Source organism: Rhodobacter lacus (assembly GCF_042683065.1).
GTDB lineage: Bacteria > Pseudomonadota > Alphaproteobacteria > Rhodobacterales > Rhodobacteraceae > Rhodobacter > Rhodobacter lacus.
Genome location: NZ_JBHUIX010000021.1, coordinates 1 through 53884, shown reverse-complemented (window position 1 = coordinate 53884; position 53884 = coordinate 1). Strand labels below are relative to the sequence as shown.

At 65.4% G+C, this 53884-nt stretch carries 58 protein-coding genes (1 of these 58 cut by a window edge); 23 read left to right on the top strand and 35 right to left on the bottom strand.

Annotated features, from left to right (window positions below):
• Positions 1–560: the 3' portion of a PfkB family carbohydrate kinase gene (locus ACFSM0_RS17490; RefSeq protein WP_377393594.1), read on the top strand. It extends 319 nt beyond the left edge of the window; 560 of the gene's 879 nt are visible here — the last part of the coding sequence; the start codon falls outside the window, past its left edge; its stop codon occupies positions 558–560.
• A gap of 53 nt (positions 561–613) precedes the next feature.
• Here the strand turns inward: ACFSM0_RS17490 and ACFSM0_RS17485 are convergent, their stop codons facing one another.
• The 10 genes from ACFSM0_RS17485 to ACFSM0_RS17440 all read right to left on the bottom strand — a co-directional run bounded on the left by ACFSM0_RS17485 (position 614) and on the right by ACFSM0_RS17440 (position 9607).
• Positions 614–1375 (bottom strand): glutamine amidotransferase, encoded by a 762-nt coding sequence (locus tag ACFSM0_RS17485; protein WP_377393591.1) that lies wholly within the window; start codon positions 1373–1375, stop codon positions 614–616.
• Positions 1376–1396: 21 nt separating this feature from the next.
• Complete coding sequence (locus ACFSM0_RS17480; RefSeq protein ID WP_377393588.1) at positions 1397–2461, bottom strand: phosphotriesterase family protein; 1065 nt, start codon at positions 2459–2461, stop codon at positions 1397–1399.
• The gene (locus ACFSM0_RS17475) at positions 2458–3462 is read right to left on the bottom strand and encodes an ABC transporter permease (protein WP_377393586.1); all 1005 of its coding nucleotides are present in this window, start codon (positions 3460–3462) and stop codon (positions 2458–2460) included. The genes ACFSM0_RS17480 and ACFSM0_RS17475 overlap by 4 nt, the downstream gene beginning before the upstream one ends.
• The gene (locus tag ACFSM0_RS17470; protein WP_377393584.1) at positions 3462–4175 is read right to left on the bottom strand and encodes an ATP-binding cassette domain-containing protein; all 714 of its coding nucleotides are present in this window, start codon (positions 4173–4175) and stop codon (positions 3462–3464) included. The genes ACFSM0_RS17475 and ACFSM0_RS17470 overlap by 1 nt, the downstream gene beginning before the upstream one ends.
• 68 nt (positions 4176–4243) lie before the next feature.
• Positions 4244–5173, bottom strand: coding sequence for a substrate-binding domain-containing protein (locus tag ACFSM0_RS17465; protein ID WP_377393581.1), 930 nt, complete (start codon positions 5171–5173; stop codon positions 4244–4246).
• A 26-nt stretch (positions 5174–5199) separates the two neighbouring features.
• Positions 5200–6213, bottom strand: coding sequence for a LacI family DNA-binding transcriptional regulator (locus ACFSM0_RS17460; RefSeq protein WP_377393578.1), 1014 nt, complete (start codon positions 6211–6213; stop codon positions 5200–5202).
• Positions 6214–6733: 520 nt separating this feature from the next.
• A complete protein-coding gene (locus ACFSM0_RS17455; RefSeq protein ID WP_377393575.1) occupies positions 6734–7129 on the bottom strand; it encodes a (R)-mandelonitrile lyase in 396 nt (131 codons plus the stop codon).
• Positions 7130–7155: 26 nt separating this feature from the next.
• Positions 7156–7794, bottom strand: a complete 639-nt coding sequence (locus ACFSM0_RS17450; protein WP_377393572.1) for an NADPH-dependent F420 reductase — start codon at positions 7792–7794, stop codon at positions 7156–7158.
• A 9-nt stretch (positions 7795–7803) separates the two neighbouring features.
• Positions 7804–8565: a carboxymuconolactone decarboxylase family protein gene (locus tag ACFSM0_RS17445; RefSeq protein WP_377393569.1), complete on the bottom strand. Its 762-nt coding sequence runs from the start codon at positions 8563–8565 to the stop codon at positions 7804–7806.
• 112 nt (positions 8566–8677) lie between these two features.
• Positions 8678–9607 (bottom strand): LysR family transcriptional regulator, encoded by a 930-nt coding sequence (locus ACFSM0_RS17440; RefSeq protein WP_377393566.1) that lies wholly within the window; start codon positions 9605–9607, stop codon positions 8678–8680.
• 217 nt (positions 9608–9824) lie between these two features.
• On the opposite strand from ACFSM0_RS17440, the gene ACFSM0_RS17435 reads away from it, so the two are divergent.
• Positions 9825–11027, top strand: coding sequence for an NAD(P)-dependent alcohol dehydrogenase (locus ACFSM0_RS17435; protein ID WP_377393563.1), 1203 nt, complete (start codon positions 9825–9827; stop codon positions 11025–11027).
• Positions 11028–11085: 58 nt separating this feature from the next.
• Entirely contained in the window at positions 11086–11535 is a 450-nt protein-coding gene (locus ACFSM0_RS17430) for a cyclophilin-like fold protein (RefSeq protein WP_377393560.1), read from the top strand.
• 67 nt (positions 11536–11602) lie between these two features.
• Here ACFSM0_RS17430 and ACFSM0_RS17425 read toward each other — a convergent pair whose 3' ends face one another.
• Positions 11603–12061 (bottom strand): (R)-mandelonitrile lyase, encoded by a 459-nt coding sequence (locus tag ACFSM0_RS17425; RefSeq protein WP_377393557.1) that lies wholly within the window; start codon positions 12059–12061, stop codon positions 11603–11605.
• A 270-nt stretch (positions 12062–12331) separates the two neighbouring features.
• Positions 12332–13060 carry an SDR family NAD(P)-dependent oxidoreductase gene (locus ACFSM0_RS17420; RefSeq protein ID WP_377393554.1) on the bottom strand — a complete coding sequence of 243 codons (729 nt, stop codon included), beginning with the start codon at positions 13058–13060 and terminating at the stop codon, positions 12332–12334.
• A gap of 148 nt (positions 13061–13208) precedes the next feature.
• Between ACFSM0_RS17420 and soxR the strand changes: the two genes are divergently transcribed.
• The 3 genes from soxR to ACFSM0_RS17405 all read left to right on the top strand — a co-directional run bounded on the left by soxR (position 13209) and on the right by ACFSM0_RS17405 (position 15150).
• On the top strand, positions 13209–13709 hold the full coding sequence (gene soxR / locus ACFSM0_RS17415) for a redox-sensitive transcriptional activator SoxR (protein WP_377393551.1): 501 nt from the start codon (positions 13209–13211) through the stop codon (positions 13707–13709).
• Between the two features lie 117 nt (positions 13710–13826).
• Positions 13827–14684 carry an aldo/keto reductase gene (locus ACFSM0_RS17410; protein ID WP_377393548.1) on the top strand — a complete coding sequence of 286 codons (858 nt, stop codon included), beginning with the start codon at positions 13827–13829 and terminating at the stop codon, positions 14682–14684.
• 52 nt (positions 14685–14736) lie between these two features.
• Positions 14737–15150, top strand: a complete 414-nt coding sequence (locus ACFSM0_RS17405; RefSeq protein ID WP_377393545.1) for an ArsC/Spx/MgsR family protein — start codon at positions 14737–14739, stop codon at positions 15148–15150.
• Positions 15151–15165: 15 nt separating this feature from the next.
• Here the strand turns inward: ACFSM0_RS17405 and cobA are convergent, their stop codons facing one another.
• The 14 genes from cobA to ACFSM0_RS17335 all read right to left on the bottom strand — a co-directional run bounded on the left by cobA (position 15166) and on the right by ACFSM0_RS17335 (position 33688).
• The gene (cobA, locus tag ACFSM0_RS17400) at positions 15166–16098 is read right to left on the bottom strand and encodes a uroporphyrinogen-III C-methyltransferase (RefSeq protein ID WP_377393542.1); all 933 of its coding nucleotides are present in this window, start codon (positions 16096–16098) and stop codon (positions 15166–15168) included.
• A gap of 13 nt (positions 16099–16111) precedes the next feature.
• The gene (locus ACFSM0_RS17395) at positions 16112–17110 is read right to left on the bottom strand and encodes a glycosyl transferase family protein (RefSeq protein WP_377393539.1); all 999 of its coding nucleotides are present in this window, start codon (positions 17108–17110) and stop codon (positions 16112–16114) included.
• Positions 17107–19764 carry a molybdopterin-dependent oxidoreductase gene (locus tag ACFSM0_RS17390; protein ID WP_377393536.1) on the bottom strand — a complete coding sequence of 886 codons (2658 nt, stop codon included), beginning with the start codon at positions 19762–19764 and terminating at the stop codon, positions 17107–17109. The genes ACFSM0_RS17395 and ACFSM0_RS17390 overlap by 4 nt, the downstream gene beginning before the upstream one ends.
• 13 nt (positions 19765–19777) lie before the next feature.
• Positions 19778–20110, bottom strand: a complete 333-nt coding sequence (nirD, locus tag ACFSM0_RS17385) for a nitrite reductase small subunit NirD (protein ID WP_377393533.1) — start codon at positions 20108–20110, stop codon at positions 19778–19780.
• Positions 20107–22545, bottom strand: a complete 2439-nt coding sequence (nirB, locus tag ACFSM0_RS17380) for a nitrite reductase large subunit NirB (RefSeq protein WP_377393530.1) — start codon at positions 22543–22545, stop codon at positions 20107–20109. The genes nirD and nirB overlap by 4 nt, the downstream gene beginning before the upstream one ends.
• A gap of 10 nt (positions 22546–22555) precedes the next feature.
• A complete protein-coding gene (locus ACFSM0_RS17375) occupies positions 22556–23485 on the bottom strand; it encodes a GAF domain-containing protein (protein WP_377393527.1) in 930 nt (309 codons plus the stop codon).
• A complete protein-coding gene (locus tag ACFSM0_RS17370; RefSeq protein ID WP_377393524.1) occupies positions 23485–25140 on the bottom strand; it encodes an ABC transporter ATP-binding protein in 1656 nt (551 codons plus the stop codon). The genes ACFSM0_RS17375 and ACFSM0_RS17370 overlap by 1 nt, the downstream gene beginning before the upstream one ends.
• A 5-nt stretch (positions 25141–25145) precedes the next feature.
• Positions 25146–26231, bottom strand: a complete 1086-nt coding sequence (locus ACFSM0_RS17365) for an ABC transporter permease (RefSeq protein ID WP_377393521.1) — start codon at positions 26229–26231, stop codon at positions 25146–25148.
• A 74-nt stretch (positions 26232–26305) separates the two neighbouring features.
• Positions 26306–27673 carry a CmpA/NrtA family ABC transporter substrate-binding protein gene (locus ACFSM0_RS17360; RefSeq protein WP_377393518.1) on the bottom strand — a complete coding sequence of 456 codons (1368 nt, stop codon included), beginning with the start codon at positions 27671–27673 and terminating at the stop codon, positions 26306–26308.
• Between the two features lie 276 nt (positions 27674–27949).
• On the bottom strand, positions 27950–29128 hold the full coding sequence (locus ACFSM0_RS17355; protein ID WP_377393515.1) for a CmpA/NrtA family ABC transporter substrate-binding protein: 1179 nt from the start codon (positions 29126–29128) through the stop codon (positions 27950–27952).
• Complete coding sequence (locus ACFSM0_RS17350) at positions 29125–29709, bottom strand: ANTAR domain-containing response regulator (protein WP_377393512.1); 585 nt, start codon at positions 29707–29709, stop codon at positions 29125–29127. Before ACFSM0_RS17350 ends, ACFSM0_RS17355 begins: the two co-directional genes overlap by 4 nt.
• A 169-nt stretch (positions 29710–29878) precedes the next feature.
• On the bottom strand, positions 29879–30913 hold the full coding sequence (locus ACFSM0_RS17345) for a GlxA family transcriptional regulator (protein ID WP_377393509.1): 1035 nt from the start codon (positions 30911–30913) through the stop codon (positions 29879–29881).
• A gap of 142 nt (positions 30914–31055) precedes the next feature.
• Positions 31056–32771 carry a ubiquinone-dependent pyruvate dehydrogenase gene (poxB, locus tag ACFSM0_RS17340; protein WP_377393506.1) on the bottom strand — a complete coding sequence of 572 codons (1716 nt, stop codon included), beginning with the start codon at positions 32769–32771 and terminating at the stop codon, positions 31056–31058.
• A 143-nt stretch (positions 32772–32914) separates the two neighbouring features.
• Positions 32915–33688, bottom strand: coding sequence for a helix-turn-helix transcriptional regulator (locus ACFSM0_RS17335; protein WP_377393503.1), 774 nt, complete (start codon positions 33686–33688; stop codon positions 32915–32917).
• Positions 33689–33956: 268 nt separating this feature from the next.
• Here ACFSM0_RS17335 and ACFSM0_RS17330 point away from each other — a divergent pair, with 268 nt between their 5' ends.
• From ACFSM0_RS17330 to ACFSM0_RS17305, 6 genes are all read left to right on the top strand, one after another.
• The gene (locus tag ACFSM0_RS17330; protein ID WP_377393500.1) at positions 33957–34796 is read left to right on the top strand and encodes an arsenate reductase/protein-tyrosine-phosphatase family protein; all 840 of its coding nucleotides are present in this window, start codon (positions 33957–33959) and stop codon (positions 34794–34796) included.
• A 2-nt stretch (positions 34797–34798) separates the two neighbouring features.
• Positions 34799–35806 carry an ArsJ-associated glyceraldehyde-3-phosphate dehydrogenase gene (locus ACFSM0_RS17325; RefSeq protein ID WP_377393497.1) on the top strand — a complete coding sequence of 336 codons (1008 nt, stop codon included), beginning with the start codon at positions 34799–34801 and terminating at the stop codon, positions 35804–35806.
• A 71-nt stretch (positions 35807–35877) separates the two neighbouring features.
• Entirely contained in the window at positions 35878–37068 is a 1191-nt protein-coding gene (arsJ, locus tag ACFSM0_RS17320) for an organoarsenical effux MFS transporter ArsJ (RefSeq protein ID WP_377393647.1), read from the top strand.
• 103 nt (positions 37069–37171) lie between these two features.
• On the top strand, positions 37172–37480 hold the full coding sequence (locus ACFSM0_RS17315; protein ID WP_377393494.1) for an ArsR/SmtB family transcription factor: 309 nt from the start codon (positions 37172–37174) through the stop codon (positions 37478–37480).
• Complete coding sequence (locus ACFSM0_RS17310; protein WP_377393491.1) at positions 37477–38538, top strand: permease; 1062 nt, start codon at positions 37477–37479, stop codon at positions 38536–38538. Before ACFSM0_RS17315 ends, ACFSM0_RS17310 begins: the two co-directional genes overlap by 4 nt.
• A gap of 11 nt (positions 38539–38549) precedes the next feature.
• Positions 38550–38786 (top strand): thioredoxin family protein, encoded by a 237-nt coding sequence (locus tag ACFSM0_RS17305; protein ID WP_377393488.1) that lies wholly within the window; start codon positions 38550–38552, stop codon positions 38784–38786.
• Positions 38787–39211: 425 nt separating this feature from the next.
• On the opposite strand, the gene ACFSM0_RS17300 is transcribed toward ACFSM0_RS17305, so the two are convergent.
• The 8 genes from ACFSM0_RS17300 to ACFSM0_RS17265 form a co-directional block, all read right to left on the bottom strand.
• On the bottom strand, positions 39212–40471 hold the full coding sequence (locus ACFSM0_RS17300; protein ID WP_377393485.1) for an FCSD flavin-binding domain-containing protein: 1260 nt from the start codon (positions 40469–40471) through the stop codon (positions 39212–39214).
• A 3-nt stretch (positions 40472–40474) separates the two neighbouring features.
• Positions 40475–42169, bottom strand: coding sequence for a thiosulfohydrolase SoxB (soxB, locus tag ACFSM0_RS17295; RefSeq protein WP_377393482.1), 1695 nt, complete (start codon positions 42167–42169; stop codon positions 40475–40477).
• 59 nt (positions 42170–42228) lie between these two features.
• Complete coding sequence (gene soxA, locus ACFSM0_RS17290) at positions 42229–43101, bottom strand: sulfur oxidation c-type cytochrome SoxA (RefSeq protein WP_377393479.1); 873 nt, start codon at positions 43099–43101, stop codon at positions 42229–42231.
• Positions 43102–43112: 11 nt separating this feature from the next.
• Complete coding sequence (gene soxZ, locus ACFSM0_RS17285) at positions 43113–43442, bottom strand: thiosulfate oxidation carrier complex protein SoxZ (protein WP_377393476.1); 330 nt, start codon at positions 43440–43442, stop codon at positions 43113–43115.
• Between the two features lie 12 nt (positions 43443–43454).
• Complete coding sequence (gene soxY, locus ACFSM0_RS17280) at positions 43455–43874, bottom strand: thiosulfate oxidation carrier protein SoxY (protein WP_377393473.1); 420 nt, start codon at positions 43872–43874, stop codon at positions 43455–43457.
• A gap of 28 nt (positions 43875–43902) precedes the next feature.
• On the bottom strand, positions 43903–44376 hold the full coding sequence (gene soxX, locus ACFSM0_RS17275) for a sulfur oxidation c-type cytochrome SoxX (RefSeq protein ID WP_377393470.1): 474 nt from the start codon (positions 44374–44376) through the stop codon (positions 43903–43905).
• A gap of 117 nt (positions 44377–44493) precedes the next feature.
• Positions 44494–45051: a thioredoxin family protein gene (locus ACFSM0_RS17270; protein ID WP_377393467.1), complete on the bottom strand. Its 558-nt coding sequence runs from the start codon at positions 45049–45051 to the stop codon at positions 44494–44496.
• An 8-nt stretch (positions 45052–45059) separates the two neighbouring features.
• A complete protein-coding gene (locus tag ACFSM0_RS17265; RefSeq protein ID WP_377393464.1) occupies positions 45060–45797 on the bottom strand; it encodes a cytochrome c biogenesis CcdA family protein in 738 nt (245 codons plus the stop codon).
• 122 nt (positions 45798–45919) lie between these two features.
• On the opposite strand from ACFSM0_RS17265, the gene ACFSM0_RS17260 reads away from it, so the two are divergent.
• From ACFSM0_RS17260 to ACFSM0_RS17250, 3 genes are all read left to right on the top strand, one after another.
• Positions 45920–46282, top strand: coding sequence for a hypothetical protein (locus tag ACFSM0_RS17260; protein ID WP_377393461.1), 363 nt, complete (start codon positions 45920–45922; stop codon positions 46280–46282).
• Between the two features lie 92 nt (positions 46283–46374).
• Positions 46375–46749 (top strand): ArsR/SmtB family transcription factor, encoded by a 375-nt coding sequence (locus tag ACFSM0_RS17255; protein WP_377393458.1) that lies wholly within the window; start codon positions 46375–46377, stop codon positions 46747–46749.
• Positions 46750–46803: 54 nt separating this feature from the next.
• Positions 46804–47370, top strand: a complete 567-nt coding sequence (locus ACFSM0_RS17250; protein ID WP_377393455.1) for a DUF302 domain-containing protein — start codon at positions 46804–46806, stop codon at positions 47368–47370.
• A gap of 57 nt (positions 47371–47427) precedes the next feature.
• On the opposite strand, the gene ACFSM0_RS17245 is transcribed toward ACFSM0_RS17250, so the two are convergent.
• Entirely contained in the window at positions 47428–48312 is an 885-nt protein-coding gene (locus ACFSM0_RS17245) for a fructose bisphosphate aldolase (RefSeq protein ID WP_377393452.1), read from the bottom strand.
• Between the two features lie 313 nt (positions 48313–48625).
• On the opposite strand from ACFSM0_RS17245, the gene ACFSM0_RS17240 reads away from it, so the two are divergent.
• From ACFSM0_RS17240 to hemP, 8 genes are all read left to right on the top strand, one after another.
• A complete protein-coding gene (locus ACFSM0_RS17240) occupies positions 48626–49105 on the top strand; it encodes a hypothetical protein (RefSeq protein ID WP_377393449.1) in 480 nt (159 codons plus the stop codon).
• Positions 49106–49311: 206 nt separating this feature from the next.
• The gene (locus ACFSM0_RS17235) at positions 49312–50439 is read left to right on the top strand and encodes a patatin-like phospholipase family protein (RefSeq protein WP_377393446.1); all 1128 of its coding nucleotides are present in this window, start codon (positions 49312–49314) and stop codon (positions 50437–50439) included.
• Positions 50440–50507: 68 nt separating this feature from the next.
• On the top strand, positions 50508–50849 hold the full coding sequence (locus tag ACFSM0_RS17230; RefSeq protein ID WP_377393443.1) for a zinc ribbon domain-containing protein YjdM: 342 nt from the start codon (positions 50508–50510) through the stop codon (positions 50847–50849).
• Between the two features lie 96 nt (positions 50850–50945).
• Entirely contained in the window at positions 50946–51143 is a 198-nt protein-coding gene (locus tag ACFSM0_RS17225; protein WP_377393440.1) for a PLDc N-terminal domain-containing protein, read from the top strand.
• A gap of 63 nt (positions 51144–51206) precedes the next feature.
• Positions 51207–51995 carry a hypothetical protein gene (locus ACFSM0_RS17220; protein WP_377393438.1) on the top strand — a complete coding sequence of 263 codons (789 nt, stop codon included), beginning with the start codon at positions 51207–51209 and terminating at the stop codon, positions 51993–51995.
• Between the two features lie 6 nt (positions 51996–52001).
• Entirely contained in the window at positions 52002–53015 is a 1014-nt protein-coding gene (locus ACFSM0_RS17215) for an AI-2E family transporter (RefSeq protein ID WP_377393435.1), read from the top strand.
• A gap of 77 nt (positions 53016–53092) precedes the next feature.
• Entirely contained in the window at positions 53093–53269 is a 177-nt protein-coding gene (locus ACFSM0_RS17210) for a hypothetical protein (protein ID WP_377393432.1), read from the top strand.
• A 74-nt stretch (positions 53270–53343) separates the two neighbouring features.
• Positions 53344–53478: a hemin uptake protein HemP gene (gene hemP, locus ACFSM0_RS17205; RefSeq protein ID WP_377393645.1), complete on the top strand. Its 135-nt coding sequence runs from the start codon at positions 53344–53346 to the stop codon at positions 53476–53478.
• Positions 53479–53884 lie beyond the last annotated feature (406 nt).

Below are 53884 nucleotides of genomic sequence, written 5' to 3'. Positions count from 1 at the left end.
CCACCCGCGAGGCCGCCGAGGCTTTTTCCCCCGAACAGGCACGCGCTGCGCTGGCGGGGGCCGAGGCGGGTGATTTGCTGGTGATGCAGGGCAATCTGAGCGGGGAGACCACGCTGGCCGCGCTGCGCGCGGCCAAGGCGCGCGGCATGACCACCGCCTTCAACCCCTCGCCGCTGCAAGATTACTTCGCAAGCCTCTGGCCGCATGTCGATATTGCCTATGTCAACGAAGGCGAGGCCGCCGCTTTGGGTGGCGTGGCCGCGCTGCATGGGCAGGGCGTGACGCAGGTGGTGCTGACCCTTGGCGGCGACGGCGCTCGGCTGATCACGGCGCAACAGAGCCTGCATGTGCCCGCACATCCCTGCAAGGTGGTCGATACCACCGGTGCGGGCGATTGTTTCATGGCGGTCTCGCTCGGATCGGCGGCGCTGCGCGGCACCGATCTGGATGCCCGCGCGCTGGCCCATGGTGCCGCGGCCGCCGCCCATACCGTGGCGCGCGCAGGCACCGTCAGCGCGTTCCCGACCGTGGCCGAAATGCGCGCCCTCCTTGCCGGTTGAGCCTTGCGCGTGGCGGGGGCAGATCGCCCCGCCACGCCCGTTCAAGACTCTGCTCACCGCGCGACAAGCCAGCCGAGAACATTGAGCCAAAGCTGCTTGTAACCGGCCCAGTCGCAAAACGCCGGCGAAAGCCAGTGCGGGCCGATGTCCGAGGTCCAGGCCGCCGTGCGCCCCTGGCCAAAGCTGCCGGTGACCAGAAGCGGATGGCCGCCCTGCTCCTCGGGCAGGCGGGCGAGCACGTTGCTGCCCGCCTTGGCTTCGACTTCGTTCACGCCAAGGATCGGCGGCCAGGCACCTTCGATGCCCTTGAAAATCGCGTTCTCGGGCGCAAGCACCTCCGCCACGGCCCCTTCCGGGATCTCGACACGGTCATCCCACGGATGGCAGGTCACGGGCAGCACATCCTCGACCGGGGTGCGGCGCCAACGTGCCTTTCCATCGATCCCCTGAAACGAGAAATAGCCCCCCATCATGATCAGGTTGCCCCCTTGCGCCACCCAATCCTTCAGCAGCCGCAGCCGGTTCGGACGGCATTGCGAGCGCAGCCAGACATCGGGCGGCAGCAGGAAGGTGTTGGCACCGATGTCGGACAGGATGATGATGTCATAGGCCTTGAGCCCCTCCATCTCGAAGGGGAACCCTTCCGCCGCCTCGTGGGCCGTCATGTAATCCACCTCGAACGCGGTGCCCTTGAGCGCCTTGAGAAGCGGATCGGCGCCGGTGTGGAAATGCACCGAACCGAATTGGTCGAAGCCCTTGTAGTGGGTTTCGGAAGTGGTCCAGCTTTCGCCGACCAGCAGAACTTTGAAGGCCATGTTGGGTCCTTTTGGCAATAATCAGAAAGTGGCGTCAAAGACCCGGCGCGGGTTCGACACCATCAACACGTCGCGCATCGCCGGGTCGAGCCCGTGGCGCAGAAGGCGCGGCAGGAAGTGGCGCGACACGAAGCCGTAGCCATTGCCGCCGTAGCGCGTGAGCATCATCTTGACGAAGACATCGTGCGACAGAAGGATCTTGTCGCCAAAGCCGCCGTTGATCAGGTTCAGGATCGCGCGCGCGACCTCGTCATCGGAGGGGCATTGCACGTTCTGATCGGCATAGAAGAAATCCATCCCGATCATGTCGAACTCCAGGTAGGCGCCGCGTTGGGCAAGCGTGGCCTGATAGATCGGGTCCATATGCGAGGGGTTCATGTGGCACAGCACGCAATGGTTCAGATCGCCCCCCTCTTCCTCGACGATGTCGAGCACCCTGTGGGCAAGCCGGAACCAGCCGGGCAGGTGGACCATCAACGGCAGCCCGGTGCGGGCCTGCGCGCGCGCCGCGCCGCGCAGTGAGGTTTCCTCAAGCGGCGTGAAATCGGAAGAAACGCCGATTTCGCCGATCAGGCCGATTTTCGCATCGGTGCCATCGGTGCCGATGAGCGCCTCCGCCACGATCTCGTCGGCGATGGCATCGGCCGAAAGGCCGCGCGCCGCCTGCGGGATCGAGCCCTCAAGGTAATAGCCCGCGCCCATCACGATGTTGACGCCCGAACCCTTGGCGATGTGGCGCAGTTTTCTCGGGTCCCGCCCGATGCCGCGGCAGGTCGGGTCCACCACCGAACGCCCGCCCACCGCAGTGAAGGGTTTCAGTTCCGCAATCGCAAGATCGGGGTCATCGAGCGTTATATTGTGCTTGTTGACGAAGGGGTCCTGCCGCAACTCGCCCAATATCTCGATTGACACCTTGGCATCGGCCAGATGGCTGCGCTCGGGCTCCTTGGGCGGGTTCCACCAGCAGGAACAATCGTTTTGCAGATGCTCGTGCATCAGCGTGTGGCCCAGCTCTGCGCTCGGGATGGGGCCATTGACCGTCATCACGAGCCCGGAGCCGACATGCGCCTCGGAACGTTCACTCATGCCTTTTTCCTTTTGCCGAACCGCCAGTTCCGTTCGAACAGGCGCGTGTTCATCCAGATCGCGATCAAGATGATCGTGCCGGTGACGATTTGCGTGAAGAAGGGCGAGATATGCAGCAAGATCAGCCCGTTGCCGATCACGGCAATGGTCATCGTGCCGAGCACGGTGCCAAACATCGAGGCCTTGCCGCCCAGAAGCGAGGTGCCGCCCAGAACCACCGCCGCAATCACCTGCAACTCAAATCCCTGCGCCGCGTTTGACGAGCCAGAGCCCAGACGCGCGGCAATCAGGATCGCCGCAACACCGCAGGCGATCCCCGCCACCATGTAGACCGAGGCGAGCACCTTGAGCGCGGGCATGCCCACCCGGCGCGCCGCCTCCATGTTGGAGCCGACGGCAATGACCTGACGGCCATATTGCGTGCGCAGCATCACGACAAAGCCGGCGATGGCGATCAATATCGCGATCAGCGCGGGCACCGGCAATCCGAAGATTTCCCCCCGGCCCAGCCAGAAAAAGCCATCTGCATCGCGGATCGGGATCGAGTAGCCCTCGGTCAGGTAAAGCGCCGCACCGCGCAGGATCGACAACCCGGCCAGCGTCACGATGAAGGCCGGAATGCCCTGATACGCGATGAACCAGCCCTGAATGCCGCCGATCACCGCGCCCATGATCAGCATCAGCACGATCGCCAGCGGCCAGGGCAGCCCCATCGCCATCAGCACCGCCGCCGTCGCATTGATCAGCGCCACCATCGAGCCGACCGACAGGTCGATCCCCCCGGTGGTGATGACCAATGTCATCGCGACCGCCACCACCATGATCGGCGCGGCCTGACGCACGATATTGAGCAGGTTGCCCATGTTGAGGAACGTCGGTGTCAGCACGCCAAAAAACAGCACGCAGAGCGCGAAGAAGGTCGCAATCGACAGAACCTGAGCGTGATCGCCAATGAAATCGGCCAGTTTGGAGCCGGCCTGACGCTCTGTGTAGGCAACCATCAATGGCCTCCTTTGCCGACGATCAGGTCGACCAGTTCTTGCAAATTCGTCTTGTCGATCTCGCGTTCCGCGATTTTCGTGCCCTCATACATCACCGCGATCCGGTCGCAGACACGGAATAGATCCTGCATCCGGTGGGTGACCAGCACCACGGCGACGCCGCGCGCCTTGACACGGTTGATCAGCGCCAGAACCGCCTCGACCTCGGCCACGGCAAGCGCCGAGGTGGGCTCGTCCATGATCAGCACTTTCGGATTGAAGCTGGCGGCACGCGCAATCGCAATCGCCTGCCGCTGCCCGCCCGAGAGCTTTTCGACCCTGGCGGTCAGCCGCGGAATGCGGATCTCGAGCGCGGCCAGCATCTTTTCGGCCTCTTCGAGCATGCGCTTTTGGTCGAGGAACGGGCCACGCTTGAGTTCGCGCCCCAGAAACAGGTTGCCCACCACATCGACATGGTTGCACAGCGCCAGATCCTGATAGACCATCTCGATATGCAGATCACGCGCCGCGGAGGGCGTGGCAAAGCGCACCGGCTTGCCGTCCATGGTGATCTGGCCACCATCGGGCACATAGGTGCCGGAAATCACCTTCGACAGCGTCGATTTCCCGGCCGCGTTATCGCCGATCAGGCCCAGACATTCGCCCGGGCGAATATCCAGATCGACCCCGCGCAGCGCCTGATGCGAGCCGAAGGTCTTCTCTATTCCACGCAACGACAAGATCGGAGCGGGAGTCGAGAGGGGGGCATCCCCCCTCCCTTGCTGATTCACATCCGCCATGCTCATTTAAACAGCGACCGGAAGTCGTCCACGTTGTCTTTCGTCACGATGGTGACCGGCACCGCGATTTTCGGCTCGACTGTCTGGCCGTTCGAGATGGCCAGAAGCGCCTCGACCGCCGCCGCGCCCATCGCCGCCGGGTCTTGCTGCACGACGCCCTTGAGATACCCCGCATCGATCGCATCAATCGCCTGCGCGGTCAGATCCCAGCCATAAAGCGCGATGTCCGATTGCTTGCCCTGGCTTTCCACGGCCGCGAGCGCGCCCATCAGCGCCGGCTCGCCGGTGGCATAGATCGCGTTCAGATCCGGGTTGGCGGTGATGAGGTTTTCCGCCGCACCGAGCGCCACATCCTGAATGTTCTGCCCGTCGACCGTGTCCGCGAGGGTGACATCGGCGCCCAGCGCTTCCTTGAAGCCGTCCATCCGCACGTTCTGGATGTAGGAGTTCAGGGCACCGACGATCCCGAGCTTGCTCGGCCCGGTCTGGTTGGTCCCATAGAACGCGGCCAGATCGGCCCCGGCCTTGGCGTTGTCCACGCCGATTTGCGCCTTTTGCGGCCCTTCGGGCAGGATCGCGTCGATCGCGACCACCGGGATCCCTGCCGCATCGGCCTGTTTCACCGCCGGCATGATGCCGTTGACATCGATCGCCACGACGGCAATCCCGTCGACGTGCTCCTGAATATAGGTCTCGACCGCCGAGTTTTGCGCCGAGGAATCGTTGTTGGCATTGAAGATCACCAGCTTCACGCCGGCTTTTTCGGCCGCTTCCTGCGCGCCACGGTTCATTTCGTTGAAGAACAGCGCCTGCTGATTGATCTGCACCAGCGCAAGGGTCTTGGTCTCTTGCGCCACGGCAGGCAGGGCAGCGCACAGGCTGGCGGTGGCCAACAAGGCAGCGAAACCGCGACGGGTCAAGGGAGACAGCATGGGTAGTCCTCTCTGTTGGATCGGTGTCAGGATGACATCGGCGGGGCCACCGAAGCCCGCTCGATGAGGGTGACCGGCAGCAGCACCTCTGACGGGGGCTTGTTGCCGTCCGCGGCCCGCTCCAGCAAAAGCGCAAGCGCACTTTTGCCCAGGTCACGAACCGGTTGCCGCACGGCGGTGATCGCCGGCGCAAACAGATGCAGCGGGCCGACATCGTCGAACCCCACAACGGAAACCTCTTCGGGCACGCGAATGCCCGAGGTCTGCAAAACTTCCATCAGGCCGATCATCAACTCGTCAGAGGTTGCAAAAATGGCGCTGGGGCGCTGATCGACCGGAGATTCCAGAAAGCGACGGGCCGCGGCGCGCCCGGTTTCAAGCGTATAGGTGCCCTGATGGCGCAAGATCCGCACCTGCGGCCCCGCCACCTCATGCAATCCCCGCATAAAACCGGCATGGCGGCGCTCGCCCGAGATCATCTCTTCGCCGCCGCCGATCAGCATCAGATGGCGGTGCCCGGCCTCGGCCAGATGCCGCCCGGCCAGGTAGCCGCCCTGCTCGTTGTCGGAAAACACCTTGGGCAGATCGGTGCCCGAGACATCTTCATCGACGATGATGCAATTGCCTGCCGCCTGCAGTCGCCGCCCCAATTCGCCATCATCGGCATGGTTGGTGATGAAGATCAGCCCGTCGGCATGACCGCGCGCGACCGTGTCGATATAGGACAGTTCCCGGTCGCGGCGGTTCAGCGTGGCGTGCAACGACAGCGACAAGCCGCGTGCATCTGCTTCGGCCTCCACCGCCGCCACGAAAGTGGCAAAGAAGGGCGAGGAAATATCGGGCACGATCAGTGCGATGGTATCTGACCGCCCAAGGCTGAGGCGGCGCGCATGCGGATTGGGGCGATAGTCCAGATCGCGGATCGCGGCGCGGATCTGGTCTGCCGTGCGCAGCGGCAGATCGAGGGAGCCGTTAAGGAAGCGCGACACGGTCGTCTTCGACACGCCCGCCGCATTCGCCACATCCTGCAAGGTTGCCAAGACTCTCTCCCCGCCGCAAAACCAAAGGTAAAGCGGTTTAGTAAACTGGTTTACTTGATTAGCAACGCGATTCCCGGCCCTTGTAAAGGGCAAATCTGTCGCAGGATGCGCCCCCGAGCCAAACGATGAAAAATAGAGCGCCGGATATGAAAAAGACATCGCCGACGAATCGCGGTGCGGCGGCCCCGCGCGTTTCGCGCCCCCCCCCCGCGCTTCATGCCGCCATGCGGACGCAGACACCGGGCTCCTCGGCTGGCCACATATGAGGAGGATCAGAGAACCGTCCGGGGGCCGGTTGTCCCGAGAACAGCTTCGGACGTTCCATTCGTGCAGCCGTCAGCCAGCAAAGAGTGCTCAACGAACAGGTCTCCTTTGGGGAGCCTGAATCTCGCCAATGGCTCGACTTGAATAGGGCTGGAGCATGGCTTGGCCCGCTGCCTGTAAACCGGCAGCGGGCCATGGAAAATAATCCGGGGCAGGTCGGCGGTGCGATCTTGCCGCACCGCCTTTGGGGACTGGCTCAGCCGTTGTAATCCGCGTCAGCCACTTTTTCGAGCCAGGTCACCGGGGAGCCGTTGATGCTTTCCTGAATCGCGATATGGCTCATCGCGGTTTCTGCGGATGCGCCGTGCCAGTGCTTTTCACCAGCCGGGAACCAGACGACATCGCCCGCGGTCACTTCTTCCACCGGGCCGCCTTCGCGTTGCACACGGCCGCGCCCGAAGGTGATCAGGATCGTCTGGCCCGCCGGATGGGTATGCCATGCGGTGCGCGCGCCGGGCTCAAAGGTGACATGGCTGCCGCTGGTGCGGCCGGGCTCTTCCGCGACAAACAGCATGTCGACGCGGACGGTGCCGGTGAACCAGTCTTCGGGGCCTTTCATCGAATGGGTTTCGCCGGAGCGGATGATTTTCATGGGAGGGGTCCTTTCGGTTGGTGCGCTCAAGGGCGCAGTTTTTCAAAACGGTAGGTCAACGCAGGGCCGCCGGGCTGCTCATAGGCGAGTTCGGCGGTGATCATTGCGAAGGGCTCGACAAAGCGTGCGCTGCGCAACCCGCCCGCAGGGCAGGGCGCAAAGCCGATGTCACGAATGAGGGTCTGGGCGATCTCCAGCGCGCCTGCATCCGCGCCATAGACCAGAAGCTGTGGCGGATCTTCCTGCCCCTTGCAGGCAAAGACAGATGCAAGGCATTCGGACGGCGAGGTGTTGAAACACCCGACCCAGTGCGCCGCGGGGCGCAGCCGGGCAAGTTCTTCCGCGCCCGAAGTGGTGGGGCCGAGCACCAGCGTGGTGTCGGTTTCATCCAGTGGCACGCAGCAGTTGAGCACGACCTTGCCCGCAAGATCGCCCGCCTGTGCGAGCACATCGGGCACGCGGCTCCAGTGCACCGCAAGCAGCAGCACATCCGATTGCGCGACGACCTCCGCCACGGTGCCGGTTGCGCCGCCCGTTTCCCGGGCGAGCGCGGTGAGTGTGTCGAGGCTGCGCGCATAGGCAAAGCGGATCTCGTGACCGCAGCGCGCCCAAAGGCGGCCCAATTGGCCCCCCATTCGCCCCGCGCCGAGAATACCGATCTGCATGATGCGTCCTCAGTTGTTGCGGCTTTCAAACACGGCCTTGGCCACCGGCAGTGCCGAGAACACTTTGGGCCAACCCGCATAAAAAGCCAGATGCGAAAGCATTGCGCCCGCCTCTTCCTGCGTCAGGCCGTTGTCCATGGCGCGGTTGAGGTGAAAGGTCATCTGCTCGGGCTGGCCCGCGGCGATCAGCGCGGCCACGGTGATCATCGAGCGGTCGCGCGGCGCAAGGCCGGGGCGCAGCCAGAGATCCTTGAACAGGATGTCGCGCGTCGTGTCGACCACGCCGGGGGAGACAGAGCCGAAGGTGCTTGAGACGAAGGCGTCGCGCGTGGCCTCGGCCTTCTCGTCGATCGGCAGCAGTTCGGGGTGGGCGGGGGGCAGCATGTCGGCGGTGATGCCACGCGCGTCATAAACCGGCGCCATCGCCTCGGTCGCGGCAATCGCATTGCCCCAGCCGGTATAAAAGGCGAGATGGGTGATCGTTTCCGAAAGTTCGGCCGGCGTCACCCCCGCCTCGAGCGCAAGCTCGCCATGGCGCGCCAGCGTGTCGATTTCGTGCCGGGTCATGAGCGCGGCAAAGGTGACAAGCGCCCGATCTCGAACCGACAATTCCTTGCCGTTCCAGACCGAGCCAAGCAAATCATCGGTTGCATAGGCCTGCAGCGCCGGAGCAACGCGGCCAAGGCTTTCCGGTTGGGTGCGCGAGAGCGCCTCGGCCGAGGCGCCGGTGGCAAAAAGCGCCAGGGCGGATGCGGCAAGGGTGGTTTTCATCAGGGCCTCCATCGGGTCTTTGTTACCCTGCGTCATGTGGCCCTTTGCATCCCGAGTTTAATGGCAAAAACGATCACCTCACTCATGAGCGCCACTCATGGAACCAAGGGCCTCACGCGCGTTCGCGCAGCGCCTCCAGCACCGCGGTGAACGCCGAAGACGGGCGCTGGCGGCTCGGGTAGTAAAGATAGAACCCCGGAAAGGCCGGGGAATAGTCTTCAAGGCAGGCGCGCAGCGCGCCGCTTTGCAGATGCGGTTCGACCATCCGGTCTGGCAGGCAGGCGAGCCCATGCCCTTCAAGGGCCGCGCGCATCACCGGGACCACGGTGTTGAAGCAGCACTGACCGCGCACCTTTACCCGGATCTCGTTGCCGTCCTTGTCCTCGAACTCCCAAGCGTAAAGCGCACCATGCGTGGAGAGGCGCAGGTTGATGCACTCATGTGCCGAGAGATCCTGCGGCGCATCCGGCACCCCGGCGCGCTCGTAATACTCGGGCGCAGCCACGCACAGCATCCGCTCATCCGGGCCGATCCGCGTGGCGATCATGCCATCGCTCACCGCCTCGCCATAGCGCACCCCGGCATCGCATTGCGCAGAGGCGAGGTCGGTGAAGCCGTAATCCATCACCAGTTCAAGGTTGATCGACGGGTATTTCTTCAGAAGCGGGGAGAGCTTGGGCCAGAGCACCGTGTCGATGGCATAGTCGACCGCAACGATGCGCACCGTGCCGGTGGGCTGGTCACGGTTGTCGTTGAGTGCGCGCAGCCGCGCCTCGATGGTTTCGAAGCAGGGGTTGATCGTCGCCAGAAGGTCTTCCCCTTCGAGCGTGGGCGCGACCGAGCGGGTGGTGCGTGTCAAAAGCCTGAGCCCGAGCCGCGACTCAAGCGCCTTGATCGTATGGCTCAGCGCCGATTGCGACACGTTGAGCCGCGCCGCCGCCCGGGTAAAACTGCGTTCCTCGGCGACGGTGGCCAGAGCGATCAGGTCGTTGATGTTTTCGCGCAGCATGGCGGGGGGATCGTTCGTTTGAGGGGCGGGCATCACTGGTGCTCCTTGCAATATATGCGCGCCTTTCATGAAGTCCACGCATTGATTTTGGGTGCGGCGGGCATCCTAGCGCGGGCGCGATCCAGTCTTAATGGGGGCGATGCCGCAGACATTGATGAGTGCCGCTCATGGGTGGCGTGTCCTGCGGCACGGTTGTCGTGCCCGCTTTTCTTGCCATGTTGAGGCAATCGAAAACGAGGAGCTTTCCCGGATGTGCCAATCCTGCAATGACAAAATCGAACTGTTGACCCGCGAAGGCGAAGATCGGCGCGCCTTCCTGCGCGCAGGTGCCGCGCTTGCGGCCGCGCCGCTCGCGGGGGCCGCGCTGGCAAGCCCCGCCGCCGCACAAGAGAGCACCGCCAACCTCGCTGCCTCCGAAGTGCAGGCCTGGGCCACCAATGACACGAGCGGCACCTTCGCGCCGCAAATGATCAAGCGCCGCGCCGCAGGCCCGAAAGATGTGGTGATCGAGATCATGTATGCCTCGATCTGCCATTCCGACATTCACACCGCGCATGGCGACTGGGGGATGCCGACCTTCCCGTTGGTGCCGGGCCACGAAATGGTGGGCCGCGTTGTCGGCGTTGGTTCGGAAGTGATCAAGTTCCGTGAGGGCGATTACGCGGGCGTCGGCTGCATGGTCGACAGCTGCGGCGAATGCGCGAACTGCCTTGCGGACCGCGAGCAAAACTGCCTGAACGGCACCACCTTCACCTATAACTCCGAAGACAAGGTCTCGGGTGGCGTCACCTATGGCGGCTACTCGAAAAAGGTCGTCGTCACCGAAGATTTCGCGCTGCGCATCCCGCCGGGGGTCGACCTTGCCGGGTTCGCGCCGCTTCTGTGCGCGGGCATCACCACCTTCTCGCCGATCAACCACTGGGATCTGAAACCGGGTGAGCGCTTTGGCGTGATCGGCATGGGCGGGCTCGGCCATATGGCGGTGAAACTCGCCGTGGCGAAGGGCGCAGAGGTTGTGGTTTTCACCACCACTGAAGAAAAAATCGCCGATGCGAAAGCCTTTGGTGCGAAAGAGGCCTACCTCTGGACCGACGAAGAGGCGATGAAGAAAAACATGGGCAGCTTTGACCTGATGGTCTCGACGGTGCCCGTGGCCTACCCGATGCAGCCGTTCCTGAACCTGCTCAAGCTCGACAAGACGCTCGTCAACGTGGGCGCGCTGTTCCCGATCGAGGGCGCGCAGGGCATGCCGATGGGCTTTGGCCGTCAAAGCCTCGCGGGCTCCATGATCGGCGGCATCGCCGAAACGCAGGCGGTGATCGACTTTGCGGCGCATCACGGGATTGCGGCCTCTTATGAGCTGATCACCCCGGATCAAATCACCGAGGCTTTCGTGAAAGTGGTGAACAAAGAAGCCCGTTACCGCTATGTGATCGACATGACCAAGGCCTGACCGGCCCGGCCGGGGCGGGCCTTGTCCGCCCCGGCCTGATAACGAGAAAGGGGCCGCCATGCATCGTCGCGCCTTCGTGTCGCTTGCGCTTGGAGCGCTCGGGCTGGCCGGGCCGGTGCGGGCCGAGACCTCCGCTTCCGAGAAAGAGACCAAAATGACCAGGATTCGTGTGATCCTCCCCGATACCACGCTGACGGCAACGCTCGACGATACCGCCGCCGGGCGCGATTTTGCCGCCCTTTTGCCGCTCGATCTGACGCTTGGGGATTACCACGGCATCGAGAAAATCTCGGATCTGCCGCGCAAGCTCGACACCACCGGCGCGCCGCGCGCCTACAAGCCCGAAACCGGCGACATCACGCTTTATGCGCCCTGGGGCAATCTTGCGATTTTCCTCAAACCGTTTTCAAGCTCGGCCGGGCTGGTGCGGCTGGGTGCCTTTGAGGGCCCGATCACGGCGCTGCAGCGCTCGGGCGGGCTGCCGGCGCGGTTTGAACGGATCGACTGAGCGCGCGGTCCTCACCGCATGAAAAAGCCGGGATGTTCGCATCCCGGCTTTTCCGTTTGGGGAAGGGTCACTCCGCGGCGTATTCCGCGTCGGTCACATGCTCGCCCCAGGTCACGTTTTTGCCGTCCACCGCCTGCTGGAAGGCGAAATGGGTCATCGAGGTGGTGTCGGTCGCGCCATGCCAATGCTCGACGCCGGGCGGGCACCAGACCACGTCACCCGCCTGCACAACCTGTTTGGGCTGGCCACGCTCCTGCACCCAGCCGGTGCCCGAGAGGATCACCAGTTTCTGGCCCGCCGGATGGGTATGCCAAGCCGCCCGTGCGCCGGGGAAGAAGGTCACTTCACCCGCGCTCACATCGCCCATCTCGGGGCCAAAGACCGGGGCAACGAGCACGGTGCCGGTGAAGAAATCGGGCGAGCCAAGCGCACCTGCGCGGCTTTCGGCCGGGGTCACCGTCATCTCCTGCGCGAAGGCGACAGGGGCGGCAATGAGCAGGGCGAGGGTCGCGAGGGGAAGTTTCATCTGGAAGATCTCCTTGGAACGTCGAGCGGCCGGAGCCGGCAGCCGTATAGGTTCGGCTGCATTGAGTGAGATAGTCCGGGGTGCGCGTGAGAGAATGCTCCGTGCCGGGATGCATTCATGAGCAGATTTCACGAAACGCAGGCGCACTCATGCCGGGTGCGCATGTTGCGAAAATGCGCGAGGGGGTGTGCGTAAAAAAGGGGGCGCATGAAAAGGGGGGGCGCATGGGCTGCGCCCCCCCACAGGTCCGGCAGGGCAGTGCCGGGCCTGTTACCAGGGCAGGGCGCCCTGATCGTTGTAGAAGCCGCCGGTCGGGCCGTCGTTCTCCAGCAGCGCCATTTGCAATATCACCACCGCGGCTTGCTCCACGGTGCGGTCGGGCATGAAGTTTGTTGCCGCCGTCGCCGTATAGCCCGGGCAGATGGCGTTGACCTTGATCCCTTTCGGCGCCAGCGCCAGCGCATAGCCGACCGTGAGGGCATTCACCGCCGCCTTCGAGGCGGCATAAATCGGCATCACCTTGTCGTGGTGCTCCCAGGCCGGATCATGGCGCAGCCCGAACGAGGCCAGTTCCGATGACACATTGACGATCCGTGCCGCCGCGCTTTTTTCCAGAAGCGGCAGCATCGCCTCGGTCAGGCGCAGCCCGCCCACCACGTTGATCGCAAGCGTTGCCTCCATCTTCTCGACGGGGCTCATGCCGGGCACGTAATCAAGCCCGACGCCGGCGTTGTTCACCAAAATGTCGATATGGCCGTAATCATCGGCGAGCTTCTCGGCGAGGGCCGCCACGCTTTGCGGGTCCGTCACATCGAGTTGCACCGCCGTCACCGATCCCCCCGCGGCGCGCAGCGGGGCCGCCGTGGCTTCGCCCGCGGCGAGATCGCGCGCGCCCAAAAGCACATGCACGCCAGCTTTGGCGAGCCCCGCGACCACCGCCGCCCCGATGCCGCGGTTGGCGCCACTGACCAGCGCAATCTTTTCAATCTTGTCGGACATTCCCTGTCTGCTCCGTGTCTTGCGTGACGGGGAGCAGCCCCGGCCCGCCAATCCACCCCGATCCGGCAAGCGTCCGGGGGGCTTGCACCCACAAGCCGACATGCGGTATAAAACCTCATGTTAAGATGAGGTCAAGCGGGGAATGCCTGTGCAGCACGCGACAAATGCGCCCGGGGGGCGGCGGGAACCTGCCGCGGTGCTCAGTGTCGGGCAGGTGGCACACCGGGCAGGCGTCACCGTGGCGACGCTGCATTTTTACGAGAAGAAGGGGTTGATTGCGGCTTTGCGCAGTTCCGGCAACCAGCGCCGCTATGCGCGCGACGTGCTGCGCCGGATCGCGATCATCCGCGTGGCGCAGGATCTGGGCTTTTCGCTGGCGGAGATCGCGGCTTTGCTGCGCCCCTTTCCGCCCGACAAGACCCCCGATGTGCATGAGGTGCGCGCGATGGTGGCAGGTTGGAAGGCGGCGCTGCAGGCGCGTATCGACGGGCTGACAGAGCTGCGCGACACGCTCGACGGCTGCATCGGTTGCGGCTGCCTCTCGAAGGAGATCTGCCCTCTGCGCAACCCCTCTGACACGCTCGCAACGGAGGGCAAGGGGGCGGTGCTGCTCAAGGCAGGTCGGCGGATTGATGAGGCTCATTCATGAGAACTAGCCATTAGAGTGAGATTATCCTCCAACGGAGGCCGCACTATATCCGCACCAGACGGGTAGACTGCCCAACGGACATGGCTCCCCGGAGCCGCAAGCACAGGAGGCATAACGATGCTGAAAGAAACCATGATCCTGCCCAACGGCGTTGCGATCCCCAAGCTCGCGCTGGGCACCTGGATGATCGAGGATGACAAGGCCGCCGAAGCTGTGAAAGCCGCGATCGCGCTCGGCTATCGCCATATCGACACGGCGCAGGCCTATGGCAATGAACGCGGTGTGGGCGAAGGCGTGCGCACCTGCGGCGTGCCGCGCGAAGAGATTTTCGTGCAGACCAAGCTGGCTGCCGAGATCAAGGATTACGAGGGCGCGAAAGCCGCGATCGAAGGCTCGCTGAAAACTCTCGGGCTCGATTACATCGACCTGATGATCATTCACAGCCCGCAGCCCTGGGGCGATTGGGCGGTTGAGGACCGCTTCTTCGAGGGCAACCTCGCGGCCTGGAAAGCGTTGGAAGAAGCGCTCGCGGCGGGCAAGCTGCGCGCCATCGGCGTGTCGAACTTCCAGAAAGCCGACATCGACAACCTGGTCGACAATGCCACTGTCAAGCCGATGATCAACCAGGTGCTGGCGCATGTTGGCAACACCCCGTTCGAGCTGATCGAGTACAGCAAGTCCAAGGGCATGCTGGTGGAGGCCTATTCGCCGATCGCCCATGGCAAGATCCTCGACAACCCGGACATCGGCGCAATGGCCGCGAAATACGGCGTGACCGTGCCGCAGCTTTGCATCCGCTATGTGCTGCAACTCGACTGCCTCGTGCTGCCGAAGACCTCGAAGCCCGAGCGCATGAAGTCGAATGCCGAGGTGGATTTCGAGATCTCCGCCGCGGATATGGATGTGCTCAAGGCGATCAACGCGAAAGACTACGGCGACGCGAGCGTTTTCCCGGTTTACAGCGGCAAGGTTTGATCGGCGCCCCGATTGCGCCTATCCTGCGGCGGAACCGTTGAAAGGACCGCGCATGGCTGAGGTGATCTTTTGGGAAAAGCCCGGCTGTGTCGGCAACGGACGGCAGAAGGCAGCGCTGCGGCAGGCCGGTCACGTGCTCGAGGTGCGTGATCTGCTCACCGCGCCCTGGACCGCAGAGACCCTGCGCCCCTTTTTCGGGGCGCGCCCCGTGGCGCAGTGGTTCAATGCCGCTGCGCCACGCATTCGTTCGGGCGAGGTTCGGCCCGATGCACTTTCCGAGGCGGAGGCGATGGCCGTGTTGCTTGCCGAGCCGCTGTTGATCCGCCGCCCCCTGATGCAGGTGGGCGCGGAGCAACGCGCCGGGTTTGAGCCTGATGCCGTCGATGCCTGGATCGGGCTGGCGCCAGAGGGGCTGCGGCCGGACGATGCCTGCCCGCGCAAGGTTGACCCCGAGGCACCAGCCTGAGCGCTGCCAAGGGCCTCAGCGCGCTGCGTGCTGAGGCTCCGCGACGGCGGGAAGGCGCGCGCGCTCCGACACGTGCCCCTTGGTGTGCCGGATCAGGATGATCGCCGGATTGGCGATGTTCTCGCGCCGGATCGTGGCGGAAAGATCGGCCAGCACGCTGGTGGCAATGCGCTGGCGCGGCGTGGAAATTTCGCTCACGATCTCGACCTCTGCCGTGCCGGGCACACCGGCCTGCAGCAAATTCGCCTCAATGATTGGGGCCTGTTTCACCCCCATGTAAAGCGCGAGCGTGGTGCCCGGGACCATGCTGGCCCCCCAATCCGGGTTGGGCGCGCCCGGGCGGCAGGTGCCGGTGGCAAACACCACCCTGTCGGTCGCGCCGCGCTCGCTGAGCGCGCGCCCGAGGGCCGCCCCGGCAGCAGAGGCCGCCGTCACGCCCGGCACAATCTCCACCGCAATATTGTGCGTCCGGGCCGCTGCCAATTCCTCGGTGGCGCGCCCGAAAAGGCCCGGGGCCCCACTCTTGAGCCGCACCACGCGCTGCCCGCGCAAGGCCGCCGCCACGATCACGGCATCGATGCGCTGTTGCGGCCAGTCATGCGCGCCCACGGCCTTGCCAACATAGATCTTTTCGGCCTCGGGGCGGGCGAGCGCGAGCATCTGCGGGTCGACGAGCCGATCGTAAAAGATCACATCGGCCTCCTGCAGGCGCTGCAGGGCGCGGATCGTGAGCAGATCGCAGGCGCCGGGGCCCGCGCCGACAAGCGCGATCGTGCCCTGCGTCACGGCACCGTTGCGCGGTTCGTTCTGTGCGGATTTTGCGCGTGCCGCCGCGCTGGGCGGGGCGATGAAGCTCTGGATCTGGCGCAGGCCCGCCTCTGCCACCCGCAACAGGGCGAGACCCAAGGTGCGCTCGCCCAAAGGCCGGAACAGGAGGAAGGATCTCATCGCAGGGCTCCTTTCAATGGCTGAGGCGGTTCGGGGGGGGCGTGTCATTGCGCCGTGCCCACAGGCTTTCTGCAAGGGGCCGGGCCGCGGCGTGGCCCGCGGTTTGCAAGGCAAGCTCCGCCGTGCCCAGAACGATGGCCGTGGCAAACGGGTCTTCGCACGCGCCGGACCAGAGCCGGGCAAGGTCTTGTGGATCGAGCGCGGCCCCGGTTTGCTCCGGCGCAAGGCGGCGCGTTTCGTCGCACAGGGGCGGCGCCTCGCTGCTCCACTCGGCCCCGTCACGGCGCCCGAAGAGCGCAACCGCTTTTGACGGATGGCGCTCGAATTCCCCTCCGCCCCCTTTGAGAACGGTGAGATTTGCGAGATCAAGAAGCCCGCAGGCCTCGGCCTGCAGCGCACGGTAAGGCGGATGGAACACGCCTTGCACCGCGGCGGGGGCGCGCGACGGGTTCATCACCCGCAGCACCGTGTTGACCGCCGAGCGCAGGCCCAGAACCTCCCGGAGCCGCAAAAGCTCCAGCGCGCGCGGCGCAAAGGTTTCGAGCGGCAGATAGGTGATGCCCGTGGTTGCAAGCTGCGCCGCCGCCGCGTCCATCCCCGCAGCCACGGGGATGCCCGCGATCTCAAGCGCGCCGCGCACCGATGCCGGGCCGCTTTGCGCCCCGTTCCAGCCATGCAGCAGCACCGGCACACCGGCCATCGCCACAAGCCGCGCGGAGAGCAGGAACCATGGCAGGCCGCGCGATCGCCCCGCGGCATAGCTGGGCCAGTCGAGCCCCGCCGGCGGGCCGGGCCAAAGCGGCAGGCTGGCACGCAGCGCCTCGGCACATCCTGCGATTTCGGGCGCGGTCTCGCCACGATAACGCATCAGCATCAACAGCGCGCCCACCGCCTCGGGCGCCGCCGTTCCGGCGATGATCTGGGTCATCGCATCGCGGGCCTCGTCCTGTGTCAATGCGCGCGAGCGTCCCGGGCCACGCCCGAGGGCATGCACATAGGCGGCAAGGCTCATGCTGCGGTCTCCTTTTTGCGGGCCTGTGCCAGAAGCGCGGCCAATTCCGGGCGGCACGAGCCGCAGTTCGTTCCGGCCCGCAGCGCTGTGCCGATCGCCTCGACCGAGGTCAAGCCCTGCTCGGCGATTGCGGTAAGGATCGTGTTCACGCCCACGTCAAAACAGGCGCAAAGCGTGGCGCCGGGGTCGGGGCGGTCGGCGCCCGGTCGGCCTGCCAGAAGCGCGGGGTGATCGTGCTCGCCCAGAAGGGCCGCGACATGCCCGCGCGCAAGGGCCACGGGTTCGGGCGCCGCAAAAAGCGCCGCGCAAACCCGCCCCGCGCGCAAAAAGGCGATCCGCGCAAGGCCGCGGGCCGGGTCGATCATGGAGATCGGCTGCGCCCCGTGCTGCCCGAACAGATCCGCCGCAAAAGCCACCCAGTCCGCGGGCGCTTCCTGCCCGGCCAGCTCGATCCGCCAGCCCGCCTTGCTGCGCGCCTTGGCCCAGTAGGCGCAACCCGGCCGCACATCGTCCACGCTCACCGCGAACCCATACCAGCCCGCGCGGAACGGGGCGATCTGGACCGCCGCGCCCTTGCTTTCGGGCTGGCCCGAGACCGGGTCGACAATGGCGGGGACCAGCGCATCAATGCGCCCCGCCGCGGCGGTTTCTCCGGTCCAGTGCATCGGGGCGAAAACGCTGCCGGGCGCGATCCGCGGGCTTTCGAGCACGCGCAGGATCGCGCGTCCTTGCGCGTTGGAAACCTCTGCGAGCGTAGCCGGGCCAAGCCCGAGGCGGGCGGCATCGGCGGGGTGGATCTCCAGATAGGGCTCGCCCATATGCGCCCCGAGGCGGGGCGATTTTGCAGTGCGGGTCATCGTGTGCCAATGATCGCGCACCCGCCCGGTGTTAAGCCGGAACGGCGTGGCGGCGCTGAGCACTGATTGCGGCATCCGGGGGGGGGTGGCGAGCATGCGCGCCTTGCGGTCCGGGGTGTAGAAATGCCCCTCAGCAAAGAAGCGCCCGCCGCGTTTCGCCCCCGATTGCGGCCAGACAAAGGGGGCGAGGGTGTCATAGTCCTCCTCGGAAATCGTGGCGAAGTCGGAAATATCGAAATCCCGCCCGAGAAGGCCCGCAAGCCCGGAAAGCGCGGCATATTCCCGAAAGATCTCGGCCGGGCTCTTGTAGCTGAACTGGTCGCCCCAGCCCATCCGGGCCGCGACATCGCACATAATCTGCCAGTCCGCCCGTGCCTGCCCCGGCGCGGGCAGCGCCGCGCGCTGGCGCGAGATGCGGCGCTCTGAATTTGTCACCGTGCCGTCTTTCTCGCCCCAGCCTGTGGCGGGCAACACCACATCGGCGAGCCGGGCGGTATCGGTTTGCGCCGTCAGATCCGAGACGACGACGAAATCGCAGCCCGCGATCGCCGCGCGCACCCGGTCCGCCTCGGGCATCGAGACGGCGGGATTGGTGCAGATGATCCAGAGCGCCTTGATCTGCCCGGCCTCCACGGCGCGGAACATGTCCACGGCCTTCAGCCCCGGCCCCGGTGCGATGGCGGGGCTGGCCCAGAACCCCTGCACCGCGGCGCGGTGATCGGGGTTTTCGATGTCGAGATGGCAGGCGAGCATAGTGGCAAGCCCGCCCACCTCGCGCCCGCCCATCGCATTGGGCTGGCCGGTGACCGAAAAGGGCCCCATGCCGGGGCGGCCAATCCGCCCGGTGGCGAGGTGGCAATTGAGAATCGCATTGACCTTGTCGGTGCCGGAAGACGACTGGTTCACGCCCTGCGAATAGACGGTGACGACCTTCTCGGCGCCGATCCAGAGCCGGGTGAACGCTGCGAGGTCCGCCGCCGGGAGGCCGGTCAGGGCGATGTCGGAGGCGCGGGCCGCCTCCAGCGCCGCATCAAACCCGCTCACATGGGCCGAGACATAGTCCCGGTTCACCGCGCCTTGCGCGGCGATCTCGGCCAAGAGCCCGTTGAAAAGCGCGGCATCCGCCCCCGGCGCAATGGCAAGGTGCAGATCGGCAAGGTCGCAGGTCGCGGTGCGGCGCGGGTCAACCACCACCACGCGCAAGGCAGGGTTGGCGGATCTGGCCGCGGCGATGCGCTGGTAAAGCACCGGATGGCACCAGGCGAGGTTCGAGCCCACGAGCACGATCACCTCGGCCTGATCGAAATCCTCGTAAAGCCCGGGCACCGTGTCCGTGCCAAAGGCGCGGCGGTGGCCGGCCACCGAAGAGGCCATGCAAAGCCTGGAGTTCGTGTCGATATTGCCCGAGCCGATGAAGCCTTTCATCAGCTTGTTGGCAACATAGTAATCCTCGGTCAGGAGCTGCCCGGAAACATAGAAGGCCACCGCATCGGGCCCGTGTTCGGTCATCGCCGCGCGGAATTTGCTTGCGACCAGATCAAGCGCCGCGTCCCAGCTTGCCTCCTGCCCGCCGATCTGCGGCGCCAGCAGGCGGTCTTCAAGCCCGACCGTCTCGCCCAGAGCCGAGCCCTTGGAGCAGAGCCGCCCGGCGTTTGCCGGATGCGCCCGGTCGCCGCGGATCTCAAGGCCTCCTGCGCCGTCGGGCCGGGCCAGCACGCCGCAGCCGACGCCGCAATAGGGGCAGGTGGTGCGGATCGTCTCCGCCGCGCGCTCCGTCACCTCTTCACCTGTGCCCATCGTTTTCGCCCTCTCACGCCGCGCTTTCTGTCGTCAGCTGTGCGGCATCGAGCAGAACCCGCCCGGCCTCGACCTTTGCCGCAAAGGTCTGCACCTGCCCAGCGTCCGCCCCCTGCGCCTGCCCGGTTTCGAGGCTGAACACCCAGTTGTGCAGCGGGCAGGTGACCTTGTGGCCATGCACGATCCCCTCCGAGAGCGGGCCGCCCTTGTGCGCGCAGCGATCTGCAAGCGCGAACACCCGGTCATCGGCGGTGCGAAACACTGCAACGCAACCCAGCTTGGTGCGCACGACGCGCGCGCCCTGCGCGGGAATGTCTTCGAGCGCTCCGATATCGACAAAGCTCATTCGGCGGCCTCCTTGGTGAGATCGGCAAGCGGAGACCAGGCGCGCTGATAGTGCGGCGTGGCGCGCTCGGCCCAGGGGTCTTTTTGATAGATGGATTGCGAGAGATCGAAGCGCGCGATCAGGCAAGCGCGGTTTGCGAGGTCGTCCACCACCTGCGCGCGAATCCAGTCGAGCCCGCCGGTCTTGGCGATCCATTTGTAGGGTCGATCAAGGTAGTTTGCGCTCTCGCGGTAGAGCTGCAGGAACGCCACGGTGATGTCGATCACCTCCTCCTCGCTGGCGACTTTGGCGAGCGGCTCGGTCTCTTTCAGCTCCATCCCGGCGGCCCCGCCAACGCCGATCTCGTAGCCGCTGTCCACGCAGATCACGCCCAGATCCTTGCAGGTGGCCTCGGCGCAGTTGCGCGGGCAGCCGGTAACGGCGAGCTTGAACTTGTGCGGCGTCCACGCGCCCCAGAGCCGCTTTTCGAGCTTGATGCCAAGGCCGGTGCTGTCTTGCGTGCCAAAGCGGCACCAGTCGGTGCCGACGCAGGTTTTTACCGTGCGCAGCCCCTTGGTATAGGCATGACCCGAGACCATCCCCGCTGCATTCAGATCAGCCCAGATATGGGGCAGATCTTCTTTTTTGATACCCAGAAGGTCGATCCGCTGCCCGCCCGTCACCTTCACGGTGGCGTTGTATTTCTTTGCCGCCGCGGCGATGGCCAGCAGTTCGTCGGGTGTGGTCATGCCGCCCCACATCCGCGGCATCACGCTATAGGTGCCGTCTTTTTGAATATTGGCGTGGTTGCGCTCGTTCACAAACCGGCTTTGCGGGTCGTCTTTATACTCCAGCGGCCAATCGGCGAGCAGGTAATAGTTCAGCGCCGGGCGGCAGCTGTGGCAGCCGTTTGGCGTTTTCCAGCCAAGCTCCTGCATCACCGCAGGCATGGATTTGAGCGCCTTCGCCTTGATCAGGCGGCGCACATCCTCATGCGGATGCTCGGTGCAGCCGCACATGGGCCGCGCGGTGGGGGCAACGAAGGCATCCCCCAAGGTCACGGCCAGCACCTGCTCGACCAGCCCGGCGCAATTGCCGCAAGAGGCGCTGGCTTTGGTGGTGGCCTTGATCGCATCGAGCGTGGTGGCGCCATTCTGGATCGCCGTGACGATGGCGCCCTTGCACACGCCGTTGCAGCCGCAGATCTCTGCGTCAGCCGGTAAGGCTGCAACGGCCGCCATAGGGTCCGCGGGTGCGCCCCCCTGAAAGGCCGGGCCAAAGATCAGCGTCTCGCGCATCTCGGAGACATCGGCCGCGTCCTTGATCAGGCCAAAGAACCAGTTGCCATCCGCCACATCGCCATAAAGCACCGCGCCAACGAGGCGGTTTCGCTCCAGCACGAGGCGCTTGTAAACGCCGCGGGCGGGGTCGCGAAACACGATATCCTCGCGCTCCGGGCCTTCGGCAAAGTCGCCCGCCGAGAACAGATCGCAGCCAGTGACCTTGAGCTTGGTCGAGACCTCGCGCGGGGTGAAGCTCGCGTTTTCGCCAATCAGCGTTGCGGCGGCGACCTTGGCCTGGTCATAAAGCGGCGCGACGAGGCCAAAGAGCTGGCCCTTGAATTCGACGCATTCCCCAAGCGCCAGCACGTCAGGATCGGAGCTGCGCATCTGCGCATCAACCTGAATGCCGCGCCCGACCGCGAGGCCCGCCGCGCGCCCCAGGGCGGAGGCCGGGCGGATGCCCACGGCCATCACCAGGAGGTCGCAGGGAAGTTCGGTGCCGTCCTCCAGCCTCAGCGCCCGGACCTTGCCGTTTTCGCCCACGATCTCTTTGGAATTGGCCGAGCACAGCACCTCGATGCCGCGGTCGACGAGCGCGCGGCGCAGCAAATAGCCCGCCGCCGCATCCAGCTGGCGCTCCATCAGGTGCCCCATCAGGTGAACCACCGTCACCTCCATGCCGCGCAGGCGCATGCCCGCCGCCGCCTCAAGGCCCAGAAGGCCGCCGCCGATCACGACGGCGCGCGCGCCCGGTGCCGCGGCCTCGATCATCCGGTTGGTGTCCTCAAGGTCGCGGTAAGCGATCACGCCCTCCAGATCGCGCCCCGGCAGCGGGATCATGAAGGGCTCCGAGCCGGTGGCGATGACGAGCTTGTCATAGGCCACCGCGCCCTTCTCGCCCGTCACTTCCATGCGGAGGGTGTCGATGCCCACCACCCGTTCGCCAAAGCGGCAGGTGACGCCATGGGCCTCATACCAGCCCGCATCATGGGTGACGATTTCCTCAAAGCTCTTCTCGCCCGACAGCACCGGCGAGAGCATGATGCGGTTGTAATTGCCACGCGGCTCCGCGTTGAAGAGCGTGACGTCCCATTCTCCCGGCGCCGCCTCGAACAGATGTTCGAGCATCCGCCCCGAGGCCATGCCCGCCCCGATCACGACCAGTTTTTTCATCCGGGCCTCCTCAGATATACCAGGCGACGATATGGGCGATCTCTTCGCCGCGATGGATCGGCAGCGCGACCATGGTGGAATAGCCCGCCGCAAGCGTTCCGCCCCACGAGACAACCGGCAGGCCCGAGCCCAGCACCTGCCCGATCGGCCCTTGCCAGATCTGCGCACGGCGGGGGCTGTCTTCATTCCAGAGCGGGCCTTCGCGCTCGCAGAGGCCATCGGTCAGCACCGCGCCGCCCTCCTTGCCGAGCCGTGCCTCGCGCGCGTCCCAGATCTCGAAGCGGCGCGCGATGGGGGTTCCGCGCGCGGAGAGAAGTGTCGCCACATAGGCGCGCCCGCCCGGCACCGGCACCGGCAGGCCAAGCCCCGTGGTCAGCCCCGCTGCGCCCGCGCTTTCTGAGCGGATGAAGCGGTAGCCCGAGCCCAGATCACGAAACAGCATCGGCGTTTGCGCCGCCCAGACCCCGCCCGGCAGGCCCTGACCTTTTGGAAAATGCGTGTGCTGGCTGACCCATTCAAAATGTTTGGCCGCGCCGTAATAGCCATCGTCGAGCAGCAAAAGCCCGTCGTGCTCGGCCCAGACCTCGATCGCGCCGGTGGTGGTCTCATCGTCGCCGCACAGCACGACGAGCACCGCCTTGAGGGTCTCGCCCGCAAACACCGGCAAAGCCACCGCAGAGGTGAGCCCCGCCGCTTTCGCGGCCTCGGTGCGCTGGAAATAGCTTCCGTCAAAGCCCTTGAGCACGACCGGGCGCGCCTCGGCCCAGGCCTTGCCGGGAAGGCCCTCGCCGCGCCCGAAGCTGACCCGGCGCGAGGCCTCCTCAAAGGCGCCCATCGCGCCATAGGCGCCCCCGGCATGAACGAGGCGGTCCCCCTCGGGCACCCAGACTTCGCTGACGCCGATGAAGGCGCGGGGAGAAGGGGCGGTTGCAATATCCATCACGCGGCCTCCGATGTGCTGGCGGGCTTGTGGCCCTTTTCATATTCTTCAAGGAAGTTGAGCACCTGCTCGCGGTAGAGGTAATAATCGGGGTGTTCGAGCAGGGCCTTGCGGGTGCGCGGGCGCGGCAGATCCACCTTCATCACGCGCCCGATTGTGGCGCGCGGCCCGTTCGTCATCATTACCACCCGGTCGGCGAGCAGGATCGCCTCATCCACATCATGGGTGACGCAGACGGCGGTGACCTTGGTGCGCGACCAGACCTCCATCAGCACCTCTTGCAGCTCCCAGCGGGTGAGGCTGTCGAGCATGCCGAAGGGTTCGTCGAGGAGCAGCAGTTTGGGCGAGAGCGCGAAGGCGCGAGCAATGCCGACCCGCTGGCGCATGCCGTTCGACATTTCGCTTGCGGGGCGGTCCATCGCATCGGCAAGGCCGACGCGCTCGAGGTAGTAATCGACCACATCCTGCCGCTCGGCGCGGCTCGCCTTGGGGTAGACCTTGTCCACCCCCACGGCGACGTTTTCGCGCGCCGAGAGCCAGGGGAAGAGCGAGGGTGACTGGAACACCACGGCGCGTTCCGGGTCTGCGCCCTTCACCTCGAAGCCGTCGAGCTTGATACCGCCAAGCGAGACATCGGTGAGCCCCGCGGTCATCGTGAGCACGGTGGATTTGCCGCAGCCCGAATGGCCGATGAGGCTGACGAACTCGCCCTTTTTCAGCGTCAGATCAAAATTTTCCACCACGGTGAGCGGGCCTTTCGGCGTTGGGTAGACCTTGTGCAGCCGGGAATAGTCCAGATAGCGATCTTCCAGCGCCGAGCGCGCCGCCTCGGACACCGCCTTGGGCAGCGCATGGAGCGGCACCACGTCGGGCAACTGCCGCGCGCCCTCGCGTTTGGCCGAAATGCCGACATCCATCAGATAGGTGGTCACATCGGCGCGAAGGCGCTTGAAGGCACCATCATGGTTCATCGCGCCGCGGTCGCGCGGGCGGGGGATCTTCACCTCGAAGCTTTGGCCGAGCGTGCCATCGGGATTGAGCGCAATGATCCGGTCCGCAAGCACGATCGCTTCATCCACATCATTGGTGATCAGCACGCAGGTCTTGCGGTCGGCCTCCCAGATATGCTCGATTTCATCCGCCAGATTGGCGCGGGTGAGCGCATCGAGCGCCGAGAGCGGCTCATCGAGCAGCAGCACCTCGGGGTTCATGGCGAGCGCGCGCGCCACGTTCACCCGCTGGCGCATGCCGCCCGAAAGCTCGGCCGGGCGACGGGTTGCGGCATGGCTGAGGCCAACCATCTTGACGAAATGCGCCACCTTTTCTGCGCGCTCTTTGCGTGGCAGGCCGGGGAAGATCGTGTCGACCGCGAGCGCCACGTTTTCGCTCACCGTCAGCCATGGCATCAGCGAGTAGTTCTGAAAGATCACGCCGCGCTCGGGGCCGGGGCCGGTGACGGGGGCGCCCTTGAAGCGGACCGCCCCTTCGGTCGGCATTTCGAGCCCGGCCATCAGGTTGATCAGCGTGGTCTTGCCGGTGCCCGAAAAGCCCAGAAGCACGAGGAACTCGCCTTCCTTCACGCTCAGGTCAATATTGCGCAACACGGGGGTGGTGCCGAAGCTTTTGGAGACGTTGGAAAACTCTAGGATCGCCATGGCCCTCACCGATTGTTCGAGAAGGTGAAAAGCGACTGGATCGCGAACATCATCCGATCAAGCACGAAGCCGATGATGCCGATGGTGAAGACCGCGACCATGATCCGCGCGAGGCTGTCCGAGGAGCCGTTCTGGAACTCGTCCCAGACGAATTTGCCAAGGCCGGGGTTTTGCGCCAGCATCTCGGCGGCAATCAGCACCATCCAGCCCACGCCGAGCGACAGCCGCAACCCGGTGAAGATGAGCGGCAGCGCCGAGGGCAGCACGAGCTTGGTGATCTTGGTCCAGGTGCTCATTTTCAGCACTTTGGAAACGTTGACGAGATCGCGGTCGATCGAGGCAACGCCAAGGGCTGTGTTGATGATCGTCGGCCAGAGCGAGCAGAGCGTGACGGTGATGGCCGAGATCAGGAAGCTTTTCGAAAACATCCCGTCGGTGGTGGTGTAGAGCGCGGAGACGACCATGGTGACAATCGGCAGCCACGCGAGCGGCGAGACCGGTTTGAAGATCTGGATCAGCGGGTTCATCGCCGCATTGGCGGTTTTGGAAAGCCCCGCCATGATGCCCAGCGGCACGGCGATCACGGTGCCGATCAGAAAGCCGAAAAACACGGTCTTGATCGAGGTCCAGATCTGCGCCGGGTAAGTGGGTTTGCCGGTGTAATCGCGGCTCTTGACCTTGTCAGCCTTGCCCTCGGCAATGAGCATGGCGTTGCGCGCGTCTTGCCGGGCATAGAAGTCAGCGGCCTTTTGCGCCTCGCGCTGATGGTCGGCCCAGAGCACGCCGACCTGATCCCAAACCTGCGCCGGGCCGGGGATGGCGCCAAGCGAGGTTTGCACCTTGGGCGCGAGCGCGGCCCAGGCGCCAAGGAAAAGCGCGATCGCAAGCAGCGGCACGCCAAGCAGTTGCCAGATCTCGCGGCCCTGCGCTTTCGGATCATCGCCCGCCGCAATGCGCAGCATCGGCGTCAGCCAGGCGAGGCCCAGCACCTTGAACCAGCCATCGGCGCGGGTGATGCGGGCATGAAACGCGGCGCGGCGCTCGGCGCGGGCGGCGCTTTGGGCGAGGGTGTCAGGGTCAATCGCGGTCATGGCGGGTCCTTTGGGGAGTTGGCGCGGTCCGGGCGAAAAAATGGCGGAGGGGGGGCACCCTCCGCCCGGGCGGATCAGCCCTCGATCTTGTTGCCGACGAGGTGTTGATCGCCCTTCAGCCCGAAGGGCAGGCTGTCGATATAGGCGTTGGGGTGGCGGCCGTCGTAGCCGATGCCGTCGATCACATCCGCGCCCGGTGTGGGCGCCTTGTAGCCATCGCTGGTCCAGGGGAAGTCGGCCTCATTGGCATTGCCTTCCTCAACCAGCATCTTCGCGGCGTCGAGGTAGATCGCGGGCTTGTAGACCGATTTCGCGGTCTCGTCATACCAGGCGTCCGGGTGGGCTTCGGCAATCTGGCCCCAGCGGCGCATCTGGGTGAGATACCAGATCGCATCCGAGTAGAAGGGATAGGTGGCGTTGTAGCGGAAGAACACGTTGAAATCGGGCACCTCGCGCTTGTCGCCCGCTTCATATTCAAACGTGCCGGTCATCGAATTGGCGATCACCGCCGCATCGGCGCCCACATATTCGGGCCGCGACAGGATCTCCACCGCCTCGGCGCGGTTGGCGTTGTTGTCGGCATCGAGCCAGATCGCCGCGCGGATCAGCGCTTTCGTCAGCGCGAGCGTGGTATTGGGGTTCTCCGCGACGAATTTCTCGGTCAGGCCGAACACTTTTTCCGGGTTGTTTTTCCAGATCTCGTAATCGGTCACCACCGGCACGCCGATGCCCTTGACCACCGCCTGCTGGTTCCACGGCTCGCCCACGCAATAGCCGTAGATCGTGCCGGCTTCGAGCGTGGCGGGCATCTGCGGCGGCGGGGTAACAGAAAGAAGCACCTCGGCGCCGATCTGGCCGGAGACATCATCGGGCGCATAAAGGCCGGGGTTGATGCCGCCCGCGGCAAGCCAGTAGCGCAGCTCGTAATTGTGAGTCGAGACCGGGAACACCATGCCCATGTTGAAGGGCTTGCCCTCGGCGCGGTATTTTTCGACCACCGGCTTGAGCGCGGCCGCCGAGATCGGATGCGCGGGCTTGCCATCGGCGCCCACGGGCACATTGGCCTTCATCTCTTCCCAGATCGCGTTCGAGACGGTGATGCCGTTGCCGTTGAGATCCATCGAGAAGGGCGTGACGATATGCGCCTCGGTGCCATAGCCGATGGTGGCGGCCAGCGGCTGGCCTGCCAGCATATGCGCGCCGTCAAGCTCGCCCGAGATCACGCGGTCCAGGAGCACCTTCCAGTTTGCCTGCGGTTCAAGTTTGACGAACAGGCCTTCGTCTTCGAAAAAGCCCTTTTCATAAGCGATGGCGAGCGGCGCCATATCGGTGAGCTTGATGAAGCCGAGCGTGAGTTCATCCTTTTCCACGTCGAGCATTTCCGCAAAGGCGGGGCTGGCGAGGAAGGTCGTGGCGGCCATCACGGCCAGGAGCTTTTTCATCGGTTCTGTCCCTGTTGCATCTGCATGCGCCGAAAACGAAAAAGCCGCCCGACCCAACACGCGTCTTCCGGGGAGGCGGAAGAGATGCGATCAGGTCGGACGGCTTTGTCCTGAGCCCCGCTGCGATGCGGGGCGGAATGTCGAGGTTCGGAACGCCCTTGCTCCGATAATTCCAAGGTGCGCGACCTGCCGCCGCAGGGTCAAGCCTGCCGAACCATTCGGCGCCCGCGCAGGCTGCGTTTTCTGCGGCTGCGTTAAGAACTGCTTACGAAAGCGTCATGCCGGCGCGGAAGGGTCAAAAATCCATCCGTCGAAAAACGCATCGGCAGGCAGAATCACCTTTCCCTGCGTGGCGGGAAAGGCTGTGGGGCGTTGCAGGCCGCCCTCGATCTTGTCGCGCGCGGCGGGGAGATCCGCCCCCAGATCGGCCAGATTCGCGGCATAAAGATCGGTTCGGCAGATCGCGCGGGCGGCGGCGCGGGCGGGGTCGGGGGCCAGGCCGTGGCGCGCGGCGAGCCTTGTGGCCACAAGGGCCGCTTGCGAGGCCCAGGGGAAACTGGCCGCGCCCGCATGGAAGGTCATGTAGCCGGGCGTTGCCCGCATCTCGCCGCGCGGCGAAATCACCAGATCGCCCGTCAGCGAGCGTTCGATCAGCTCGGGCGGAAGGTCCAGATAGTCGGGCCGGGCAAGGATCTCGGCGGCGGTGAGCAGGTTCTCCGCCGCGCCAAGCCAGCGCGTGGCTTGCCAGACCGCGCGCATCAAGGCCCGCGTCAGCGCGGGCTCTGCTGCGGCCCAGTCGTGCCGGACGGCCAGCACCTTCTCGGGCGCAGTGGCGCGGATTGCGGTGCCCGGAAGGAGCATCTCTCCCACGCCCAGTTCCACCGCAATCGAGCCCCAGGGCGCGCCCACGCAAAAGGCGTCGATCTCGCCTGCGCCGAGTGCCTTGGCCATCAGCGGCGGCGGCACGCTGCGCATCTCGAAATCGTCCGGTGCGCGCAGGCCGAGCGCCGCGAACCAATGCAGCAGCAGCTCTGCATGCATCGAGAAAGGAAACGGCACGCCCACCCGCAGCGGGGCAGAGCGCGCCGCGATCAGCGCCGCGCCAGCGGCGCGCGCATCGGCAAAATCGAACCCGTGGCCCGCGGCGCGCATCTTTTGCGCCAGATCGCACGAGACACCGATCGAATTGCCATTGAGCGAAAGCACTTGCAGGATGTCGAGCCTGCTGGGGGCGTCGCCAAGCCCGAGTGCTGCGGCAATCGGCATCGGAAACAGCATATGTGCCGCAGCGATCTGCCCGCGCATGAGCTGATCGCGCAAAAGCGACCAGCTCGGCGCTGCCGCAATGGAAAGCGCAAGCCCTTCTTGCTCGGCAAAGCCGATCTCGCGCGCGATGATCAGCGGCGCGGCATCGACAAGCGGGATATAACCCGCGGTGATCGGCGATCCGCTCATGAGAGCAGCCCGGCTGCCGTGACGAGTGCGGCGGCCACATCGGCCACTTTCCGGCCCTGATCCATCGCTGTCTTGCGCAAGAGGGCATAGGCGGCATCTTCGTCGATGCCGCGCGCCTTCATCAAAAGGCCCTTGGCGCGGTCGATCACCTTGCGCTCCTCAAGGGCGCGCTTGGTGGTTTGCAATTCGGTGCGCATCCGCGCCACCATGTTGAACCGCGCAATCGCCGCATCCATGATCGGCTGGATCCGGTCGGCGCGCAGACCGTCGACCACATAGGCAGAAACGCCCGCGTCGATCGCGGCCTTGGTGGCGCTGCTGTCGGGCCGGTCCACAAACATCGCCACCGGGCGTTCGAGCGGGCCCGAGGCGAGGGTGAGTTCCTCCAGCATGTCGCGCGAGGGGCTTGTCATGTCGATCAGCACGATATCGGGGTTGATCTCGGCAATGCGGCGCGCAAGCCCGACCGTTTCGGGGATCACGGTGATCTGGTTGAGCCCCGCGTCGCGCAGGCTTTCGGCCATCAGCCCCGCGCGTTCGGGGTCCGTTTCGATCACGACGATGGAAAGCGTTTGGGCCATCTGCGGCGTCCTTGAGCGTTCTGCCCAGTATCGTTCCGCTCGGTATAGCGACGGCCCTGAAGGACCGGAAGGCGCAATGCGTCCGCGCTGCCTTGCGCAGCCTGACGGATCATGCCTGTGGCGGTTTGCGCTGCATGTGCCTGTTTTTCGGGCTGCGGCGGGGCGCCGCTCAGGCCTGCGGGCGCCGGGCCTTGGCGCGGCTGAACTTCGTGGGGGCCATGCCGAACCGCGCGCGGAAGCTGCGGGAAAAATGCGCAACGGTGGAGAAGCCACAGGCGAGCGCCACTTCGATCAGCGGCATATCTGTCGTGGAGAGCAGGTTGCGCCCATGGTCGAGCCGGAGCCCGCGATAATAATCGCCCGGCGTCTCCCCCAGAACGCTCAGGAACATCCGCTCCACATGGCGGCGCGAATAGCCCGAAACGCGTGCAAGTTCGGCCAGGGGCAGCGGGTCTTCAAGATGCGCCTTCATGCGGGCCACCATTGCAATCAGCCCCGGATTGCGTGAGCGGATCAGCACCGAGAGCGCCGAGCGTTGCCCGGCATCAACCCCGACCATCACCTTGCGCAGGCACATTTCCGAGACCATCGCGGCAAATTCCGCGCCATGATCCTGTTCGATCAGGGCAATCATCATATCGGTCGAGGCCGCCCCGCCGCCGCAGGTCATCACCTTCGGGGCAATCTCGAACATCGTGGCACAGGGCGAAAGCTCGGGAAAATCTTCGCAAAAGGCGGGCTGGTTTTCCCAGTGCAGCGTGAAGGGCGCCTGATCCAGCAGCCCCGCCTCGGCCAGAGCCACGGCGCCGGTGCAGATGCCGCCCACTGTGCCGCCAAAGCGGGCATGGCGTTGCAACAGCGCGACCACGGAGGGCGCCGCGGCGGCCCGGGCCGGGTTGCCCGAACAGACAAAAACCCGCGTGTCGCGCGGCTGCGGACCGAGCGGGCCATCGGTGCAGACCGAAATGCCGGAGGAGGAGGCAACCGCGACCCCGCCCTCGGAAAGCAGCCGCCATTGATAAAGCGGCTGTTGCGAGAGCTGGTTGGCAATGCGCAGGGGTTCGACGGCGGAGGAAAAGGCCAGCAGCGTGAAGCCCGGCACCAGCACGAAGGCATAGCGCCGGGTGGGGCCCGGGGTTTTCACCGGAAAGAAGGCAGCACCTTGCGGCACAAGGGCCGCGGGTTCGGGCGCAGAAACGGGCATCGCCTTGGCCTTTCGTTACTCCGGTTCTGTCGTGGCACGGGATCAAGGCGAATGGCAACCACCCCGATAGGGGGGCCGCGCCCGCCGCCCAGATCTTGATGCGACGGGCGACGGGGGACGGGTTACGGGGCGGCGCCTGGTGTCAGCGGAACAGGTTCGTGCGCGCCAGTTCCACCACCTCGTCGCCGCGCCCGTTGATCAGGGCGCGCAGCATGTAGAGGCTGAAGCCCTTGACCTGCTCGGCCTTGATCGCGGGGGGAACCGACAGCTCCTGCCGGGCGGAAACGACATCGACAAGCGCCGGGCCGTCATGGGCAAAGGCCGCGCGCAACGCGCCTTCAAGATCTTCGGAGGCTTCGACGCGCTGGGCGTGGATGCCAAGCGCGCGTGCCACCGCGGCAAAATCGGGGTTCTCCAGCGCCACATCGCGCGGCAGATAGCCCGCGGCCTTCTGCTCCATCTCGACAAAACCCAGCGTGCCGTTGTTGAGCACGACGATCTTGACCGGAAGCTTGAGTTGCACCGCGGTCATGAGTTCGCCAAAGAGCATCGCCAACCCGCCATCGCCAGACATGGAGATCACCTGCCGCCCCGGCGCCGCCGCTTGCGCGCCCAGAGCCTGCGGCAGCGCATTGGCCATCGAGCCATGGTTGAACGAGCCCAGAAACCGGCGCTTGCCATTGGCCGCAAGGTAGCGCGCCATCCACACGACGGGGGTGCCGACATCGGCGCAAAAGACCGCATCCTCGGCGGCAACGTCATTGACGACCTTCGAGACATATTGCGGATGAAGCGGCTGGCCTGCGGCGCGCGGCTTGGCCAGATCATCGAGCTTGCGGCGCGCCTCGGCATAATGTGCGCGCGCCTTTTCCAGAAAACTGCGCGAGCGCCCCGGCGCAATTTTCGGGGCAAGGGCCCGCGCCGTTTCCCCGGCATCGGCGGCGATCGCGCAGGCAAGCGGCACCCGCTTTCCAAGCGCGCCGGGATCGCGGTCAACCTGAATCACCGGCACGCCCTTGGGGTAAAAGTTCCGATACGGAAAATCGGTGCCGAGCATCACAAGCGCATCGCACTCCAGAAGCGCATGATAGCCCGAGGAAAACCCGATCAGCCCGGTCATGCCGACATCATAGGGGTTTTCCCATTCCAGATGTTCCTTGCCGCGAAAGGCATGCACGATCGGGGCCTGAAGCCGAGCGGCCAGCGCGACCACATCGTCATGCGCGCCCGCGCAGCCTGCGCCGGCGAGAATCGTGACCCGCTCCGCCTGGTTGAGGATCTCGGCCGCATCCTCAAGCGCATCTGCGGCGGGCAGGAGCCGGGGCCGGGCGGGGGCGGCAAAGGCGGGCGTCTGGCCCACGGCCTCCAGAAGCGAGACATCGCCCGGCAACACGATCACCGCCACGCCTTGCCGCCCGATTGCGGTGGCCATGGCGCGATGCAGCACCGCAGGCATCTGTGCGGGGGTGGTCACGAGTTCGCAAAAATGGCTGCATTCGGCAAAAAGCTGTGTCGGATGCGTTTCCTGAAAATAGCCGAGCCCTATTTCGGAGGAGGGAATATGCGAGGCGATCGCCAGAACCGGCACGTGATTGCGCTGGCAATCGTAAAGACCGTTGATCAGGTGCAGGTTGCCCGGCCCGCAGGAGCCCGCGCAAACGGCAAGCTCTCCCGTCACGGCGGCCTCGGCGCCGGCGGCAAAGGCGGCGGCCTCCTCGTGGCGCACATGCATGAAAGTGACGGGGCTGTTGCCCATCGCATCGGCGATCGCGTTGAGGCTGTCGCCCGTAACCCCCCAGATCCGCGATATGCCAGCCTTGGCAAGGGTTTCGATCAACTGCTGGGCTATGGTCGGCATCGGTCTTTCCTTCAATCTGCGCGCCTCCCTCCCTGCTCGCATCTAACACGCGGCGTGAGCTCTGCACCCGTCTGCGGGATCAAGTTTCCGGGAGCCGCTTTGGGCGCGCCTTGGCGCTGATTTGCCCGCAGCCGGAACGGCGCCTATCGCGGCAACAGGTTCAGCAAAACCGCCTTTGCCAGCGCCTGATCGCGGGTGCGGGCCTTCAGCTTGGTCTTGGCGCTGCAAATATGCTTTTCAAACGTGCGTTCGGAAAGGCTCAGCGCAAAGCAGATCTCGCCGGGGCGCTTCCCGCTCAGCAAGCCTTTCAGGCACTCTATTTCCCGCGGTGTCAGGCCGATCAGTGCATTGGGGCGCTGCTCGCGCAGCACCTGATCGAAGATCTGCGCCGCCTGTGTCAGCCACGGCCCTGCGGCCCGCCAATAGCCGGAAAACCCTGCCGCATCCGGTTGTGTGGCGCACCAGAGCCCAAGCGCCGCGCCCCCTTCATGCCCGGAAAAGAGCCGCAGCGACACCCCTGAAACAAGGCCGATTTCGCGGGCACAGCGCCGATGCGCGGCCCTTTCTGGAGCCAATGGCTCCGGCGTTTGCCAGAAAGCGTGCTGTTCGTGGCGGCGCAGCACGCTCAGCGTCGGATCTTGCGCGAAAAGCGCGGTGCGCGCGATCAGCTTGGTCCAGTCCGCGGGGTAGGTGTGGTGCTGAAACAGGGCATGCGCTGGCGGGGGCTCCAGCAATTCGCCGGGGCGCCAGAGCCGCAGGTAATGAAACCCACGCACCTTGTGCCCGGCAAGAAAGGCCCCAAAGGCGGCAAAGGGGTCGTGGGCCCGGATCAGCGTTTTGCGCAGATCCGCCACCTGCGGCAGCACCGCGGCCTCGCGTTCGAATGCTGCATTGTGAGAATGTTCCGCCGCACTCATGATTTTACCTGCCGTTTCGCTTGTAGCAATAAGCGGGACGGTCTGCCACCTTCAACGGAGCGAAGTCTGGTCCGGCTGGGCAAAGCGGAAAATGCGACGAACAAGCGCAACCGAAGCGGCGGAGGCGACAGGCTTGGCCGTGCCTGACGCCTCTTTTTGCGAACCGGGCGGGGGGCGGCAGATGCCGCTTCTGGCCCGAGGCGCATGAGGGGAGACCTGTCATCTAATCTTCACTGGACAGATCTTATAGTTCCTGTATTCAGGAAATATGGATATAAGATCAACCGCCACTGCCTTTGCCACTCTTGGCCATCCGGGCCGCCTTGCCGTGTTCCGTTTGCTGATGCGCTTTGCGCCGCGCGGTGTGCGCCCGACCGAAATTGCTGCGGCCCTTGAGGTGAAGCCCAACACGCTCAGCCATCATCTCTCCGACCTGACCGCGGCAGGCCTTGCACAGGTCGAACGGCGCGGGCGGTCCTTGCTTTACGCGGCCAATCTGGAGGCGACCGAGGCGCTGATCGGCTATCTTGCGCTCGATGTCGGACGGGCGCGGCCCGACCTGCTCGCCGCCTTCCCGGCCCCCGCCTGTGCGCTTTCCGCCGGGCCGGGAAGGGTCTGGAACGTGCTCTTCCTCTGCACAGGCAATTCGGCGCGGTCGCTTATGGCGGAGGCGCTGTTGCGGGATCTGGGCGGCGGCCGGTTCGCGGCCTTCTCTGCGGGCACCCGGCCGGGAAGCCAGCCCAATCCCTTCGCGCTGGAGGTGCTTGCACGCAACGGCCATAGCCCCGCCGGGCTGCACGCGAAGGATATTGCCGAGTTTCAAAGACCGGGCGCCCCGGTGATGGATTTCGTCTTCACGGTCTGCGACAGCGCCGCCGCAGAGGAGTGCCCGCCCTGGCCCGGCCAGCCGATCACGGCGCATTGGGGCTTGGCCGACCCGGTGAAGGCGACCGGAACCGGTGCCGAAAAAGCGCTGGTCTTCGCGCAAACCTATGGTGCGCTGCACCGCCGGATTGCAGCTTTTGTCGCGCTTCCTGTCGCCAGCCTTGACCGGATGTCTTTGCAACGCCGCGTTGACGACCTTGGCGCGGACCCGAAAGAGGATTGACCATGCCGCGTATCGCGCTCAACGGCCTTGGCCGGATCGGAAAACTCGTGTTGCGCAACCTCATCGACACAGGGGCGGGAGGCGAGATCGTGCTTCTCAACGATGCCGAGGGCGAGGCCGAGCAGCACGCTTTGCTGATGGAATTCGATTCGGTGCACGGGCGCTGGCGCACGCCGGTTGCGGCGGGGGAGGGGGCGCTGGTGCTGGGCGGAAAAACCATCCGCCTGACGCGGGAAAAGAGCATCGAGGCGCTGCCCCTGGCCGGGCTTGGCGTCGATCTGGTGATTGATGCGACGGGTGTGTTCAAGACCGGGGCCCGGCTTGCGCCCTATTACGCTGCGGGGGTGAAAAAGGTTGTGGTGTCCGCGCCGGTGAAAGAGGCGGGGGCGCTGAACCTTGTCTACGGCGTGAACCACGGGCTTTACGATGGGTCGCAAAGCCTGATCACCGCCGCCTCCTGCACCACCAACTGCCTCGCGCCGGTGGTGAAGGTGATCCATGAGGCCTTGCGCATTCGGCACGGGGCAATCACCACGATCCACGATGTGACAAACACCCAGACCATCGTTGACCGCCCGGCCAAGGACATGCGCCGCGCCCGCGCGGCACTGACAAACCTGATCCCGACCACGACCGGTTCGGCCACGGCGATCACGCTCATCTATCCAGAGTTGACGGGGCGGCTCAATGGCCATGCGGTGCGGGTGCCGCTGCTCAATGCCTCGCTCACCGATTGCGTGTTCGAGGTGGCGCGCGCCACCAGCGCCCAAGAGGTCAATGCGCTCTTTGAGGCCGCTGCGGCGGGGCCGCTCAAGGGCATTCTCGGCTACGAATCGCGCCCGCTCGTGTCGAGCGATTTTACCAATGATGCGCGCTCGGCGATCATCGACGGGCCCTCCACCATGGTCATCAACGGCACGCAGGTGAAGGTCTACGCCTGGTATGACAACGAATGGGGCTATGCCTGCCGGCTCGCCGATATTGTGCGCATGGTCGCGGGGTCGCTGTGAGCGCGGGGCGGCAAACGGCGCCTTCGCCGCTGCGCGCCTATGCGGCGGTAACGGCGGCCTATTGGGCCTTCATGCTCTCGGACGGCGCGCTCAGGATGCTGGTGTTGCTGCATTTCAACGGCCTCGGCTTCTCGCCGGTGCAACTGGCGTGGCTGTTCCTGCTTTACGAGATTGCGGGCATCGTCACCAACCTCGCGGCGGGCTGGCTGGCGGCGCGCTTCGGGCTTGCGGCAACGCTTTACGGCGGGCTGGCCTTGCAGATCGGCGCGCTGGGCGCGCTGGCGCAACTTGATCCGGGCTGGTCTGTCGCGGCCTCCGTCGTCTTCGTGATGGCGGTGCAGGGGGTTTCGGGCGTCGCCAAGGATCTCGCCAAGATGTCCTCCAAATCCGCGGTCAAACTGCTGGCCCCCGCAGAAGAGGGGGGGCTGTTTCGCTGGGTGGCAGCGCTCACCGGCTCGAAAAATGCAATCAAGGGGCTGGGCTTCTTCCTTGGCGCGGCGTTGCTTGCGCTTATGGGGTTCACCGCCTCGGTCTGGGCGATGGCGGCGGTGCTGACGGTCATTCTGATTGCGGTGGCGCTGTTCCTGCCTGCGGGCCTGCCGGGGCGGATGAAAGCCTCTGAAAGCTGGTCCGGCTGGCGATCAAAAGATGTGCGGGTGAACCGGCTCAGCCTTGCGCGGATGTTCCTGTTTGGCGCGCGCGACGTGTGGTTCGTGGTCGGGATACCGGTTTATTTTCAGGCGATCCTCTCCGATGGCACGGCGGAGGGGCGGCGCGAGGCCTTTTTCCTCGTTGGAGGCTTCATGGCGCTCTGGATCATGGCCTACGGGCTGGTGCAGGGGCTGGCGCCACAGCTTTTGGGCCGCAAGGGGCAGGCCGAGGCCGAAACGCTGCGCAAGGCGGTGCGCTGGGCGGGCGCGCTTGTGCCGGTGCCGTTTGGTCTGGCGGTGGCGGTGTGGTGGGCCGGGGGGGCAGCGCCTTGGCTCACCGCGCTTCTGGTGGCGGGGCTCCTGTTCTTTGGCTTTATTTTCGCGGTAAATTCCTCGGTCCATTCCTACCTGATCCTTGCCTTCGGATCGGCCGAACGGATCACCCGCGACGTGGGCTTTTACTACATGGCCAATGCGGCTGGCCGGCTCCTCGGCACGGCCCTTTCGGGGCTCAGTTATCAGCTTGGCGGGCTCGCGCTCTGCCTTGCCACTGCGGGGGCGATGGCTTTGGCAAGCTGGCTTGCGGCGCGGCGGCTCTTGCCCGCGGCGTAAGCGGCGTTCTCTGACCCATGCGAGCGGGAGCCAGAGGCCGGGCTGATCTGGATCAAGGCGCAATCGCGCGCTTATGCGCAAATGCGCATGAAGGGAGCCGCCGATGATGCTGTCTGTCCTGTCCGCGCTTGCCGAACCGACCCGCCTGCAGGCCGTGTGCCTGCTCGCCGATGGCTCGGAGCATTGCGTTTGCGAGCTGATGCAAAAGCTCGGCGCGACGCAAAGCCGGATGTCGCGGCACATGCAGGTGTTGCGGGGGGCGGGGCTGGTGCTGGACCGGCGCGATGCGCAATGGGTGCGCTACCGGCTCAACCCGGAGATGGCGCGCGAGGTCCGCGCCGTTCTCGACGCGGTGATCTGTGCCGAGCGCGCATCGGCGCCCGCGCGCAGAGGGGGCAGGGAGGTCGCATGAGCCTGCAGATCACATCCGGCCCTGCGCCAAACCGCCCGGCCTGGTTGTGGCATCTGGGCGTTGTGGCGTGCCTGATCCTCTGGGGGCTGGCCTATCGCGCGCTCGCGCCGCTGGCCGGGGGGCTCACCGCCTTGTTGCCGCTTGATCCCGAAAGCCATGCGGGCTCGGCGGTCGCGTTTTTCCTTTATGATGTGCCCAAGGTGCTGATGCTGCTCACCCTCATCGTCTTCGTGATGGGCGTGGTGCGCAGCTTCTTCTCCCCCGAGAAGACCCGGGCCCTGCTGTCGGGGCGGCGCGCGGGCCTTGGCAATGTCATGGCTGCGGGGCTCGGGGTGCTGACGCCCTTTTGCTCCTGTTCGGCGGTGCCGCTGTTTGTGGGCTTTGTCTCCGCTGGCGTGCCGCTCGGGGTGACCTTTTCCTTCCTGATCGCCGCGCCCATGGTGAACGAGGTGGCGCTGGTGTTGCTGTTCGGCCTAGTTGGCTGGCCGGTGGCGCTGACCTATCTTGGCTTCGGGCTCGCCATTGCCATCCTTGCGGGTTGGGTGATCGGCAAGCTGCGGCTTGAGGGCTGGCTGCAGGACTGGGTGCGCGATCTGCATGCCGGCGCCACCTCTCCCCCCGCTTTTGAGGCGGAGCGGTTGACGCTGGTCGAGCGCTACCGGGCGGGCCTTGGCGTGATGCGCGAGATCCTCGCCAAGGTCTGGCTCTGGGTGATCCTTGGGATCGGCATGGGGGCGCTGATCCATGGCTATGTGCCGCAAGATCTGATGGTGCGGATCATGGGGGCAGAGGCCTGGTGGTCGGTGCCTGCTGCCGTGGTCATGGGCATTCCGATGTATAGCAACGCAGCCGGCGTGATCCCGATCGTCGAGGCGCTTTTGGGCAAGGGGGCGGCACTCGGCACGGTGCTCGCCTTCATGATGAGCGTGATCGCGCTCAGCCTGCCCGAGATGATCATCCTGCGGCAGGTGCTGACCCTGCGCCTGATCGCCGTTTTCATCGGTGTGGTGGCGAGCGGCATCCTTGCCGTCGGCTTTCTCTTCAACCTGATTTTCTGAAAGGAATGGCCATGAAAAGCATCAAGGTCTATGGCCCGGGCTGCAAGCGGTGTGAAACCACCGCCGCGATGGTGATGGAAGCCGCCGAAAAGCTTGGGCTCGCTGTCGAGGTCGAGAAAGTCACCGATCCGAAGGCGATTGCGATGGCGGGGGTGCTCTCCACGCCGGGCATCGCCATCGACGGCAAGCTTGTCCATGCGGGCGGATTGCCCGAGGCTGCCAAGCTGGAAAGCTGGCTGAGCGCCTGACAGAAAGCGGCCCGCCCCGCCGCGCGCGGCGAGGATTGATTTTGCGCGCGGCGCGCTCGGGCGGCTGGTGGCGGTCTGGCTTTTTGCTTTTTCGACCGCGGTGATCTGGGGGCAGGGGCGCAGATTGGGGGCTCTTCGCTCTGACGAGGCCAGAGGATGGCCGTATAATGGTTTGAGAGGCAGCGCCACCCTTTCGCCCAGACGTTCCAGCCGCCGGCCCCGCCGGCATCGCCCCTGCGCCCCTCGTCGATCTGCTCGACGGTGGCGGGATGGCGCGCAAGGATCTGCTGCAGCTCTGCTTGCGGCATCTGCCAAAAAGAACCTGGGGCGGAAGCACAAGAGAGCCGTCCGAGACGGTGTCGATCCGCGCCGCGCCCGCGGTGATCAGAGAGCGGCGGCGGGCGAACATGGGGCGCCTTTCCGGCTCAGCCGAAGATGGCCTGGGTAAAGGCCTCATACCAGCTTTGCGCCTCCTCAAAGGTTGCGCGCCGGGTTGCGGCCGCCTCACCGGCGGCGGAGACAAAGCTCTCCACCTGCGTGATCCCCTCGGGGCGCGGTTCGTAAAGCCCGGCAAGCTTCACGGCATCGCCCGGCGCCAGCACAGACCAGCAGATATTGGCATAATGATCAGGCAGGCGCGCGCGGCCAAAGAGATCGGCGCGGAGCGCTGCGGCCGCCATCTCGGCTTGCGAATGCGCGGCAAAGGCCCCCTTCGGCATCGCCCCCTGCGCGCTGGCATCGCCCAACACCCAGATCTGCGGATCGGCCTGCGCGCGCATCGTGAACGGGTCGACCGGCACCCAGCCCGAGGCATCGGTGAGCCCGGCGATCCGCGCCAGCGCGCCAGCCCGTTGCGCCGGGATGACATTGCAGACATCGACCGTTTCCGCCGCGCCCTCGACCAGCACTTCCATCGTGTCGGGGCGCACGGCCAGATCCGTCGCGCCGAACTCCGGGCCGAACCATGTCACCATGCCGTTGGTGTAGCTGGCCCAGGCATTCTCGAAGAGGGTCTGTTTCGAGAAATGCTCTTTCGGGTCAAAGATCAGGATCTTGGCGCGCGGGTTCATGTGCTTGAGCCGATGCGCGATCATGCTCACCCGTTCGTAAGGCGCGGGCGGGCAACGGTAGGGATTGGGCGGCGCGATCAGCGCGACGGTGCCGCCCTCGCGCATCGTCTCGATCTGGTGCTTGAGGCGCAACGTCTGCGGCCCTGCCTTCCACGCATGGGGCATGATCTCGGCCACCTCTTCCGACCAGCCGGGCACGGCACCGGGCACGAACTCGATCCCCGGAGAGAGCACGAGCCGGTCGTAAGCGCGTGTCGCGCCCGAGGCGAGCCGGAGCCGCCTTTGCCCCCTGTCCACCGCGATGACGCTGTCAATCACCACCTCGGCGCCCGCTCGTGCAAGCCCCTCATAGCCGAATTGCAGGCTCTCAAACGGCCTGAGCCCGCCGATCACATGGTTGGAAAAAAAGCAGGTGGTGTAGCGCGGGGAGCGTTCGATCAAGCTGACCGCGATCCCGCCTTCCTCGGCGAGCAGCCGCGCGCAGGAGGCGCCGCCCGCGCCGCCCCCGACCACGACAACGCGCGGCGGGGATTGGCCCAGCAGGGCAGGCGCCGCAAGAGCGGGCGCGAGCCCCATCGCAGCCGCCAGCATCCGGCGGCGAGAAAGCGCGCGCATGGCTCAGATCCCGCTGACGCGGACGGCCTCGGAGGGGGGCACCCGCACTGTGCCGAGCTTTTTCACATGCGCCTCGATCACATCCCAGATCTGCGGCCCCTCCGTGCCCTCGGTCACCGAGGCCCAGCCCGCGACCGTATAGGCGCGCCCGGGCTCGACCGCGGCGCCATTGTCGGAAAGCTCCATGGCCGAGATGCGGTTGCCGATGGGCTGGCGCACGTCGCAGGCAAAACGAAGGCCGCCGACCCGCACCATGTCGCCGCCCTGCTGGTAATAGGGATCGGTGTTGAAGATGTTGTCGGCCACGTCTTCGAGGATTGTCTTGAGCGCTTCGCCCGTCATTTCCGTGCGGTAGCACTGGCCATAGGTCATCGAGGTGACGGCGTGGATATCTTCGCGGGTGATCGCATCGCCCGGCAGAAGCGAGGGCCCCCAGCGCACGCCGGGAGAAAGCGCGATCTCGGCGTCGCGTTCGGAGCGGATCGCATCGCAGATCAGATCGTCCCAAGTGCCCTGAAAATTGCCGCGCCGATAGAGCAGGCTCTCGGTGGTGCCGATCTTTTCTTCCGCCTCGGCCTTGAAGGGCGCGCGCTCGGCCTCGATCAGCGCGGCCATCTCGGGGTCTGGGGGGAGCGCATCGGAAAAGATCGGGATCAACTTGTGGCGAAAGCCCATCATGCGGCGATCACGCACGTCCAGATCAATGCGGGAGACGAATTTTCCCATCGAGCCGGAGGCGATCAGGATCGTCTCGCCGATCCGCACCGGTTCGGGCAGGGCGTCATGGGTGTGCCCCGTCAGGATCACATCAATCCCCTTGACGCGGCGCGCCATCTTGCGGTCGACGTCAAAGCCGTTGTGGCTGAGGCACACCACGAGATCGGCGCCTTTCGCCCGCACCTCGTCGACCATCGCCTGCATCCGCTCCTCGCGGATGCCGAAGCTGAATTCGGGGAACATCCATTTCGGATTGGCAATCGGCAGGTAAGGGAAGGCCTGACCGATCACCGCCACCTGCACGCCGCCGCGCGCGAAGATCGTGTAGGGCGCAAGCGCGGGCTCGTCCCATTCCACGTCAAAGACATTTGCGCCGAGGAAGGGGAAATTGAGCCCGGTGTCGACCAGATCTTTCACGCGGTCTGCGCCAAAGGTCCATTCCCAATGCGAGGTCATGGCATCGACGCCCAGAAGGTTCATGGCATTGACCATGTCCTGCCCCTTGGTGCGCAAGGAGGTCATCGAGCCGTGCCATGTATCGCCGCCATCGAGCAAAAGCGCCTCGGGCCGCGCTGCGCGAATGGCCTTGACCACGGTTGCGACCCGGTCAAGCCCGCCCATCTTGCCATAAGCCCGCCCGAGCGCGGTGAAATCCTCATAGGTGAGGGCATAGGCCTCCGGGCTCTCGGGGCGGATGCGGAACATTTCGAGGAAGGCCTTGCCCACCACATGCGGGGGCTGGCCGCGCACCGCGCCCACGCCGATGTTCCACTCGGGTTCGCGAAACCAGACCGGTTTCATCTGCGCATGGAGATCGGTCAGGTGGATCAGCGTCACATTGCCGAAATCCTCGAAGGCGAGCAGGTTGTCCGCGGTGAGCGCCTGTTGTGCGGCGAGCCTGGACCAGTTGCCCACGCCGGAGCCGCCCCAGAGGGCGGAGGCGGCGAGCGAGGCTTGCAGAAATTCGCGCCGGGTAATCATCGGCCTCTCCCTTCATGAAAATGCGCGGCCAAACCGGGGGCGGGTGGCCGCGCCCGCGGTCAATGGCGCACCGAGACACCCTCGACCGAGAGCCCGTTGCCGCGCGAGGCGACATAGAGCTCAAGCGCCTTGAACTCGGGCGAATTGGGCTTGAAGGTCTCGGCCCGCGTATCGCGCACGCAGCCGACAAAGCGCTTTTGCGCCGAAAGCAGGCCCGCATCCTTCAGCCGATAGACCGGGAAGCCGTTTGTCTGCCCCTGGCTGAGGTGGTCGGCCCGGATCATATGGCCAAAATACTGCTCGTGGCAGTTGGCGCAGGCCATCTCAAGCTGGCCGTACCGGGTATAGTAGATCTCCTTGCCCTGCTCCCAATAGGGGGCGGCGGGCCCGTCAATCGCCACATTCACGGCCATGCCGCGCGATTGCATGGAGATCAGGGCGAGCATGTCCGACATGTCGGTGGAGGTCCAGTTCCAGCTCTCAAGCCCCATGCGCTGGGTGAGGCAGGTGTCGATGTAATTCTCCAACGTCATCAACGCGCCCGTCTTTTCATCCACCCGCGGCGTGACCGCGCGCAGCCCTTTCAGGGATTCCGGCCCGCCGTGGCAGGAGGCACAGCTTTCGCCCTTCGCACCGATGGCGGCGTTCCATTTGTCACGCCCGCGGTCCACAAAGACCATGCCGGGGTTGTCGAAATCGTCGCGTTCCAAAGCGCGCGTCTCGGCGTTGCGGAAGCGCCAGCCGGAATAGATGGTTTCCAGCACGCCCTTGAGATGCACGGGCGCGGGCGCCTCGGTGACGATCTCGACCGGGCCATTTTCCCCCTCGATCACCAACTGGTCGTCAACCGGGGTGGCGTGGAGGGGCAGGGCGAGGGCAAATACGGCAAGAACAGGTGACAGACGGGCTCCGAGGGTCACTTTGCGTGTCATGACACTCCCCGTCAGGCGAGGGCAATCGGCTTCGTCTCGGTGTAGACCGAGCCGTCGTCGTCATACCATGTGAAGAGAAACTCCCCCGCCGCATCGACGCGGGCATCGAAATCGAAGTAGGGGTTCGTCGAGACCGAAGGGTTGATCGCCACATCGATCACATTCGCCCCGTTCAGATCGCAGGTGAAGCGGTGGATGATCGAGCGGGGGATAAGCTGCCCCTCGCTGTCCTTGCGTTGACCGGTTTCCATCTTGTGACTGATCAGCGCCTTGATCGTCACCACCTCGCCAGCAGCGGCGGTGGCGGGCACTTTCACCCGCGGTTTTGCGTCTTCTGCCATGATTTTCTCCCCTCAGCCGCCGCAGCCGCCGATTGTGACCTTCACCGTCGATTGCGCCTGAACCACCGAGCCATCGGCCATTTTTGCGAGCGCGATGACATCTTGCGTCTTCGCCAGCCGGATCCGCGTGGCGGCGCGCTGGCGGCCCGCGGCGGGACCAAAGGTGAAGGTGGCCACCGAGGGCTCTGGGTTGCCCGGCGCGATCAGCATGATCGCCACGGCGCCCGGCGCCTCCACCCCGATCGGCACGGTGTTGCCGTTCTCTGCAATTTCCGGTGCGGTGAGCGTGATGCCGCCGCTGCCGGGCGTGGCGCCGGCGGCGAAACTCGCGGTCAGCTCCTCGACCGTGGCGGCGATCCCGGCGCCGGGCAGGGCGGCTGCCGCCAGAGTGCCGAGCCCGAGCCAGAGCGCTTCGCGTCGTTTGAAATCCATTCTGTCCTCCCTCCCTGGCCCGTGGGGCTCAGTCTTTCAGCGTCAGCACGAAGGCCAGCACATCCTCGATTTGCGCCGCCGTCAGGATCGGCGGCAGCGGCTCGGTTGCGGCTTTGCCGCTGTAGGCATCGCCGGGCCGGATATAGCCTTCGGTTTTATAAAAGGCGGGCATGAAGCTGCCCTCGAACGTATGCTTGGAATTGGCGATGATGCCGCGCAGCTGTGCCTCGGAGTAACGGCTTGCGGCCCCATCGAGCGCAGGCCCGATATCGCCCGGAAAAGGCACATCGGGCAGCGCGCTGACGAGATGGCAGGCGACGCAGTTTCCGAGCGCATTGGTGGTCATCACCTTGACGCCCGCCTCCGGGTTGCCCGGCGTGCCGGTGAGCGAGGCCGCCACCGCGCCCTTTTCATACTGCACCGCTTCGGGCATGGTTTCAGACAAAGCCGGGGCGGCGGCGGCCAAAGCCACCGCGACCGCCAGCGCGCGCCGACGTGTCATTTGCTTCTCCCTGAAGTCTCCCTGACCCAACGATACTCAAGGTTTCCGCGCCGGGGCAACAGAAATATAAGAATCCGCGAATATACCTATGTATCGTTTGCGGCCGTGGGTGGTGTGTTAGTCCTGCGCCGTCATCCGGCGCGCAACATATTTCTGGAAATTCTCGCCGCTCTCGTCTCCATGGTCTTTTACCCAGGTGAGCAGCGCCTCGGTCATGCCCTTGTCAAAGGCGCCGGGCATCATCGCCACGGCGGCCTGAGTTGCGGTTTTGCCTTCAGGCACCTCTTCCGGCAGGAAAATCATCGTGGGCGTGAACATCACCCCCCAGCGCATCGCCATCTCTTTTTCGCTGACCATGGTGCCGTCGAAATCAGTCACCTCGACATCGCCAAAAAGGTTGAGCTGCACGACAAAGTAATGCTCCCGGATCAGAGCGTCGATTGCCGGATCGGGAAACACCTCCTCGTGCATCTTCGTGCAATAGATGCAACCGCGCTGCTCATAGATCAGCAGCAGGCGCTTGTGCTCGGCATTGGCCTCGGCCAGATCCTCGCGCAGATCCTTGAAGGTTTCGCGCAGCCAGTCGGGCTTGTGCAATCCATCCTCGCCGAGTTCCGTGGCAAAGGCGGGCAGCGCGGCGAGCAGCATGGCGGCAAGCGTGGTCAGTCGGATCATGGTCCCTCCTAACGGAGCATCGCGCTCCAGTCGAAATTGCGGATCAGCCAGTCCGAGATCCGGTTCACCGATTGTGTGGCAATGAGCAGGCCAAAGAGGATCAGCATCGCCCCCATCGCCTTCTCGACAGAGCCCATCAACGCGCGGTGGCGTGCGACCCAGCCAAGGAACGGCGCGGCGAAAAGGGCCGCGAGCACGAAGGGCAGGGTCATCGAGAGCCCGTAAACGAGCAGCAGAAGGGCGCCGCGTGTCAGATCGCCCATGCCCGAGGCGACCATCAGGATCGCGGCCAGAGCGGGGCCAACGCAGGGGGTCCAGCCAAAACCGAAGGCGAGCCCCATCACATAGGCGCCGAGCAGCGTGGTGGGTTTTGCCTCGGTTTCGAGCCGCGCCTCGCGGTAGAAGAGCCCGATCCGCAGCACCCCCAGAAACTGCAGCCCGAACAGGATCAGCACCGCCGCGGCGATAAAGGAGAGCTTGTCCTTCCACGCCGCGAAAGCCTGCCCGAGCGCCGTGGCGCCAAGGCCGAGCAAGACGAATATGCTGGTGACTCCAAGCGCGAAGAGCCCCGCTTGCAGCACAAGCCGCGCCTGCGCACCGGGCGCCAGCGTGCCCCCCGCGCGCAGGTCCTTCACCGAAAGGCCAGCCATGTAAGACAGGTAGAATGGCACCATCGGCAGGATGCAGGGCGACAGGAAGGACAAAAGCCCCGCCAGCGCCGCGCCGCCAAACGAAATATCGAGCATCGCCCCTCCCTGAAACCATGCCCTGAAAGCCCCTGAAGCGGCGCCCCCCTCCCTGAGAGCGCGCCTTGCCGAAATGATGGGGAGTTATTAGCATATTTCTATGTTCTAATGGAGCTGTCAACATGCTGCTGCGCGCATTGATCTTGTGGGGGATCGCGGCTCTTCCGCTTTGGGCGGGAGAGTTGCAGCTTCTGATGGTGGAAAAGCCGGGATGCCCATGGTGCGCGCGGTGGGAAGAGGAGGTTGGCCGCGGCTATGCGCGCTCTGACGAGGGGCAGGCCGCGCCGCTGATGCGCGTGCGCCTGCATGCGGCGCTTCCCGAGCCGGTGGCGCTGGCGCGTGCGGTGAGTTTTACCCCCACCTTCATCCTTCTGGACGACGGGCGCGAAATCGGTCGGATCGAGGGCTATCCGGGGGCGGATTTCTTTTGGCCGATGCTCGATGCGCTGATCGTTTTGGCACAAACGCCCGCAGGCCGCGAGTGATTGCGCCCCTCTGCAAAGATAGGTTGCAGGTAATTGTTTTGCGGTTGCACCCGATACCGCGCTGCGGCAGGAAAGGGGCAGGAGGAGCCGCGATGACCCTGGCGCAGACCCGCAGAGAATTCGATGCCGAGGCCCTGCCGGAGGCGGCGGCCCTGCCCGATGGGCTCGACGGTCTGGTGTCGGCGGCGGAGCCGGCCGCGAATTTCCTCAAGGCGCTGGGCCATGACGGGCGCCTTGCGATCCTGTGCCATCTGCTGCGCGGTCCGCATAGTGTCTCCGAACTCGAAAACCTGCTCGCCGCGCGTCAGGCGGTGGTGAGCCAGCAGCTTGCGCGGCTGCGGCTCGAGGGGCTGGTCGCGGCGCGCCGCGAGGGGCAGACGATCTACTATTCCCTGCTTGACCCGAAGGTCGAAGAGATGCTCCGATTGCTGTGCCGCCTTTACGGCCTGCCCGCGGCCGCGCACTGATCCCTTTCGGGGCTGGGCCGGGCGGAGGTCAGCACTGTCTCGGGGAGGAGAGAGATGGGCGTTTTGCGGACGATACTGGCCCTTGTGGGCTTTTTGGCGCTTGTCTGCCTTGGCTGGGGGGCGCTCACCTTTCGGGGCTTTGATCCGGCGGCGGGGCGGTTGTATCTGAGCCTCGCTCAAGAGCTTGCCCGCACCGGCAACCCGGCGGAAGCGATGGTCTGGAAGCGTCAGGTGGCCGAGGGGCTGAGCTATGACGAGGTGGATCAGTCGATCCGCTCGCTGGCGATGGATCTCAACATCCGCGATGTCGGCGCCTTGCCGCTGGGCGATCAGGTCGCGGCGATGAAGGGCGCGCCCTGGCGCAAGATGAAGGTCTATCTGTACTGCAACCCGCTCACCGCGGCGGCGATGGTCGATTATGCCACCGCTTATGCGGCCTGGCTGCCCTGCCGGGTGAGCCTGGTGGAAGATGCAGAGGGGCGGCTTTGGCTCTATACGCTGAACATGGATTACATGCTCCATGGCGGACGCCCGTTGCCCGCCGATGTGGCCGCGCAGGGCGAGGCGGTGCGCAGCGCGATTCTTGCGCTGATGGACAAGGCCGCGGAGGGCGATTTTTGAAAAAAGCCGCGTCCCGGAGGGCGCGGCTTGTGTCATTCGTGCGGGTGTCGCGCGGGATCAGCCCGCGATCGAGGCGCGGTAGATGCTGTCGATCGCCTCGGCGAGCGCGGCGTCGAATTCGGCATCCGACATCTGCGCGGTGAGCCCTTCGGAGAGCGCGCGGCTGAACGAGGCGATGATGCCGGTGTTGCGCGCAAGGATCTCGTTCGCTTCGGCGCGGGCATACCCACCCGAGAGCGCGACGACCTTGATGACCTTCGGGTGATCGACGAGGGCCTTGTAGGCATTGTCGATCGTCGGCAGCGAGAGTTTCAGCATCACCGGGGCGGAGACCGTTTCGAGCCCGGCCAGCAGCGCATCGCGCAGCATCGCCTCGGCGTCGATCTTGTCGGAAATCGAGATCGTCACTTCCGGCTCGAGGATCGGCACCATGCCCGCGGCCAGCACTTTCTCGCCCAGTTCGAACTGTTGCGCCACAACCGAGGAAATGCCCATCGGATCGGCGGCCGAAATCACCGAACGTTCCTTGGTGCCAAAGATCCCCTGTTCCGCGGCCCGCTCAAGCAGCGCATCAAGGCCCGGAATCGGCTTGAGCATCTGGCAGCCGTTCTTTTCTTCCTCAAGACCCTTGTCGATCTTCAGGAAGGGCACAACGCCGCGCTTTTCCCACAGATAGGTCGCGGTCGGAATGCCCTCGACATCACGGTCCATCGTCTGTTCGAACAGGATCGCGCCAACCACTTTGTCGCCGGTGAAGGCGGGGGAACGGATGATGCGGGCGCGCATCTCGTGGATCAGGTCGAACATCTCGGTTTCGTTCGAATAGGCATCCTCGTTGATGCCGTAGAGTTTCAACGCTTTCGGCGTCGAGCCGCCCGACTGATCGAGCGCGGCAATGAAGCCCTCGCCCTTCATCATGTGTTCCATCATCGTCTTCGCCATCATCGACCCCCGATTTCGGGCCCGGCTTCCCCCGGGCGGCACTTTGCAATTGCAGCACCGGGTTAAACGCTCGCGCGCGTGAAGGCAATTCTGGTTTCGCTAACGCGCTCCGAACGTTGCGGGAACATTGCCTTGCCGGGGCAGTTTGCGCAGCCTTTGCGCAGGGTGCGCATTTGTCGCGACCGGGATGGCGCCGAGCGGGGAGGGAGCGTGGTATCATGACACCATTGCCTGCTGGGAGCCGTTGCGGCGCATGTGATCGCCGCGCGGCTCGAAGGCACAAACCGTTGTTTGCGTGCGAGGAGGAGGGTTTATGCCGATGATCCGTCTGGCGATGATCCTTGCGATGCTGGCCGGTCCGGTCTTTGGCGCTGCGCCGAAATCCGCCTGCCTCTGGCTCAAGCTCGCGCGGCCCGAGGTGGTGCTTGGCGCCCCGGTCACGCTGACGCCCGGTTTTTCGCGCCGCAATGACGATACGGCGGTTTCCCTCTGCACGGCGCGCACCGAGGCGGGCGAGCAACTTGCACTGCTGTATCGCGTCACCCCCGCGGAGCCGCGCAGCCTTGAGGTGCTGGTGCAGGACTATTGTGCGGAACTCGGGGCGGTGATGGGGCCTGCGCCCGCCTTTGAACTGCTCGATCTCGGCGGCGCGGCGCTTTGGGAGGACAGCCTGCATCAACTCACCGTCTGGAGCCATGACGGGGCGCGGATGATGGTGTTGACGCTCTTTGGCGCACAGGCGCGCGCGCGCTGTATTGCGGCGGCAGAGGCGATTTTGGCCGCGGGCGGCTGACCACGGGCAGGGCGGCCCCCTGCGCGCTCTCGCCGCAGGCCGGGCAGGCTGGACGTGTGACGCGCGGCGGCGTTAACTGTTGCGGCCATGCCGCAACCGGCGTGGCGCCACGATCAGCCGCTGCGCTGCGGCTGTCAGACCACTGAATATGAGTCATCGGCCCCGGGCCTGGCCGCGGGGGTGTCATCTGACCTCAGGGGGGTATCATGCCATTTGGGACTGAAGGATTGCACGACGGGATCGGCCTTGCGCTTTCGGGCGGCGGATTTCGCGCAGCGCTTTTCCACCTTGGCGCGCTGCGGCGGCTGGTGGAGCTGGGGGTGCTCACAAATGTCGACCGGATCTCTTCGGTCTCGGGCGGCTCGATCGTCACCGGGCGGCTGGCAGAGGTCTGGGAAGAGTTTGCGGCCAACCCGGAGGTGGCCACTTTCGAGCGGCTGGTGGGCGACCCGGTGCGCGCGTTCTGCAGCCAGTCGATCGACCTGCCCGCGATTTTGAAAGCCGCGGCAAACCCGTTCAGCTCGGCGGGGGAGATGCTGGAAAAGGCCTATGCCGAGAGCCTGATCACCAAAAGCCTTGATGCCTTGCCCGATCATCCGACCTTCATCTTCAATGCCACCAACCTGCAAACCGGGCGCAACTTCCGGTTTTCGAAGGCATATATGGGCGATTGGCGGATCGGTTTGTTGCCGGGCCCGCTGCTGCCCGTTGCGCGTGCGGTGGCGGCGTCTTCTGCCTTTCCGCCGTGGTTTGCGCCGGTCACGCTGGCCCATCCGGGCCCGTTCGAGCCGGTCGAGGGCGCCGATCTGAACGGCACTCCGGCCTATACCCGCACAATCCGCCTCGCCGATGGCGGGGTTTATGACAATCTCGGGCTGGAAACGGTCTGGAAGCGCTGCAAGACCGTGCTTGTCTCTGATGCGGGCGCGCATTTCCAGCCGACGCCCCATCCGGGGCGCGATTGGCTCAGTCAGGCGTTGCGCGCCTATGACATTGTCACCGATCAGTCGCGCGGCTTGCGCAAGCGCTGGCTGATCGACCAGTTCGTCGCCAGCCGCTCGGAGGACGGGACGGCGCGCAGCGGCACTTATTGGGGGCTCGAGACCAATATCGCCCATTACGGCCTGCCCGATTGCCTGCCCTGCGCCCCCGCGGTGACGGCGGAGCTTGCGCGCCTGCGCACGCGCCTCAACCCTTTCACCGATCGGGAAAAGGGCATGTTGATCAATTTCGGCTATGCGCTCACCGATGCTGCGCTGCGCCGTCACACGCCCGACATCATCTCTTCCCACATGCCCGCGATCTGGCCGTACCCGGCCTATGCTCTGGGCTGAGCCCCCGCTCCCGGCGTTGCGACAATGTTTTTCTGGCGCGACGCCGGGGGACGGGCTAAGGGGGCGGCATGAGTGACACCTTGCCCCCGTGCCCCGAATGCGCCTCCACCTACACCTATGCGGTGGATGCGCTCCTTGTTTGCCCCGAATGCGGGCATGAGTGGTCCCCCGCCGCGGCAGGGGAGGCAGAACCGGTCGTGCGCGATGCGGTGGGCAATGTGCTCGCCGATGGCGACACGGTGACCGTGATCAAGGATCTCAAGGTCAAGGGCTCCTCGCAGGTCGTGAAGGTCGGCACCAAGGTGCGCGGTATCCGCCTTGTCGATGGCGATCACGACATCGATTGCAAAGTGCCGGGCATCGGCCAGATGGGGCTGAAGTCGCAATTTGTGAAAAAGGTCTCGGACTGAGACCGGCGGCGCAAAGAAACATATCGGATGCGCCATAGCGGAACCATTCCGCTGCCACCGCGTTGCCCCTGAAATCAACTTTCGGGGAGAACGGCGATGGACTTTTACAATGTCACGGGGATTGGCGGGGTCGTGCTTCTGGTGCTCGACCTCTGGGCGCTGATCTCGGTTCTGGGTTCGGGCAATTCGACCGGCAACAAGCTGCTCTGGGTGCTCCTGATCTTGTTCCTGCCGCTTCTGGGGTTCATCCTGTGGCTCTTTGCCGGGCCGCGTGGGCGCGCGCGTGCGCTGTAACAGCCCTTGCCGAAATTTGGCGCCGCCCCATCCTATGACTCCCGGCCAGATCAGGAGCCTGCCATGAGCCAGACCGAAGATTTCCGCGAAACGGCCGCCGACACCGGCGCGGAGGCGCCGCGGCTGTCGGCAAGGGATGTGCTTTTGCCCATCGCCTGGGTCACGGCGGGGCTCGCGCTGGGCGCGGTGGCGCTGTTGCGCGGCAAAGCTGATGCCGTGGCGCAGGCGGAGCCCGGGCCTGAAGCCGCGCCGGAAGATGCATGGATGGAAGCGGCGCGCGCGGCGCGTGCCGAGGCGCGCGAAAAGCTGCTCGTGCTGTACGAAGAGGGGCGGGCGAGCGCCGAGGCCAAGGCCGAGATCGCGGCGGAAATGGCGCGCAATCTTGCCGAGGCCTTCCGTCAGGGGCTGTCCGACGTAAGCGAGGAAGCGGCAGACCGCATTGCCGTGGCGCGGCAGCAAAGCTGGGAAGAGCAGGAGGCGCGCCGCGCGAGTGCGCGCGCGCGCACCGAACGACTGACGCGCGCGGCCGAAGAGACGGTCGAGGCGGTCTCATCGGCTGTCGCGCGAGAGGCCACCCGCGCCCGGCAGGGGGCGCAGAGCTTTGTGCGCCGCGCGGGCGCTGCCGCACAAGAGGGAAGCGACGCCCTTGCCGAGCGCTTCGATGAGGCGCTGGACGCGGCAGAGGGAGCCTTGCGCCGCGCCGCGCGTGCGACCGCCACACCCGAGACACCCGAGCCGGAGGCCGCATCGGCGCCGGAAGCGAGCGCAGAACCGCGCCCCAAGGCCGACCCGCGGCCACGCAAGGGCACGGCCAAGCCTGCGCCGAAGCGCCGCCCCAAAGGCTCGGTCTGATCTTTCATGGAGCGTACCGCCCAACTCTCGCTGATCGCCCTTGGCGCAATTGCGACGGTGGCGGCGCTTTCGGCGCTGCGCGAGCTTGCGGCGCCGATGGCGCTTGCCCTCGTCTTTGGCATCGTGCTCTCACCGCTGTCCGATTTTTGGGAGCGGCGCGGCCTTGCCCCGTCGATCGGCGCGTCTTTGAGCCTCGTGCTGACACTCGCAACGCTCGGCACGCTCGGGCTTTTGCTGCAACCGCTGGTGAGCGACCTCGTCGCGCAGGCGCCCAAAGTCTGGGCCGACAGTCAGGCGCTTTTGAAAGCCTTTCATGACCTGCTCAAGGGCCTCGTCGACGCCAGTCGCGAAGTATCGGGGGCTGGCGGGGGAGAGGCCGCTTTGCCGCAAGGCATGGTCGGGCTGCCATCGCTGTCCGGGGCGCTGATGATCGCGCCGCAGATCGCGGCGCAGCTCCTCACCTTCATCGGCACGCTGTTCTTTTTCCTGCTGACCCGGATCGAGATCTATGATTGGGCGGCGCGGCGGCTGGCGAGCCCTGCGGGTCGCGGCCAGCTGGCACAACGGCTGCGCCATGCGGAAACCACCGTGTCGCGCTATTTCCTCACGATCACCCTGATCAATGCCGCCCTCGGCATTGCCACCGCGGGGGTGCTGGAGCTGATTGGCCTGCCCGGCGCGCTCTCCTGGGGGATCGTTGCTTTTGTGCTCAACTTCGTCGTCTACCTTGGCCCGGCGGCCACCGCCGTGGCGCTTGCACTCGCGGGCGTGGCCGCGTTTGACGGCGCGGCGGCACTCTTTCCGGTGGCCGCTTATGGGGCGCTGATCACGCTTGAGGGGCAGTTCGTCACCCCCGCTCTCGTGGGGCGCCGGATGGCGCTCAATCCGCTCCTCGTCTTCGTTGCGCTGCTGTTCGGCCTCTGGCTCTGGGGGGCGATCGGCGGCATCGTCGCGATCCCGCTTATGCTCTGGGGGGTTGTTTTGCAAAATGGCGGGGGGATCGAACCGCGGCAGGGGTGAAAGCTGATGGAAAAAATCAGCTTTACATACCCAAGTGAATCAGTCAGGATAATGGGGTAGCGAACAAGGAGCCGCCGATGACCCCTGTTTCATCTTTTTGCCAGACCGTGCCGATGATGGCGCCCGAACTGGCCGAGCATGATCCTTTCGGTTTGACCGATCTGATTTCCGCCTTGTGCAAGGGGCTGGTGGCATCGCCGCTCTCATGCGCCGGGCTTGAGGCCGTGATCGATCGTGTGGAGGCGCGCGGATGACCCTTTATCAACCCCTCACGACCGGCGCCCCTGCCGCCGATGCGCTGTTGCAAGATCGCCCGTTTCCCGAGGCCGTGCGGCCTCAGGATTTGCCTGCGCATGATGCGCGCAATCTGACCATGGGCGGCAACTTGGCGCAGATCGTGCTCGACGGACAAATCTATACCCTTCGTATCACACGACAGGGAAAGCTGATCCTGACCAAATAGTCCCCATTCAGGATAGCGTCTCATCGCTGACTCGGGGCCGGGCAACCGGCCCCTTTTTTATGTCCGCGGATGAGGCGTGGCCCACCTGAGTCGTCCCCACCCACTCGCAGTGGCTCTTTGAGGTGAACCGCTGATGCGGTCGCGCTCGGGTCTTCCCGTGTCGCGGCGGGCCGCCCCCCCCTTTTTTTCGGCATCGGTCGCGCCTCCCGCCTGCGATGGGGCGCGATTCTTGCTCTGCGGGCGCGGCGCTCCGCGAATCTGGGCTGTGTTGGCGAAAATATTATTGCGTATTTGCGGGCCCCTCGCGCAATATTTCGTAATTCGAGCGATTTTGGCGCTCTTTTGGCGCGGCGTGGGGTGGGATGAGCGGAGCGACGGCGGGGCGGGTCTCGGGGGCTGTGCGCGA

What these genes read in the sequence shown, in the direction of transcription:
- ACFSM0_RS17485 (WP_377393591.1), bottom strand. Translation starts at nt 1,375, where the DNA reads ATGGCCTTCAAAGTTCTGCTGGTCGGCGAAAGCTGGACCACTTCCGAA.
- ACFSM0_RS17480 (WP_377393588.1), bottom strand. Translation starts at nt 2,461, where the DNA reads ATGAGTGAACGTTCCGAGGCGCATGTCGGCTCCGGGCTCGTGATGACG.
- ACFSM0_RS17475 (WP_377393586.1), bottom strand. Translation starts at nt 3,462, where the DNA reads ATGGTTGCCTACACAGAGCGTCAGGCCGGCTCCAAACTGGCCGATTTC.
- ACFSM0_RS17465 (WP_377393581.1), bottom strand. Translation starts at nt 5,173, where the DNA reads ATGCTGTCTCCCTTGACCCGTCGCGGTTTCGCTGCCTTGTTGGCCACC.
- ACFSM0_RS17455 (WP_377393575.1), bottom strand. Translation starts at nt 7,129, where the DNA reads ATGAAAATCATCCGCTCCGGCGAAACCCATTCGATGAAAGGCCCCGAA.
- ACFSM0_RS17450 (WP_377393572.1), bottom strand. Translation starts at nt 7,794, where the DNA reads ATGCAGATCGGTATTCTCGGCGCGGGGCGAATGGGGGGCCAATTGGGC.
- ACFSM0_RS17445 (WP_377393569.1), bottom strand. Translation starts at nt 8,565, where the DNA reads ATGAAAACCACCCTTGCCGCATCCGCCCTGGCGCTTTTTGCCACCGGC.
- ACFSM0_RS17440 (WP_377393566.1), bottom strand. Translation starts at nt 9,607, where the DNA reads ATGCCCGCCCCTCAAACGAACGATCCCCCCGCCATGCTGCGCGAAAAC.
- ACFSM0_RS17435 (WP_377393563.1), top strand. Translation starts at nt 9,825, where the DNA reads ATGTGCCAATCCTGCAATGACAAAATCGAACTGTTGACCCGCGAAGGC.
- ACFSM0_RS17430 (WP_377393560.1), top strand. Translation starts at nt 11,086, where the DNA reads ATGCATCGTCGCGCCTTCGTGTCGCTTGCGCTTGGAGCGCTCGGGCTG.
- ACFSM0_RS17425 (WP_377393557.1), bottom strand. Translation starts at nt 12,061, where the DNA reads ATGAAACTTCCCCTCGCGACCCTCGCCCTGCTCATTGCCGCCCCTGTC.
- ACFSM0_RS17420 (WP_377393554.1), bottom strand. Translation starts at nt 13,060, where the DNA reads ATGTCCGACAAGATTGAAAAGATTGCGCTGGTCAGTGGCGCCAACCGC.
- ACFSM0_RS17410 (WP_377393548.1), top strand. Translation starts at nt 13,827, where the DNA reads ATGCTGAAAGAAACCATGATCCTGCCCAACGGCGTTGCGATCCCCAAG.
- ACFSM0_RS17405 (WP_377393545.1), top strand. Translation starts at nt 14,737, where the DNA reads ATGGCTGAGGTGATCTTTTGGGAAAAGCCCGGCTGTGTCGGCAACGGA.
- cobA (WP_377393542.1), bottom strand. Translation starts at nt 16,098, where the DNA reads ATGAGATCCTTCCTCCTGTTCCGGCCTTTGGGCGAGCGCACCTTGGGT.
- ACFSM0_RS17395 (WP_377393539.1), bottom strand. Translation starts at nt 17,110, where the DNA reads ATGAGCCTTGCCGCCTATGTGCATGCCCTCGGGCGTGGCCCGGGACGC.
- ACFSM0_RS17390 (WP_377393536.1), bottom strand. Translation starts at nt 19,764, where the DNA reads ATGGGCACAGGTGAAGAGGTGACGGAGCGCGCGGCGGAGACGATCCGC.
- nirD (WP_377393533.1), bottom strand. Translation starts at nt 20,110, where the DNA reads ATGAGCTTTGTCGATATCGGAGCGCTCGAAGACATTCCCGCGCAGGGC.
- nirB (WP_377393530.1), bottom strand. Translation starts at nt 22,545, where the DNA reads ATGAAAAAACTGGTCGTGATCGGGGCGGGCATGGCCTCGGGGCGGATG.
- ACFSM0_RS17375 (WP_377393527.1), bottom strand. Translation starts at nt 23,485, where the DNA reads ATGGATATTGCAACCGCCCCTTCTCCCCGCGCCTTCATCGGCGTCAGC.
- ACFSM0_RS17370 (WP_377393524.1), bottom strand. Translation starts at nt 25,140, where the DNA reads ATGGCGATCCTAGAGTTTTCCAACGTCTCCAAAAGCTTCGGCACCACC.
- ACFSM0_RS17365 (WP_377393521.1), bottom strand. Translation starts at nt 26,231, where the DNA reads ATGACCGCGATTGACCCTGACACCCTCGCCCAAAGCGCCGCCCGCGCC.
- ACFSM0_RS17360 (WP_377393518.1), bottom strand. Translation starts at nt 27,673, where the DNA reads ATGAAAAAGCTCCTGGCCGTGATGGCCGCCACGACCTTCCTCGCCAGC.
- ACFSM0_RS17355 (WP_377393515.1), bottom strand. Translation starts at nt 29,128, where the DNA reads ATGAGCGGATCGCCGATCACCGCGGGTTATATCCCGCTTGTCGATGCC.
- ACFSM0_RS17350 (WP_377393512.1), bottom strand. Translation starts at nt 29,709, where the DNA reads ATGGCCCAAACGCTTTCCATCGTCGTGATCGAAACGGACCCCGAACGC.
- ACFSM0_RS17345 (WP_377393509.1), bottom strand. Translation starts at nt 30,913, where the DNA reads ATGCCCGTTTCTGCGCCCGAACCCGCGGCCCTTGTGCCGCAAGGTGCT.
- poxB (WP_377393506.1), bottom strand. Translation starts at nt 32,771, where the DNA reads ATGCCGACCATAGCCCAGCAGTTGATCGAAACCCTTGCCAAGGCTGGC.
- ACFSM0_RS17335 (WP_377393503.1), bottom strand. Translation starts at nt 33,688, where the DNA reads ATGAGTGCGGCGGAACATTCTCACAATGCAGCATTCGAACGCGAGGCC.
- ACFSM0_RS17330 (WP_377393500.1), top strand. Translation starts at nt 33,957, where the DNA reads ATGGATATAAGATCAACCGCCACTGCCTTTGCCACTCTTGGCCATCCG.
- ACFSM0_RS17325 (WP_377393497.1), top strand. Translation starts at nt 34,799, where the DNA reads ATGCCGCGTATCGCGCTCAACGGCCTTGGCCGGATCGGAAAACTCGTG.
- arsJ (WP_377393647.1), top strand. Translation starts at nt 35,878, where the DNA reads ATGCTCTCGGACGGCGCGCTCAGGATGCTGGTGTTGCTGCATTTCAAC.
- ACFSM0_RS17315 (WP_377393494.1), top strand. Translation starts at nt 37,172, where the DNA reads ATGATGCTGTCTGTCCTGTCCGCGCTTGCCGAACCGACCCGCCTGCAG.
- ACFSM0_RS17310 (WP_377393491.1), top strand. Translation starts at nt 37,477, where the DNA reads ATGAGCCTGCAGATCACATCCGGCCCTGCGCCAAACCGCCCGGCCTGG.
- ACFSM0_RS17305 (WP_377393488.1), top strand. Translation starts at nt 38,550, where the DNA reads ATGAAAAGCATCAAGGTCTATGGCCCGGGCTGCAAGCGGTGTGAAACC.
- ACFSM0_RS17300 (WP_377393485.1), bottom strand. Translation starts at nt 40,471, where the DNA reads ATGCGCGCGCTTTCTCGCCGCCGGATGCTGGCGGCTGCGATGGGGCTC.
- soxB (WP_377393482.1), bottom strand. Translation starts at nt 42,169, where the DNA reads ATGATTACCCGGCGCGAATTTCTGCAAGCCTCGCTCGCCGCCTCCGCC.
- soxA (WP_377393479.1), bottom strand. Translation starts at nt 43,101, where the DNA reads ATGACACGCAAAGTGACCCTCGGAGCCCGTCTGTCACCTGTTCTTGCC.
- soxZ (WP_377393476.1), bottom strand. Translation starts at nt 43,442, where the DNA reads ATGGCAGAAGACGCAAAACCGCGGGTGAAAGTGCCCGCCACCGCCGCT.
- soxY (WP_377393473.1), bottom strand. Translation starts at nt 43,874, where the DNA reads ATGGATTTCAAACGACGCGAAGCGCTCTGGCTCGGGCTCGGCACTCTG.
- soxX (WP_377393470.1), bottom strand. Translation starts at nt 44,376, where the DNA reads ATGACACGTCGGCGCGCGCTGGCGGTCGCGGTGGCTTTGGCCGCCGCC.
- ACFSM0_RS17270 (WP_377393467.1), bottom strand. Translation starts at nt 45,051, where the DNA reads ATGATCCGACTGACCACGCTTGCCGCCATGCTGCTCGCCGCGCTGCCC.
- ACFSM0_RS17265 (WP_377393464.1), bottom strand. Translation starts at nt 45,797, where the DNA reads ATGCTCGATATTTCGTTTGGCGGCGCGGCGCTGGCGGGGCTTTTGTCC.
- ACFSM0_RS17260 (WP_377393461.1), top strand. Translation starts at nt 45,920, where the DNA reads ATGCTGCTGCGCGCATTGATCTTGTGGGGGATCGCGGCTCTTCCGCTT.
- ACFSM0_RS17255 (WP_377393458.1), top strand. Translation starts at nt 46,375, where the DNA reads ATGACCCTGGCGCAGACCCGCAGAGAATTCGATGCCGAGGCCCTGCCG.
- ACFSM0_RS17250 (WP_377393455.1), top strand. Translation starts at nt 46,804, where the DNA reads ATGGGCGTTTTGCGGACGATACTGGCCCTTGTGGGCTTTTTGGCGCTT.
- ACFSM0_RS17245 (WP_377393452.1), bottom strand. Translation starts at nt 48,312, where the DNA reads ATGGCGAAGACGATGATGGAACACATGATGAAGGGCGAGGGCTTCATT.
- ACFSM0_RS17240 (WP_377393449.1), top strand. Translation starts at nt 48,626, where the DNA reads ATGCCGATGATCCGTCTGGCGATGATCCTTGCGATGCTGGCCGGTCCG.
- ACFSM0_RS17235 (WP_377393446.1), top strand. Translation starts at nt 49,312, where the DNA reads ATGCCATTTGGGACTGAAGGATTGCACGACGGGATCGGCCTTGCGCTT.
- ACFSM0_RS17230 (WP_377393443.1), top strand. Translation starts at nt 50,508, where the DNA reads ATGAGTGACACCTTGCCCCCGTGCCCCGAATGCGCCTCCACCTACACC.
- ACFSM0_RS17225 (WP_377393440.1), top strand. Translation starts at nt 50,946, where the DNA reads ATGGACTTTTACAATGTCACGGGGATTGGCGGGGTCGTGCTTCTGGTG.
- ACFSM0_RS17220 (WP_377393438.1), top strand. Translation starts at nt 51,207, where the DNA reads ATGAGCCAGACCGAAGATTTCCGCGAAACGGCCGCCGACACCGGCGCG.
- ACFSM0_RS17215 (WP_377393435.1), top strand. Translation starts at nt 52,002, where the DNA reads ATGGAGCGTACCGCCCAACTCTCGCTGATCGCCCTTGGCGCAATTGCG.
- ACFSM0_RS17210 (WP_377393432.1), top strand. Translation starts at nt 53,093, where the DNA reads ATGACCCCTGTTTCATCTTTTTGCCAGACCGTGCCGATGATGGCGCCC.